Below are 43,612 nucleotides of genomic sequence, written 5' to 3' on the forward strand. Positions count from 1 at the left end.
CCCGCCTATAAAGTTTCTTTCCTTTGACAGTCAGAAACCTAGACAGGAAGCGGCGTGCGGCCGTTAAGGCGCTCCGAAACACCCACGGATACAGCAGGGGAGCCCCAATACCCGTCTAATTCTGAAGTAAACATCAACCCTTCGCGCCACAACATCGTCCGCTACCTCGCGGACCGTGCGCGCGTGGGAGTGCGGGGGCGGCGGGAGTACAGGTCAACCGCTCCGATGTCCAACGTTCCGACGTTCCGACGTTCCGACGTTCCGACGACCATCGGGAACGCGAACACGCCTTCGACGTCGCTCGCGCACACGGTTTCGGCGCCGAACGGTGCGCCGAGGGTGGAGATCGCCACGCCGGTGACGGGCAGCACCCGCAGGAACGGCGAACACAGGTGCGTGCTGTTCAGGTTCGCGTTGCGCAACTCCTCGACGGCGAGGCCGAACGATTGACGGTCAGACCGGGACATGACGACGTTCACCCCCCGGGCATCCGTTACTCGGATCGAAATTACTCGCATCGAAGTCGCTCGCGCGTGAGTGTTAACGGTGCCTTCACGACCACTCGGCTCCGCGGGAAAGCAACGATTATTCCGCGGCGGGCAGCGACTTTCTCAGTCACGCCGTTTCCAGCGTATCGCGCGGAACCCGGCTCCGTAGAGCTATTGAAGAACCTGCGTCCGACCTTTGCACGCACCGAGGATCGGTCACGGCCGGACGGGGCGTAGGCCGAGTCAGTCGGCGAACCTGCGCAGCATCTCCAGCACGACCGCGGCCGAGCGGTCGGCCGCGTCGTCGATGTGGGTGAGGTGATCGTCAACCGGTCCGCACAGGTCGGAGATGCCGCGGACCGCCACGAACGGTACGCCATGAGCGAAGCAGGTTTGAGCAGCGCCCACGGATTCCATGTCGGTGGCGAGAACCCCGGGGAACAGCACGCGGAGGCTCTCTGCGCGCTCCACGCTCACGAAGGCGTCGTTGGAGACCAGCAGCCCGCGGCGCACGACCAGCGCCGATCCGTCGGGCATCCGGGCAGCCGACTCGGCGCCGCGCAGCGCCTCAGTCGCGCCCTCGTAGCGAGCCGGCATGCCGGGCACCTGGCCGAGCGCGTACCCGAAGACGCGTGCGTCAGCGTCGCTGTTGAGGTATTCGCTCCCGATGACCACCTCGCCCACCCGCACCTGGGCGCCCACCCCGCCGGCCGAACCCGCGCTGATCACCAGCGGCGACGCCTCGGGGTCCTCGGCGCGCACAAAGAGGAGTGCGGATGTCGTCCCACCGGCCGCGTTGACCAGCCCGATGCCGCTCTGCACGAGCAGCACTTCACGCCCGGCCAAGGTGAGGCGGTGCCGGCGGGCCCTGCCGATGGCGACCGGCGGCGCGGAAGCGGTGGCCGCCGCCAGGAACGGAGCGGCCTCCTCCTCCATCGCGACCAGAATGATCGCGTCGACGGTCGTCATGCGGTGACGGTGGCCCAGGCGCCGCGGGCGGCCAGGAAGACCTTCACGGCGTCCTGGGCGGCTGCCAACGAGTGGTTGGCTCCCCAACCGCACTGAACCTCGTTGGCGGCGGGCACCTCGGTGGCGCCGAGGATGTCGGTCATGGTGGCCTCGATCAACTCGAGGACCTCGGCGTACTCCGGCTGCCCCTGCAGAATGAGGTAGAAACCGGTTTGACAGCCCATCGGCGAGAAGTCGATGACTCGGGTGGAGTGGTTGCGGGAGTGCTCGGCGAAGAGGTGCTCGATCGAGTGCACTGCCGGCATCTCCAGGTGAAGGACGTTGGGCTGGGTGAAGCGCACGTCGTACTTCACGATGGTGTCCCCCTGCGGCAGCATCTTGGTATCGGCCAGGCGCACGTAGGGTGCGACAACCGTGCGGTGATCGAGGTTGAACGATTCGACGTTCATGCGTGGCTGATTCACGTGTTCTCCCTGGAAGCTGTCGTGGCACTCGGCTGGGGCTCGTTCGCAACGGACGTGATCAGGGGTTTATGTGTGGGCCCTACCGGGCTCGAACCGATGACATCCACGGTGTAAACGTGGCGCTCTACCAACTGAGCTAAAGGCCCCTGACGCAACGGCCGGTGAAGGCCGTGTTTCATCATACAGATTCTGCGCGCCGGGTGGACCGCGGCCGGGTTCAAGCCGGCTGGAGTTCGCCGATCGCAGCCCGGTAGGCCTCCAACGACCGGGGCTCGCCCGGCGCGGTGATGAAGCTGGCCCGGATGATCCCCTCAGGGTCGATCAAGAACGTGGCCCGGTTCGCAAAGCCCTTTTGCTCGAGGAACACCCCGTATTCCTTAGCGACCGCACCGTGCGGCCAGAAGTCGGCCAGGAGGTCGAAGGTGTACCGTTCCTGTTCCCCCCAGGCACGCAGGGCGTGACGGGAATCGACCGAGATGCCGAGCAGTTCCACCTCGTTGGCGACGAACAACGACAGATTGTCCCGCAGCTCGCACAACTCGCCACTGCAGATTCCCGAGAACGCGAGGGGGAAGAAGACCAGGGCGACCGACTTCTTCCCGCGGAACTCGCTGAGCTGCACCCGCTCGCCGAACTGGTTGAAGAGCTCGAAATCAGGAGCCTGGGTGTCATTTTCCAACGCCATGGAGCGCTTCCTTTCGTGCGCCCACGGGAACGATGCAAGGCGACGCCACAGCCTAGCCCCGCCTTCTGCCGGAACCAAGATGAGCGTCCCAAGGGACCCTCGATTCCCGGCCCGAACGGCGCTCACCGACCGCGCACAAACCGAAGGCAAAATCTGTAGGCTTGCGTGGTGCCGTCGGTCGTGATCCGACCGTCATCCGGCACCGCTAACTTGGCAGGTTCGCTTCGATGGTCTGCCCAACAGAGAGAGGTCGAGTGTGACTGTCAACGACCAGGACCCGTATTCGGTTAACAGCACGGATGCGGACCCGGAGGAAACCGCCGAATGGTCGGAATCGCTGGACGCGCTCGTATCGGCCCACGGTCACCAGCGTGGTCGGGAGATCATGCTGACGCTCCTGAAACGCTCCAAGGAACTGCACCTCGGCGTGCCCATGGTGCCGACCACGGACTACATCAATACCATCGCGGCCGGCAATGAGCCCGACTTCCCCGGCGACGAAGACATCGAGCGCCGCTACCGCGCCTGGATACGCTGGAACGCCGCCGTTCTCGTGCACCGTGCTCAGCGCCCCGGCATCTCCGTCGGCGGCCACATCTCGACCTATGCATCCTCCGCTGCCCTCTACGAGGTCGGCTTCAACCACTTCTTCCGCGGCCAGGACCACCCGGGCGGCGGAGACCAGATCTTCATCCAGGGCCATGCCTCCCCCGGAACCTACGCGCGGGCCTTCCTCGAGGGCCGCCTGAGCACCGACCAACTCGACGGATTCCGCCAGGAGAAGTCCCACGGCCCCAACGGGCTGTCCTCCTACCCGCACCCGCGACTGATGCCGGAATTTTGGCAGTTCCCGACGGTCTCCATGGGACTCGGCCCGATCAACGCCATCTACCAGGCGCAAACCAACCGGTACCTCACCAACCGCGGGATCAAGGACGCCAGCGACCAGCAGGTCTGGGCGTTTCTCGGCGACGGCGAGATGGACGAGGTCGAGAGCCGCGGGCAGCTGCAGGTTGCCGCCAACGAGGGTCTCGACAACCTCAATTTCATCGTCAACTGCAACCTCCAGCGCCTCGACGGCCCGGTACGCGGCAACGGCAAGATCATCCAGGAACTGGAAAGCTTCTTCCGCGGCGCCGGCTGGAACGTCATCAAGGTCGTCTGGGGTCGCGAGTGGGACGAGCTGCTCTCCCGCGACACCGATGGCGCCCTGCGCGACCTGATGAACGCCACCCCCGACGGCGACTACCAGACGTACAAGGCCGAGAGCGGTGCGTACGTGCGTGAGCACTTCTTCGGCCGCGACCCCCGCGCGCTCAAGCTCGTCGAGGGTTACACCGACGACGACATCTGGAACCTCAAGCGCGGTGGCCACGACTACCGCAAGGTCTACGCGGCATTCAAGGCCGCATCCGAGCACAAGGGCCAGCCGACCGTTATCCTGGCCAAGACGGTCAAGGGTTACGCCCTCGGCCCGAGCTTCGAGGGCCGCAACGCGACCCACCAGATGAAGAAGTTCACCCTCGACAACCTCAAGACGTTCCGCGACAGCACCCACATGCCGATCACGGATGCCCAGCTCGAGGAGAACCCCTACCTCCCGCCGTACTTCAAGCCGGACGAGGACGATGAGGCGATCCAGTATTTGCATGAGCGCCGCCGCGCGCTCGGCGGGTACGTGCCGGAGCGTCGCAGCAAGTACACGCAGATCACCCTGCCGGGCGACGCGACCTACGCCCCCACCAAGAAGGGTTCCGGCACGCAGGAGATCGCGACCACGATGGCCTTCGTACGGCTGCTCAAGGAACTGCTGCGCGCCAAGGACTTCGGACACCGCATCGTGCCGATCATCCCGGACGAGGCTCGCACCTTCGGCATCGACGCGTTCTTCCCGAACGCCAAGATCTACAACCCCAGCGGCCAGCAGTACACCTCGGTCGACCACGCGCAGCTTTTGGCGTATAAGGAGAGCCCGCAGGGCCAGATCCTGCACGTGGGGATCAACGAAGCCGGCGCGATGGCTGCTTTCACCAACGTGGGCACGTCGTACGCAACGCAGGGTGAGCCGCTCATCCCGATCTACGTCTTCTACTCGATGTTCGGCTTCCAGCGCACGGGCGACGCCATGTGGGCCGCGGGCGATCAGATGACCCGCGGGTTCATGATCGGCGCAACCGCCGGACGCACCACCCTCACCGGTGAAGGCCTGCAGCACGCCGACGGCCACTCGCCGTTGCTGGCCTCGACGAACCCCGCCGTGGTCTCGTACGACCCGGCCTACGGCTACGAGATCGGGCACATCGTGCGGTCGGGACTCGAGCGGATGTACGGAGGAACGCACGCCGACCCCAACGTCATGTACTACATCACGGTCTACAACGAGCCGCAGGTGCAGCCGCGCGAGCCCGACGACGTGGACGTGGACGGCATCGTGCGCGGCATCCACCGCGTCAGCGTGTCCGATGTGTCCGGTCCGAAGGCGCAGCTGTTGGCCTCCGGCGTCTCCGTGCCCTGGGCGCTCGAGGCCCAGGCCCTTTTGGCCGAGGACTGGGGAGTGTCCGCCGACGTCTGGTCGGTCACCTCCTGGGCCGAACTGCGTCGCGATGGCATCGCGGTCGAGGAACACAACTTCCTCTACCCGGACGACGCGCCGCAGATCCCCTATGTGACGGAGAAGCTGGCCGGCACCGCCGGACCGTTCATCGCCGTCACCGACTTCATGCATGCGGTGCCCGATCAGATCCGGCAGTTCGTGCCCGGCGACTTCGCGACCCTCGGCGCCGACGGGTTCGGTTTCTCCGACACCCGCCCGGCGGCCCGCCGCTACTTCAAGATCGACGGACCGTCGATGGTGGTGCGCGCACTCGAACTTCTCGCTCGCCGAGGCGAGGTCGACCGCAGCGTCGTCGGCCAGGCGATCGCGAAGTACCGGTTGCACGACGTAACGGCGGGAACTACCGGTTCCGCCGGGGGCGAGAGCTAACAGCCCCCGTGGCACCCACACCGAAGACGAAGGAACAGACGCTCAGCTGGCTGCGAACGATATCCGGGGAGCTTTCCACGGCGACGCTGAAGCGTCTCGAGGACACGCTGCCCTGGTACGGCGATATGCCGCCCGGGCGGCGTTCCGCCGTGGGCCTGGTCGCCCAGGCCGGGATCACGTCGTTCATCTCGTGGTTTGACGACCCGCGGTCCACCCCCTGGATCGCGGCCGACGTTTTCGGTGCCGCTCCGCGAGAACTGCTGCGCTCAATCAGCCTGCAGCAGACCCTGCAGCTCATCCGCGTCACCGTCGAGGTGGTGGAGGAGCGGGTCAAAGACGGCGGGGAAATCCTGCGGGAGGCCATCCTGCTGTACTCCCGCGAGATCGCCTTCGGCGCGGCGGATGTCTATGCCCGGGCAGCCGAGGCACGCGGCCTCTGGGATGTCCGCCTCGAGGCCCTGGTCGTCGACTCGATCCTGAGCGGCGAGTACGACGACGAACTGCCCAGCCGGATCGCGGCCCTCGGCTGGCACGGGCACGGCGAGGTCTGCGTGCTCGTGGGCACGACACCCAAGATGCTCGACGTCGACCAGCTGCGTCGCTCGGCTCGCCACATGGCCGCCGACGTTCTGATCGGGGTGCAGGGCAACCGGCTCGTCCTGGTCATCGGCCGGGCCCACCCGTCGCCGACCGAGACGGATGACGCGATCGGCACGGCCTCCGCCCTCAGTTTCATGGAGATCGCGGTGCAGCTCGAGCCGAGCTTCGGCGCCGGCCACCTGGTGCTCGGCCACGAGGTGCCGAATCTGGTCGACGCGTCCAAGAGCGCTAAGGCCGCCTTGGCCGGCTTCGCCGTGGCGCGCTCCTGGCGCAACGCCCCGCGCCCTGTACAGGCGGACGATCTGCTCCCCGAGCGGGCGCTGGCCGGCGATCCGCTTGCCCGCGCCACGCTGATCCACCGGATCTACCGCCCGCTGCAGGCGCATTCGACCGAGCTGCTCACCACACTCTGGTGCTACCTGGACAACGGTCGCTCCCTGGAAGCCACCGCCCGGGAACTGTTCGTACACCCGAACACCGTGCGCTACCGCCTGAAGCGGGTGTCAGAGGTCATCGGCTACGACGCCACGGGCGCCCGTGAGGCCCTCATCCTGCAGGCTGCCCTGATCATCGGGTCGATCAGCGACCACGACGGCTCAACACGCCGGCGTTAATCGCGGCGTCAGAGGTGCCGAACTAACGAGATTCGACAAACACTCCGCGAATAGTTGGTGGATCTCCGACATGCCCGCAACAAACGAGGTTGGGAGACTGGATTAATGATTGTTGTCGTCTGCCCCGGTCAGGGCTCACAAACCCCCGGCTTCCTCGAGCCCTGGCTTCGGAACCCCACTTTCGCCGCCGGCCTGGACGAGATCTCCGCGGCCTGCGGAATTGATCTGATGCGCCACGGCACCGTGAGCGACGCCGACACCATTCGGGACACCCGAATCGCCCAGCCACTGATCGTGGCCGCCGGACTCCTCACGTTGAACGCACTCCTCGCCGACGGCCGGCGGGAGCGCATCACCGGTATCGCCGGTCACTCGGTGGGCGAGATCACCGCCGCAGCCGGCGCCGGCATCCTCAGCGCGGTGGACGCCGTGCGTTTCGTGCGCGAGCGCGGCACCGCCATGGCCGAGGCCGCGGCGCTGGAGCCCTCCGGCATGAGCGCCGTGCTGGGCGGCGATGAGACCGAACTCCTGGCCCGCCTCGACGAACTCGACCTCGCCCCGGCCAACTTCAACGGTGGCGGACAGATCGTCGTCGCCGGCTCACTCGCGGCTCTGGCCGCTCTCGGCAAGAACCCCAATCCGCGCACCCGGGTGATTCCGCTGCAGGTGGCTGGTGCATTCCACACGCGGTATATGCACCCGGCGGTGAAGCACCTCACCCGTGTCTCCGCGCTGCTCGCGCCCGCCGATCCCACGCTTTCGATCTGGACGAACCGGGACGGCAGCGCGGTGTCCAACGGTGTCCGGTTCGTGGAGTTGCTGGTTGATCAGGTGTCCTCGCCGGTACGGTGGGATATGTGCATGCGTTCGTTCGCGGATGCCGGCGTGACCGGAATCATTGAGGTCGCACCGGCCGGGGCTCTTGTCGGCCTCGCCAAACGTGCCCTCAAGGGCGTGCCCAGCGTAGCGATCAGGACGCCGGACGACCTGCCCGCTGCGTTCGACCTGATCGACCAGCAGAATCTAGTCTGACCGAAAGAGAATATGTCCAAGCCAACACTCCAGCAATCGCACGGTCCCCGGTACACCCGGATTCTCTCGATCGGCGCCGCCCGCGGGGATCTGGTCGTGCCCAACGACGACCTGGTCGGTCCGATCGATTCGTCTGATGAATGGATCCAACAGCGCACCGGCATCATCACCCGCACAAGAGCGAGCCAGGACATCCAGGCCGTCGACCTCGCGACGGATGCCGCCCGCGAAGCCATAGAGAGGTCCGGCATCCAGCCACACCTGATCGACGCCGTCATCGTGGCCACGATCAGCAACGGCCGGCAGACACCGTCCATTGCCGCCGTGGTCGCCGATCGGGTCGGCGCCAACCCCGCCGCCGCCTACGACGTCAACGCCGCCTGCGCCGGATACACCTACGCCGTGGCGCAAGCCGATTCCCTGATCCGCACGGGCACCGCCCACTACGCGCTCGTCATCGGCGCCGAGAAGCTATCCGACCTCGTCGACCCCACGGACCGCAGCATCTCGTTCCTCCTCGGCGACGGCGCCGGCGCCGTCGTCATCGGCCCGAGCGACTTCCCGGGGATCGCACCCACCGTGTGGGGATCCGACGGGTCCAAGGCCGATGCCATCACCATGAATCACACCCTGCAGGAATACCGACGCGGAGAATCCGAATGGCCCACCCTGCGCCAGGAAGGCCAAACGGTTTTCCGCTGGGCCGTCTGGAACATGGCGAAGGTGGCTAAGGAGGCTCTCCAGGTCGCGGGAATCGAGAGCGACCAGCTCGCCGCTTTCATCCCGCACCAGGCCAATATGCGCATCATCGACGAGTTCGCCAAGCAACTGAAGCTTCCCGACTCGGTCGTCATCGCCCGCGATGTCGCCACCACCGGGAACACCTCGTCGGCGTCGATCCCGCTGGCCACCCACCGTCTCCTGGAAGAGCACCCCGAGCTCAGCGGTGGCCTCGCCCTCCAGATCGGCTTTGGAGCAGGACTGGTGTTCGGCGCGCAGGTCGTCGTGCTTCCCTAGATTTCACTCAACTCCCCTCTAAACTGAATCTCGGTCATACGAGACACCCCCAAGGAGAAATAACATGGCATTGTCCACCGAAGAAGTTCTTGCCGGCCTGGCCGAACTCATCAACGACGAGACTGGCATCGCGACCGACACAGTTGAGATGGGGAAGTCATTCACCGATGATCTGGACATCGATTCCATCTCGATGATGACCATCGTCGTCAACGCGGAAGAAAAGTTCGACGTCAAGATCCCCGACGAAGAGGTCAAGAACCTCAAGACCGTCGGCAACGCTGTCGACTTCATCGTCAAGGCTCAGGTCTAGTCCACAAATGAACAGGCCGGTCGGCATCTGCCGACCGGCCTGATCTGTGGGTGATGCCCACGTTTGCACGCCTCACGGAGAGTTAACGTTATGACCAAAAAAATCGTTATCACCGGCATCGGTGCGACTTCCCCTCTCGGCGGCACGGCCGCCGACAGCTGGTCGGCCCTGCTCGCCGGTGAATCGGGGACGAGCACGCTAGACCACGAATGGGTGGCCCGGACTCAGCTCCCCGTGACCTTCGCCGCCCAGGCCAGGGTTCCATCCGTCGACGTTCTGGCCCGCCACGAGACGAAGCGTCTCGACCCCTCCAGCCAGTTCGCGTTGATTGCCGGGCGTGAAGCCTGGGCGGATGCCGGCTCCCCCGAAGCAGACCCCGAACGGCTGGCCGTCGACTGGGCGACCGGAATCGGTGGAGTCTGGACCCTTCTCGACGCGTGGGACACCCTCCGCGAACGCGGTCCGCGCCGCGTGCTGCCGATGACCGTGCCCATGCTCATGCCGAACGGCCCGGGAGCGGCCATCGGAATGGACCTTCACGCCCGGGCCGGAATCACCACAGTTGTGTCCGCGTGCGCCTCGAGCACCGAGTCTCTCGTGAACGCCTACAACCGCCTACAGGCCGGGCTCGCCGACATCGTCATCGCCGGTGGCTCCGAGGCCGCAATTCACCCGCTTCCGATCGCATCCTTCGCTGCTATGCAGGCCTTGTCCAAGCGCAACGACGACCCGGCCACGGCGTCGCGCCCCTACGACATCACCCGGGACGGCTTCGTTCTCGGTGAGGGTGCCGCGGCGCTCGTCGTCGAGACGGAAGAACACGCCAAGGCCCGCGGCGCGCGCATCTACGCCGAGCTCCTTGGTGGTGCCGTGACCAGTGACGCGTACCACATCACCGCTCCAGACCCCGATGGCACGGCTGCGGCCCGCGCGATGATCACCGCGATCAGGAATGCCGACGCGAGCCTGGCGGATGTCTCGCACATCAACGCGCACGCGACCAGCACTCCGGTCGGGGACATCGCCGAGTACAACGCACTGCGCCGCGTGTTCGGCGACCTGCTCGACGGAATCCCGGTGTCGGCGACCAAGGCTTCCACCGGTCACCTCCTCGGTGGTGCCGGGGCGATTGAGGCCCTGTTCACGGTTCTCGCTCTGGCCAAGCGCATGGCCCCGCCGACCATCAACCTGCTGAACCAGGATCCAAGCATCCCGCTCGACGTGGTGACCATGCCGCGCACGTTGCCTTCCGGCGATCTGCTGGCCATCAGCAACTCGTTCGGTTTCGGCGGTCACAACGCCGTCGTGGCGTTCCGGTCGGTCTAGCTCCACCCGGCGGAAAACCTGCCTGCACCGGGATGGCCCCGACCGGCACCGGTCGGGGCCATCCCGTGTTCGGGAGCGACCTTGCGCTGCACGTCAGCCCACCTGGTGCAACCACACGACCGAGTTGAAATCGCCGGCGTGCCGGAACGGTTCGAGCTCGTCGTCCCAGGCCTGCCCGAGCGTAATGCGGAGCTGCCGGTGGAGCTCCAGCGCGTTTGCCCCGGCCAGGTCCATGGCGTGGCGCAGCCGGTCCTCCGGGATAACGACGTTACCGGCCGTGTCGGTCTGGGCGAAGAAGATGCCCAGGTCGGGGGTGTGCAGCCAGCGCGCCCCATCGGCGCCGAAACCGGCGTCCTCGGTGACCTCAAAGCGAAGGTGGTCCCACCCGCGGAGCGCCGAGGCGAGCCGCGCCCCCGTACCGCAGGCGCCCTCCCACTGGTACTCGGCCCGCTGCGCTCCGCGGAGCACGGGCTGCTCAGACCAGTCGAAACTGACGGGCACGCCCAGGGCGCGACCCACCGCCCACTCCACATGGGGACTCAGAGCGCGAGGCGAAGAATGCACGTAAATGTAGCCGCGCGCAGTCGCTTCCTGCCGAGCGTGTGTAGCCACCATCGTTTCTCCCGTTCTGTGAGATGCGTCTTCCCCAACGACCTCTGAACGAAACAATGCGGCGTGCTGTGAACTTATCGAGAACTTGAACCTATGACCAACGGTCGACGCACCGCGCAGGCGCTGCATCCATGAATTATGCCTCAGCGACCCCTGCGATCACAAGACTCGAGCCGGGACCGGATCTCCGTTCGCTATACTCAGTATGGTCGTACCGTGGCCACCGGAGGTCCCATGTCTGTTCGCAGCTGCCTGCTGGCGATCCTCACGATCGGTCCGGCCTATGGCTTCCAGCTTCATGGCGAGCTGGAGTCTCGAACGGCCGGTCGGCGGGCGGTCAACGTCGGGCAGATCTACGGCACTCTTGAGCGGCTGGTGAAACAGGCGGCCGTTGAATCGGCCGGCAGCACCGCAGACGGCCTACCGCTGTACCGAATCACCGCGCTCGGCCAGGCCGAGGCGCTCCACTGGCTGGCCGATACCGAGAGCGCTCCCGGCAACGAGTGGAGCGACCTGCTCGACCGGGTCCTGATCGCCATCTCCCTCCCTGATCCTCAGGTGCTGGGCATCGATGCGCGCGGCATCGTTGCCCGGTACCGCCGGCGGTGGCAGTCAACTACCGAGACTGCGACTATGGACGCCGCGGCCACGGGCGCGGAGCGCTTGGCGGGCGCCGCCCGGGCCGCGCTGTCCGCCGCTGCACTGGACTGGCTTCGGGACGTCGACGCGCTGCTCGAGGACGTCCACGCCGCGGGTTTTCGGCACGGTCTGAACGACGTGCGGCCGAAGCGCGGACGACGACCGGCATCCGTCGCCTGACCTGGGCGACACGCACCGTCGGAGCTGCCGTCGCCTCTGCGGTGGTTGCACCTACTTCGCCTGCGCGTAGCTGTCGACCGTCGCAACAGTGAGCAGGAAATCGACCGGGAAATCGCCGAACAAGTGCCGGCCGGCGGTATCCGCCGCGCGCCGGATGATCTCCTCGACGGTATCTGCCAGCGCGGCGGGCGTGTGCACCATGACCTCGTCGTGCAGGAAGAAAACCAGGTGCGGGGCCCGGTCGAATTCCGACCCGGAGGCACCCTGGGCCCACTGGGAACCCTGGGCACCCTGGGGCAGCATTCGCAGTTCCCGGCGCACCTCCGCCATCCAGCACAGCGCCCATTCCGCGGCGCTGCCCTGAACGATGAAATTGCGGGTGAAGCGGCCCCAGTCTCGCGCCTGACTACGGGCCCGGCGCTCGTCGGCATCCGTCGCCCCGGGGTCGTAGGCCTTGGCCTGGGTGGCCAGCCAGCGTTCCCCGGGCCGCGGGGAGGAACGCCCAAGCCGTGTCGTCACGCTCTCGCCGCGTTCCCCGGCGCGTGCGGCCGTTTCGGTGAGGGCCAGTGCCCTCGGAAAGGCCTTCGCGAGCCGGGGCAGGAGGCGCCCGCTCTCCCCGCTGGTGGCGCCGTACATGGCCCCGAGCATGGCCACCTTGGCGTGGTCGCGGGTCTCCACGACGCCCCCGGCGACGATCCCGGCGTACAGGTCCGTTCCTCGGCCGGCCTGGGCCATGGCCGTGTCGGCCGATAGGGCGGCGAGGATACGCGGCTCGAGCTGCGCGGCGTCCGCGACCACGAGCTTCCAGCCCGCATCGGCGACGACTGCGCCGCGCACCTGTTTGGGCAGCTGCAGGGCTCCCCCGCCCCGAGTGGCCCAGCGGCCCGTCACCACCCCGCCGGGGATGTACTCGGGATGGAACCGGCCGTCGACGATCCAGGTGTCCATCCAATACCAGCCGTTCGCGCTGAGCAGCCGGGCCAGCTTCTTGTATTCGAGCAGCGGATCGATCACAGGGTGGGTGAGCTCCTTGAGCTCCCAGGCGCGGGTGGACGTCACCTTCAGGCCGACCTTCTGCAGTGCCCGCATCAGATCGGGCTGGGAGTCGGGGTTGAGACCGGGTTCGCCAACAGCGTCACGGATGCGCCGAGCGAGGTTTTCGAGGCGTTCGGGCCGGATGCCCGGGGCGACGCGGGGGCCGAGTTCGCGGGTCAGCAGAGCGTCGTGCACGTCGGTGCGCCACGGCAGGCCGGCGAACTGCATCTCGGCGGCGATCAGCGCCCCGGCCGATTCCGCGGCGAGCAGCAGGCGGAGGCGGCCGGGCTCCGCAGAGGCGCGGACCGCGTCGAGCTGGCGCCGGTATTCCGCCTGCGTACCGAACCCGGCGGCCGCGCTGCCGGCGTCGCGGCCGGTCACGCCGTCGGCGGCGGTCTCGGTGTCGCTGCCGGCGGCGCTGTCACCGTCGCTGTCGAACAGGTCGAAGAGTGTCACCCCGGATGCGGACGCGGCCGGTTCGAAGGCCACCGCCCGATCCCAGCGGCTCGGCTCCGCCCGGGCCAGCGCGCTTGCCTGGGTCAGCGACGACTGGCGCAGGATCGCGTGGCACAGGCGCAAGTCGTGGGCGCGGTGCACCCTGATTCCGGCCGCCAGGAGCAGCGGGTAGATGCGGGCCGTGTCCTCCCACACCCAACGGGGCCGGTCTCGCTCCTGACCGAGCACATAGCCGGGGAATTCGTGTGAAGGCAAACGGAGTGCTGGCCCCGCGACGTTGCCCTCGGCGTCGAGCGACAGCACGAGGATCTCCCCGTTTCCCGTTCGACTCGCCAGAAGGTGCACCTGCCCATTCTGCCGGTTCGGGACCGTGCCGGCGGGAAAAGCATCCGTCATATGACCGTCAGTTCGTCCGGCCGTCTGTCGGTGGAGTGGCGTCGGCCTCAGCCCACGCCTCCTGCAGCAGGGCGACGGTCTCGTTGTCTGAGAGTTGGTGGAAGTCGGTGTAGAAGGGCCCGATTGCCCACAACTCCTGCGGGGCGTGCAGCACGACGATGACATCCGCATACTGCCGCATCTCCCCGAGCAGCTCGGCGGGTGCGACCGGGACCGCGAGCACCGTGAGTGCGGCGCCCTGCCCTTTCAGGGCCGCGAGGGCTGCCTTGGCCGTGGCTCCCGTCGCGAGGCCGTCGTCCACGACGACGGCGACACGGCCCCGCGGACTGATCTGCGGGCGGTCATTGAGGTAGAGGGTGCGACGTCGTGCGATTTCGGCCAGCTCGCGACGGCGGGCCCGGGCCAAACCCATCGAGTCGCCCCCGGTGGCGGCGAACACGTCCTCATTGACGATCGCCTGCGGACTAGCACCGTCGACGACCGCCCCCATCGCGACCTCCGGATAGCCCGGGGCCCCGATCTTGCGCACCAGGATGAGGTCCAGCGGGGCATGCAGGCGCCGAGCGACCTCGATCGCCACAGGCACACCGCCCCGCGGGAGGGCGTAGACCACCGGGTCGTGCGCCTCAAGCTCAGTCAGTCGTTCGATCAGTGGTTCGGCCAGCAGTCGGCCGGCCTCGCTCCGATTCGTGAACATGAGGCTCCCACCCGGCGAATACCTCCTGCGGGTCCGCCTCGTCCGATTCTGCCGCCGACCCTCGGCTTTGTCGAGGGCCGCCCGGGGCTCAGGCGCGGCGACCCGATTCGAGCTGACGGGCACACATGCCACTTCGGTGGTCCCGGGCACTGGACGCGTCCGGGGACCGAGGGCAGACTCGGTTCAACCAGAACAATCACGGCACCATCGAACGGAACCTGGATCAGCTGTGTATCGACGACTCACCACCCTGATTGCCGCGACCGGGCTCACGGCCGGGATCGCTCTCCTGCTGACGCTCGGCACCGTGATGCCGAGTGCGACGCGCGTCTCCGCCGACGAGTGCCCGGGCGAAACCGTGCCGATCGTCGATGTCGACGGGGAGTCACAGTGTGTGGCCCTGACCCAGGGTGAAACCACCCCCGGACCGACACCGACACCGCCGCCCCCTCCCACTCTCACTCCGACCAAGTTCCCCTCGCCAGCACCTGAGGAACCCGCCACCACTCCCCCGGCAGAGCCGGCCCCCTCGGCCGGGCCACAGTCCACGCCGGCTGTCGTTCCACCGTCGGCGACGGCGGCGGCACCGTCGGAAGCCCCACCTGCCAAGAACGTGGATCCAGCCCCGACCTCTGCTCCCGTTCCAGGCGAGCGCGCAGGAACGACCAACGAGCCGGAGAACACCAGCACGCCGACTCCGGCGATGATGCCCACGGAGCCGCCCGCGAACGCCGACATCACCGGCGTGATCGTGCCCGGCAACGGGCCCCGGCTGCTCTGGGGCGTCGCCGTCGGGGCATCCGCATCGGGGTTGCTGGCCGCGCTCGTCGCCTTCTACCTGGTGTCGGTGCGACCGTTCTTCATCGCACGCAGACGGCCGGGAGCAGTCGGCTGACTCGCACAGGTTTCTTTGGCGCCGACCGGGTCAGCCTGATGTCGATGACGAACGCCTACCGCGGCCGGGGCACCGTGCGGTACGCCGGCCTGGCCCTGAGCCTGTTGGGCGAGATGATCGACGCGATCGCCAAACAGCCATGGCGCATCGTCGCGCGCGCCTTCCGCCGCGCCGTCGACGGGAGGCCGAGCTGGCCGCCGACGTGCGGCGGTCGGATCAGTGTGACCTGCTGGTCGACCTGACCGCCAAACTCGACCGGCTCCCCCGGTATTTCTCCGTGCACCCCCGCAGGGTCATCCTCGCCGATGCGTCACTGCTGGATGGCACCCCGGTGCAGGGGTCCGGCATGGGGAGGTGATGCCCGACTGTCTCCGTCACCCGGGAGAATCTGTGGGACCTGCGTGAGGTCGCTCGCCAGAGTCAGCGGAGTGCGGGGGCCCCGGCTCGCGCACCGCGCACGACGATCGATGCAGGGGCCCGCCTCAACGCACACTGAGCCTTCCACTCGTTCGACTGTGGAGCAGCCAGGAGCATGACCCTCCACCTCGACCTGCGGCTCACCCCCAAATCCGTTGCCCCGGTCGGGTCAGGTCAGGTCAGGTCAGGTGCGGTCAATACCAGTTGTTGGTCACGGAATGCGCCCAGGCTCCGCACGGGGTGCCGTACCCGGCCTTGATGTAGCCGAGACCCCAGGAGATCTGCGTCGTCGCGTTCGTGGCCCAGTCGGATCCCGCCGTGGCCATCTTGCTCCCGGGCAGGGCCTGAGGGATTCCGGTGGCGCCGCTGGGGTTGTTGGCCGTGTACGACCAGCCGGATTCCTTGTTCCAGAGCTGTACGAGGCAGGAGAACTCGGACTCGCCCCAGCCGTACTTGGAGGCTGCCATCGCCCGGGCCGTCGCCTTCGCCTCGGCGGGCGTGTTGCCGCCGGCGTCGGGCTGGGACTCAGCAGCTGGAGCGGAATCGCGCGACGCATCCGCGGCCGCGGCCCGGGCGTCCGCCTGAGCCTGAGCCTGAACGGCAGCCTCGGCCTGGGCGCGAGCGGCCTCGGCGGCGGCCGCTGCTGCGGCCTCGGCGGCGGCTCGGTCTACCTCGGCCACAGCCGAACGGGCCGTGTCGGCCGCCTCCTGAGTCTGTTCGGTGAGCTCGATGACGGTGTCCGTCTCCAACGACTTGTAGTCCCCGAGCGCGGCGACGGATGACGCCAGTGGGGTCGGATCCACCTTGTTCGCCATGGCCGTGATCACCGTTCCGGCGTCACTGAGGGTGCTCTCCGCCCGGTCATGGGCGGTTTTTGTGGCTATGGCGGAGTAGACGCTGAGCTGCTCGTGATGCAAACCGGTGCTTTCGGAGAGCTCCGTCGTCGCGGCGATGCCGGCAGAACTTACCGCGGACGCCTGTGACACCGCACCGATTCCCATGATCAGGCCGAGGAGACCGAGAGCTGCTCCAGTGCCGACAGCGACGGATCTGGTGCGCGAACGTTTACGTTTGGCGTTCATTTCTCGCCGGGCGGTCAGAGGTGAACGGGGTGAAGCAGAGCGCATGACTTCCAAATGCGATGCGGCCGGGCTACACGATCCTCGGCGCACCGTGATCGGTGGACTCACGGCCAGATGAAGCCGCATGGACGAACCCGCCAGCTTGCACTCACTTTCTGGACAGATGCTCAGTTGTAGCTGGCAAAGTCATCCGTACTCGGCCGCTACCGATGCCGGTGCACGTCGATAGGCTCGAGTCAGGACAACTCGTTGTCCGCGTAACGGGGTGGTATGGGTGAACTTCGGCAGATTTGTTTTGAGGGAACTGTAGGTGTGGAGTTCGCAGCCCTAAGCTCTCAGCCTGCCGTCAGGCGCCCCTCGGCTTCGCGACTTCACAGCCTCGCTCAGGCTTTGGGTGCCTCTCGCCGTGGTCGTCGGTACTTCGCTGACCCGTCGTGATGCGCTGCCAGACCTGTCGCGGCATGTCCAGGCCAGAGATTGTGACGGATGCCACGCTCGAGGCGAAATACGGGGTGCACCCGATGCAATAAGTTGCCCGGCTTCGACGCCCATATGCGGGCGGGCACTCGCGGACAGCCGGTGCGTTGATCACGACTTACTGTTGGCCGTCGTTGGTGATCAGGTCTCTGACAGCGAGCATGTCCGGTCGGGACCGGTCGGGACCGGTCGGGCCGCCGCGGTCGGGCCGGGCACGGCATCCGCTTCGAGGCACTCCAAAAGGGCGACAGGGGGCAAGCTCGGTGGAGATCAGCAGCGATCGAGAACACTTGTCGGAGGAGTTCAACAGGGAGGGACATCCAGATCGATCCTCACGAGGACCTTGTCGCTCTCCACGATCGAGCGTTGTGGGCCGCTCATTGCCCGAGTTCGTATCCGATGAGCCAGTGCAGTCCATGACGGTCGATGACTTGGCCATCCGAAGCACCCCAAGGCTTTGGGGCAAGGTAGTCAACGATCTGGCCGTCCATCGCGAGTTTGTCAAACCACTCGTGGAGAATTTCCGGTTCGGCGGCGCCCAGCAATGAGAGCTTGACGCCATCAAGCCGAACACTTTTTTCACCTGCGGCTGCATCGGATCCCATCAATACAACTACGCCCTCGAGCACTCCGTGAGCTATGTTGTGGGGCGGGCCGTCGCTGCGACCGAAATCCTCGTAGGTATGCAGGGTGAGCTCTCCGCTGAAAACATCCGCGTAGAAGCGGAGCGCTTCGCGCGCTGTACCGGGGAAAGTGACATAGATCTGCGGCGCCATCATATGCAAAGCATACAGATCGACCTACCACCGATCGCTAGAACGCTGTGAGGGTTCGTTGTCTGATCGAGCTGGTGATCGTCGATTCGCTGAAGTAGGACATCCCTTGGCCGCGGTCGCGCCCTGGCGTTGGTGCACGTCATCAAGATCGGCGACGGTGTACCGTCCTCTACGGTTACGGTATCGGCTATTCACTGGCAACGGTCGCGCCATGATGCGATGGTACTGTCAGCTCGCCCGAGCGACACAGCCGCAACGATGGTGTCAGTCGGAAAACGAGAGAGGCACACCACTCAGGCCAAAATTCGTGCACGACACCCACTTCAAGATCAGCGGCGACCCGACATGATCCGTGGAGACTCGTTACGGCGCATGTACGCCGGCGGGCGCCCGAACCGGTGGGCGCGTTTCCTGAACCGAATAAGCGCGATGGTGTTCTCGCTCGGTATCGTTGGCCACGGCGCGGTAAGCCTCGAGACCGTCAATCCGAAGTCGCACACCCTGCTCACCCTGCCGCTCGTGGTGGCCCGCTACGAAGGTTGTGAGTACGTGGTTTCGATGCTGGGCCAGGGCTCGCGGTGGGTGCGCAATGTGCGGGCCGCGAATGGGAGCGCCGTCATCCACGCGGGGCGCAGGCGACCGGTGCTACTTGAAGAGGTTCGCGCGGATGCCCGCGCACCGATTACCAAGTCATACCTGGCGCAAGCACCCGGCGCCCGACCGCACATTCCGGTCGATCAGTCGGAGCCAGTCCAAGCATTCGAAACCATAGCAGCCGACTTCCCGGTATTCATGATCCGGGATGTCCAGTAAGGCGCAACGGGCACCACTGGTGGTCGCGCACTATCCCGCTGAACCGTGGCTCACTGTTTGCGTAAGCGTTCCTTGACCCCGTGTTCGACGAGAACGGGAACAAAGTCACGTATCGGGCGGCCGGAGAAGTTCTGATGCTCCTCGCGGACAGCTCTTTCAACGCTCGACCGTGGCACATTTGGGAATCGTTTCGTGAGTCGATCCACCACTTTTTCGACGGCCTGCAATTCATCGTTGAGGTTCACAGTCTCCAGTGTGGCACCGTCGGGAGCTGCCTATCAAGGCGTTGCTGTCACCGAAAGTTGCGCACTCTGCCCATCGCTTTCGTCAGCGACCAGCACGAAATGGGAATTACGCATCTCCCGGTCGAGGGTGCACGATGAAGTCATGGGATCTTCACAAGATGCGCCTTGAGTTCGGGCCTTGCGTCCATCGCGATCAAGCCGGGACGAGCGAATACCGGGCCGAGACTTGATGGGGTCCGACGGTTGCCGCTGCCGCGCCGGCCTTCATTGGCAGCGTGGTTGGGCGCGCAATTGACGGGATAGACGACAGCCTGATCTCGCCAACCCGATCGCCACGGCCTTCCTAGTTTTTCTTCTCCTGACGTGCCCGCCGATTCTGATCACACTCTTCATGCAAGATCATCGCCGTGCTCGCACTCCTCGGCATCATCCCAGCAATGGTCAACATCTCTGGTACTCGGCGTCGTTCGAGTTATTCCCGGGCAGGAGCTATGACGAGACGGACCTGAAGACGTCGATGCGCCACAAGCCGGTCGCGCGGGTCACCCTGGCGAAGCACGCATCCGTGGCCACCGAGGACTACTCATCCCTGTTCCGGTCCGACACGAACCGCGCTCCCTACACCCAGGCACCCCTCAGCACGTCGCAAACAAACGCTCTGATAACCCTCGACCGACAGCTCCGCGTGGGTCCTGGCCGCATCCTTGCTCAAGCGGTTGTCGATCTCCTCGTGCCGATGCCACTCTCGTGGGTGCTCCTTGCGACCCTCGATGCGCACCGCCTCATCAAGCGGGCGGTCTTCGAGCCATTCCCAGACCCTCAGCAGTCAATGATCCTCGACGGTTCCCGATCCCTGTCACCGCTGCGAAACAAGGTGAGAGGTTGCGATCGGCTCCCTGGCTGTCCCCGTGGCCTCGACCCCGGATGACAGCACGGGTCCGCCGCACACCGCGGTATGCGGCGGACCCCCGACTTGCCGGTGCTGTCCCGCAGGTGGTTCTAATGTACGTCCGTCGGTTCTGGTTGCCCCGGTACTTCATCCGAAGTCGAGTGCCGTCCGGGTTGAGACGGATCGCTCGTGGTCGCGCCGCGCGCACCCGGTCTTCGTCCCATTCGGCGTCGGACGGGTCCGCGGTCAGATTCTCGTGCGCGACGCCTCCGGAGCCGGGTTCGTCATTCCGGTCAGGTTCAGGCGGCGGCAGCATAGGCGCTCTCGATCACCGATCCCCAGTACGGCACGAACATGGTGTTCGCGACGTTGTTGTAGCCGAGACTGTTGACCGAGTTCTGATAGCCGGCCGAACCGCTGCCGATGAACCGCGGGCGGCCGGATGTTCCACCGGTCATGTCGCAGGGGGATGCCCTGCGATTCGGACTGGGCGTATGGGGAGTCCGTGGCGGTGCCGGAGCAGGACTGCAGGGTGTTGCCGGTGAACGGTGCCGCTGCCGGGTAGCCGAAGGCCGAGTAGGTGAACCCTCTGCCGTCATTGAAGGCCACGCCCGATGCGCCGCGACAGAATCGACACCAGGCAGGTGGGCACCGGCACCGTCCACAACGACGCATCCGATACGCTCTGGCTCGACGGGGAGACGAACGGCCCTGCGTGAGTCACGATTTCCCGACCGTGCAGATTTCTCTGAACCGTCGCCGTACGGGGCGCCGTCAGCCGCCGCCGACGTGGATTCCGGGTCGGCGTGCCGGATCAGCTTCGCTCTGGCGAAGGATTTCGCGCACGACGGGTGCGGTATCTCCTTGGCCGAGGAGGAGGTAGCGCAGGAGGTGCCCTAGGGGGTTGCCCTCTGACCATTCAAAGTAAGCGTGAGGTCGCACTCCGGATGCGTCGCGCAATGCCAAGAGGATGGCGGCGATGGCGTTCGGAGCCGCGGGGCTCTGGGCTCGAAGCACCCGAAGCCCGTTGACTTCTTCACCGCGAACATGGAGCGTCTCGCTGAAACTAGACGGATCCACCACCTCGATCTCCAGGAACAGCACGTCAGCGCGACCCGGCACGGGATTCATCCCCCGCTGCGCCGTCTCCTTTCCGGCATAGTCGGTCTGTTTGCCCGGCTTCGGCTTGTTCGCAATCAGGTTCAACGCGCCATCGAAGACGAGCGAGTCGGTGATGAAGCGCCGCGCGTGTTCGTCCAGTTCGACCGTTTCCACCCGCAGTTCGGTGGTGCGTGAAACTCGGGATACGAGTGAAACGACGATGATGCCCAGAATGAAGAACGCAGAAATGGCTATGCCGTCTGGCTTCTCCAAGATGTTCTCGCCCAGGGCGTACAAGAGGATCAAGGTCAGAATGGTGAATGCGACACTGGCTCGGCGCTGGTGGCGTCGGATCGCCGAGATCGTGACGGCGACGGCTCCGGACACCATCATCGCCAGAATGCCGGTGGCGTAGGCGCCCGCCTGCGCGTTTACGTTGGCGTTGAAGCCAATCGTGATCAGGATACTGATGCCGGTGTAGACGAGAACCACGGGGCGCACGGCGCGGCTCCACTCGGGGGCCATGCCGTATGACGGCAGGTAGCGCGGGACAATGTTGATCAGGCCGGCCATCGCGGACGCCCCCGCAAACCACAGGATGAGGATGCTGCTCACGTCGTAGACGGTGCCGAAGGTGTTTCCGACGAGTTCGTGGGCCAGGTAGGCCAGTGCGCGGCCGCTCGCTTCGCCACCGTCTTCGAAAGCTTCCTCGGGGATGAGGAGGGTGGTGACGAAGGTGCTCGAGAGGAGGTAGGCGCTCATGATGAGGGCCGCCGCGGTCAGGAGCTTGCGGGTGTTGCGGATGCGTGAAGCCAGGCGCTCCTCGGTGGTTTTCCCTGCCGAGGCAACCAGGGGCATCATGCTCACCCCGGTCTCGAATCCGGACAGACCCAACACGAGCAGCGGGAAAGCGATGATGGCGGGACCGAGAAGATCACCGAACCCCCCGCCGCGGGAGGTGAGGGCGTCGGCCCATCCGGCGAGAGCGGCTGGTTCCGTGAACACGTCGTAGAGGCCGACGCCGATGACGACGGCGTTTAGGGTGAGATACACCGCCACCAGCGGGATGGCGACCGCCACGGCTTCGCTGAAACCGAGAAGGAAGACGCCGCCGAGGGTGAGGAGCAGGACGATCGTGATCGTCACGGCATGCCCCTCGAGGAAGCTGGGCGCATATGGGTTCTCAAGAAGGTGGACCGTGGCATCCGCCGATGACAGGGTGATCGTGATGATCCAGGACGTTGCGACGAAGCCCAGAAGTACCAGCACGAAGAACTTGCCCTTCCAGAACGGGAGGAGCCGCTCGAGCATCGCCACCGAACCCTGGCCGTGCGGGCTCTCCTTCGCCACCCGCCGGTACATCGGCAACATCCCCAGCAGAGTCAGTGCAACGATCAGCAGGGTCGCTAACGGCGCCAGTGCTCCGGCAGCCAGCACGGCGATGCTCGGCAGGTACGACAACGTCGAGAAGTAGTCGACGCCCGTCAGACACATGACCATCCACCAGGGATGCTTCGTCACCGTGTCTTCGTGGCTCTCCGGTCCGACGGGCTGCACACGGTTCCGAAGCAGCCACCGCACAAGGCTGCCCGCTGGCGCTCTCGAACGGACGGGGCTGGCAACGCTCGCCGGGATGACCGGAACGTCCAATGAATCCACTGTGATCTTCCATCCCGCCCGCGCCGGTCAATAGAGGGTGCGAGCAGATCTATCGAATGCGAACAACACCTCTATTGTGAGCCACACACGAGCGAGCGCCGCACGCTCAGGGCAAAGATCTGAGCTCGAAGTGCTGTCGGCCTCGAGCGCGGGTCACAGCCACTTTTTTTCTCGAAGACCACGTACCGGGCAACGCCAAGGAAGACCATCTTTCCGAGTGCGATCGGGTATCCGAAAGTCCAGTGCAGTTCGGGCATGAAGTCGAAGTTCATGCCGTAGACCGTGCCGACGAGGGCTGGGGCGAAGAGGATGGCCGCCCAGGAGGAAATCTTCTTGACCTGTTCGTTCTGAACGAGGCTCGTCTCAGACATGTGGCGCATTTCGTCATTCTGCCGTTGATTCACCAGGGTGGGGTGCACGGTCAGTGCGTTTTGAAGGATGGCGCGGAATGAGTCCGCTCGATCGACGACGCGGATAGCGTGGTCCAAGACGTCGCGGAAGGAACGTTGGAGCTCCAGTTCGACCTGGTATTTTTCCGAGCCGCGGAGGAGCGCTTGGAGCATCCCGATAAGGAGGGGTGCACCGCGCGCTGGAACTCGATAACTTCCCGGGAGAGGTCATAGATGCGTCGGGAGACGCTGGGGTCGCCGTCAAAGAGTTGGTTTCCGATTTCGTCGATATCGTTCTCGAGTCCGGCGATGACGGGTGCATACTCATCGACTACCTCGTCAAGGATGGAGTACAGCACGGCTTGTGGACCCTTCGCGATAAGCGGGAGATTCGCCTCGAGGCTGTGCCTGACCCGGCTGAGGGTCATCGATTCGGCGTGGCGAACGGTGACAACAAAGTCCTCGCCGATGAAGAGGTGAAGCTCACCGAATTCCACCTCTTCCTTCTCGTCGATGTATCGTGCGGGGCGCAAGACGAGGAACAACGTGGATCCGTACCGCTCGAGCATGGCTCGTTGATGGCCGGTCAGGGCGTCTTCGACGGCCAGCGGGTGGAGATCGAATTCGCTGGCAACCGACCGTATCTCGGTGGCGTCCGGTCTGTAGAGTCCGATCCACGCCATGCCAGCGTTCTCGCGGAGGGCCTGGTACGTTTTCTCACGGCTGCGGGGGCTCTCCGCGCGGTGTCCGGCTAAGTAGATGCCGTTGTCAATCAATGCCATGGTCGTGACCCACCGTTCAGTCGTGCGAGAAAGTGTGCGAGCAGAGCCCAAAGACGGCGTGCAATCAGGGCGTCGATCAGGATGGGACGGGAGAGCACCGCACGTGAGTGCGGGTCAGGATCCTAGATTTAGTCGTTGCGTTTGAGAAAACAACAGCGTGGAGAAGCCCACGATAAACGCTACCGAACTGAAGAAGCCTCCGATCTCGCTAAACCCGGGGTAGGGCACGTTTTGGCCGTAGAAGCCGGTGACGGCCGTCGATATGGCGATGATGGCAGTCCCGTCACCTTCTTGGTGATCACGTTGAGCCGGTTTCCCTGGAGGGCCAGATTCGCTTCGAGGATACTCGTGGCGAGGTCGCGCAGGCTCTCCGTCCATTTCATAGCGCGCAGTACATGGTCGTAGACATCCTGACAGTAAGGACCCATCTCGTCGGCCACAAGGTGAAGGTCGCGACGGAGGAGCGTGTTCACCACTTCGCGCATCGGTAGGATCACCCGCCGAAGCGTTACCAGGCTCTTCCGGAGCGCGAAAGAATTCCGTTGCAGGGCTTCCTGGTCGGCCGAGGGCACGAATAGCTGGTTCTGGAGCTCTTCGATCTCCTCGTCGAGGGCGTCTACCGCCTCGAAGTACCCGTCGACAAGTTAGTCCAACAGTCCGTGCAACAGGAAGGCGACACCATGCTTCGCCAAGTCCGGGAAAGAGTCCCATCTGGCAACCACATTGTCCAAATCGATGCTCTCCTCCTAGTGCACGGTAACCAGTGCACGGGCCGTGATGAAGGCGGCAATCTCGTCGGTGGTAACCGCTTTTAAGGCCGGATCGAAGCCGACAGCGCAAGCAGACAAAAACGAGTGATCGGGATAGTGATCGAGCTTCGGCCGCTGACGCAGTTTCGTGGCGTCTTCGACGGCCAACTCGTGCAAACCCAGCTCCTCGGTGAGTAATGCGAGGTCGGCACCATCCGGGGTACAGAAGTCCACCAAACCATGGAGTTGGGCAACTCAAGATGTTCGGACACATCGGCCAGCGCAAAGTTCTCGTCGATGAGGACATCATCACGGTAACAGCGGGTACGAGGAGTGGGAACAGCATAGTCAACCATGTACACCCGTGATCTTCTGGGATCCCGTTTCGCGATTCACGAAGGTGCATTGGGCGACTATCCCTCTCCAAACGGCATGGTCTTCGCACTGTTACGCCTCTGGCATGCGCAAGAACCCAGTCCCTGATGGCCAGACAGATCCCCACCAACCCCCGGCTGGATTTTAGGACGCGAGTCCCGCTATAGGCGGCCCGGGCTTGGCTAATTCGACGCGCGGCCGGACTAGTGTTCGGTCCAGCAGCCCAGGATGGCAGTAGCTACTTGATAGGAAAACGCGGTGCGGGTGACGCCATGCGGCCCGATCCTATCCGTCAACTTTCTGGCGTCAACTTGTAACGTCATGTTGTCTTTGAGGAAGACGACCACGCCGCCTGTGGTTTCGTAAGCAGGCAATCCGAGATTCACGAGTCCTTCAATGGGTTGGACTGGGGCAAGGTTTCCTTGCATTGTGTCGAAGTAGCTGCGGGCAGACGCTGCGTCCGAGGATTCCTGCACCGAGATCACGAATTCTCCATCAGTCAGATGGTATGTGCAGGTGTATTGGCGATTGATCCAGCTGTCGACGGAGTGTGGCGGGGCGGCGAGAGTTAGCGCACGTGTGATGTTGTCGCGTGTTTCGGTGCCACAAATCATCTGTGATGCTGCGGACGGTCCTGCCTCCGCGCTGCCTGCCGAGCTCGACTGCGGAGTCGGGGAGGCCGACGTGCCTGGCATGGACATTCCGGGGGCCATTGTGTTCACGGCGCCGGAGGAGGTGGTGGCGCATCCAACCAGCAAAGCCGTGGAAGCCACCGCGATCGCAAGCAGCCAGTCGGGCCTGTTGACACGCGTCTTTGTCCTGCTACGCCGCATGGCTGGACACCAAGCTGGCGTAGACAACAACATTATCTGGGTACGTACGAGTGGTTTCGTTGAACTCTCCACCGCAGGTGATCAGCCGTAATCCCGCATGATCGGTGTTGCCGTAGACGGCGAACTGCGGAAAATCATCTTTCGGGTATTCCTCCACTCCGTCGACCACGAATACCGCCACTGTCGCATCGGCTCGGGTAACCAAAATCTCGTCGCCGGGACGCATCTCGCCAAGTCGGTAAAACACCGCGCGCCCCTGCACCCTGGAGTCGACGTGACCCAGGATGACGGAAGGTCCGATCGCGCCGGGGGTGGGCGAACCGGTGTACCAGCCGGCCGGAGAGGCCTCGTCCAACGACGGCGTCTGCACCGTGCCATCAGGATTCTGTCCCAATTGCATCAGGACAGAGTCCACTTCAATCGCGGGGACATTGATCTGAGTGGGCTCGGAGTCGGTCAAGGTCGGGCCGACAACCTGGTCAACCCGCGGAGTCGGCGGATCTGAGATGGGCTCCGGTGAGGGTGTAACGGAGACGGACTCCTGCGATGGGGCTGATACGGCAGCCGAGGCAGGCGGCCGTGGAGGAGGAGGGTTGCCCCACAGGGCGAAGCCGATCGCCGCACAGCCGACGGTGAAGAGCAGAACCGCCGCCGCGGTAGCCAGACGGCTACCGCGACGACGCTTTTCAGCCGGGATAATCACCGGGGATCAAACCGATCTCAGCCTCGTGCGGCAAGACGCCGACGAATCATCACCGCGCCACCTGCAGCGGTCAGGGCCCCGGCACCGAGGGCGAGAAGGCCCATGTCAGCACCGCTCGAAGTGCTGCCACCACCGGTTTCCACGCCACCGTCAGGCATGTTCGCCTGCGACGCGCTCAGGGCGCCACACAGAGCCGGCGACGTTGCTGCCAAGGGCAGACTCGGAACCAAGTCACTCTTTGCGTCCTGTGCTGCTTTCGTCAACGTGGCCGGGTCTAGCCCGTGGACCACCACAACCGCCGTGCCTGCCTCCAGCGAGGCCGCGGTGGCGGCATCCAGAGTGAAGGTTCGGTTGTAGTCGTAGTTTGCACCCATCCCGGCAAGCGTTAGATCAGTTCCGGCCGCCGGACTCGTGTCGCCGCTCGTGGACAACGTTGTGCCAATCTCTCCGTAGGACGGCTGACCTTCGGTCGTGCTGATCACACCATCTCCATCGGTGTCAGCTGCCGTGGTGGGACATTCCCCCTTCGCACCGATGTGGATGTGCTGTACGTGCGGGTACGGCTTACCGTCGAAGGTCTCGGCCAGACCCTTGACGGTCTGGGTGACTGTGGCCTGATCACCGGAAACCTCAACGGAGATGGTGCCGCTGCCGTTGCTGCCGTTGATCGCATCCAGCGTCCCCTGGTAGGACGCGTCACCAGTGGCTGCAAAGGCTGGACCACTCGTCAATACGGCGACACCTAAAGCAAACGCGGGCACAAAAAACACTGCTGTTTTCTTATTCATCAAAGTCCCTTACTAGGAGGTAGTTTCGAAAACATATCGGAGCGAAAACATAAAAGAGTATTCTTCAGTTGAGTTTGTGCGTACAGGCCTTATATGTCAAGAGTGGCCCTGGCCCTGGTGGCCGACAACTCACAGGACACACTGGTTACTCTGGAAAGAACACGTCGAGAGTTCACTTTTGAGCAAGCAGACGAGGCCGTGAAGCTGATCATCACCACCGGCAAAACGGTCGCGACCGTCACCCGAGAGCGGAGTCAACGAGGCAACCCTGGGCCGCATGGTGACCGCGTTCAAGGCACTCAACGAAACCCGATGGGCCGAAGTAATGGAGTCTGAAGGGGCCGAGCTGCAGCGGCTACGGCAAAAAGACGCGGATCTGAAGATGGACAGGGCGTGCTTGAAAAAAGCGTCGACCTTCTTCCACCAGGAAGCATCGAATACGAGGTCCAGGCGTCTGAATCGATTGGCGTAATAGAGATCAATTTCACCATCACCCGCATGGTCCGCCTCGTCGACATCGGCCGTCCGCCATCGCCGGCGTCGATTGGGGGTGGAAATCATTTCCCGAAGAACTGTCGCCACGACCAGGAAACGCCTAACGATGGCGAGATCTGTCCGAAGAAATAGAAGACCTCCACCACCGCCACCACCCTTGGCCGAGACTTCTGTCGCGGCACCGCCGCCGGCGCCACTCCTCGATCGGGCCTGTCACTCCAGTGGACTTCGAGTTGCCAGAGCTAATCGGACCTTCAAAGGTCGACCCGGGTGCTCGCTGGCAGAGCGTCATGAAGCCAGTCTCTAAGCGCCAATTACGTCGCTGCATCACAACATCGCTCGCGGAGCGGATGCCCTACTTAGCTCATATCCTTCGTCATCGGTGAGGCACACCTGCTCGCCAACACCCACCTCAAAATGCTCCGCATGCTCACAAACGTCGACATGGACACCGGATCGCACATCGCGATACGCCTTATCGGGCAGCACACACTTCGGCGTCGGTGAGCTCAAACTCGCGGTGCTCCCAGCGCCAGACCGAAACATCTCCACCCGGGACAATGATCGGGATGAACGCAGCCGATACGACCGATTACATCCGCAGCACCTTGAAGCTGCCGGCCAGTCCAACCCACACTTCGCCAACGACACCATCCACGCCGTCACGCCATCCACCTCGCACCGGAAACTTCCGACAAGGCTTTAACAAACCCGGTCGACGTCACCGACGGTGACCCCGCCACCGTCAAACAACGCGACGGGCGACACGAACGAGCGGGCGTAGGTCTTTGGAAATGTCACTGAGTCGTGGTGGCAGACGGTCGGTTTTTCACAAAAAGGATCGTGAAAATCAGAGCGGCCAGAGCGGTACCAGCGAGGAGAATTAGTCCGATCGCATAGCTGTTTTCCGCAGCGTTGTAGGTGGCCCCCATCACCAGTGGCGGGAAGTATCCGCCTAACCCACCGGCAGCGCTGACGATGCCACTCACCGCCCCCACTCTGGCGGGCGGTGCGCTCCTCCCGATCCAGGCGAACACTCCCCCAGCACCGAGACCGAGTGCAGACGCCATCGCGACAAAGGTGAGGCCGGCGGGGATCTCGCCATCGGGACGGAGGTTCACCACCCAAGCGAGAACGGCCACCGCCGCCAGCGACCCGATTACCACTGGCTTCGGACCGATGCGGTCGGCAAGAATTCCGCCGATGGGGCGGAGAATAACGGCGGCAACCGCAAACCCAGCCGTTCGTGTCCCCGCGGCAGTGAGGTCGAAATCGTATATCTGGCGGAGATACGTGGGCAGGTAGGTGGAAAAAGCGACGAATCCGCCGAAGACCAGCGCATAGAGAAAACTCATCTGCCACGTCAAGCTGAGCCGCGCCGCCGCGGTGAGCTTGGGAAGGAATGGATCAGTGCTGGCCGTGAATCCGGGGGCCTCTGCCATAAGTGTCCATACGCATATTGCGGTGACGAGGAGGAGCGTCGCGATGATGAGGTGAGTTGGAACGTATCCGAGCCATTCCACCAAACGTGGAGTGAAGAAGGCCGACACTGCGGTGCCGCCCATCCCTGCCCCGAAGACGCCGGTTGCAAAGCCTCGGCGGGATGGTTGGTACCACTGGCTCACGAATGGAATTCCCACGGCGAACACGGTTCCGGCTACGCCGAGCAACAGCGCTGCCACGACCAGGAAGGCAAATGCGTTGAGGGTTCCGGCAAGCGCGACGAGCAAGAGGGCGGGGACGGATGCAAGCAGTACCAGTGTGAATAGGAGGCGTCCGCCGAATCGGTCGGTGAGCACGCCCACTGGAATGCGGCCGATCGATCCGACGAGTATGGGCATCGCCACGAGTACAGACGTCTGGGCCGACGAGAGATTCATCGACTCGGTATAGCGGATGCCGAGCGGCGAGACACTCGTCCACGCCCAGAAGCACACGACGGAGGTGAGAGTCGCGAGGGTGAGGTTCACACCCTTGCTGTGGTGTGCCTTCTGCCGTGCAGTCATTTTCGAGCCCATCGGTGTGCCCATTACCCGCACCTCCGATCAGCGTTTGTCCCGGGTGCGATCCTGGGTTCCGATGGGCGCCCACCCGCGGCGCACCGGCCGAATCTGCCCGGGCTCTTGATCTCTGGACCGGTAGACGATGTAGGGCCGGAACAGGTAGTGCAGAGGTGCGGTGAAGGCGTGCACCAGCCGGGTGAAGGGCCACACGACGAACAAAATCATGCCCACGAGGGTGTGAATGTGGAAGGAGAACGGAGCTGCGGCCATGGCCGCGATATCTGGTTGCAGAATGAAAAGCGAACGAAACCAGGGCGACACGGTTTCACGGTAGTTGTGGCCATGCTCGCCGCTGAAAACGCTAGCGAGGGTGGTCCAGAGCCCCAGGACGATCGCGGCGGTCAACACGATGTACATCATCTTGTCGTTGGTGGTCGTGGCCATGAAGACCGGCCCGGTTTTGCGGCGCCGATAGATCAGGATCACAATGCCACCGAGAGTGCAGACCCCCGCAACGCCGCCGACCAGCAGAGCGTTGAGGTGATAGAAGTCCTGGCTCATCCCGAAAAAGAGTGTCCAGGACATCGGGATCACCAGGCCGAAGAAATGCCCGGCGATGACGGCGAGGAACCCGAAATGAAATATTGGCGATCCAATGCGCAGGAGCCGGGATTCGTAGAGCTGGGACGAGCGGGTGGTCCAACCGAATTGGTCGTAACGGTAGCGCCAGATAGTTCCACTGATCAGGATCGCCACCATCACATAGGGGAGAATTCCCCAGAGCAGCACGTCCCACATCACGAGCTCGCGTTCAAAGGAAGCAGGCGCGGGTCGTACGGTTCAAGTCCGACACTTTCGGCGGGGGGGCCGACGCCGGCCATGGCTTGCACGGCCTGCCGGTCGGCGGGCGAGGGGCCTGGAAGTGTGGCGCAAATGCCGTCCATCACGGTGGCGTACGGCGACCCGTGCTCCGTGAGTGAAAGCCGGAGCATTTCGACGCTGGGCCGGTACTGGATGAGCAGGTCCCGGCCTGCTACTGGGCTGGCCACAGCCGCGAACTCGAGCACCAGCGGCAAGAAGTCGGGCAACTCACCGTGCGTATTGGTCAGATAGTCGCTCCCCCGGTACACCTGCTTGAACGCAGCCAGCACGTCGCCCCTGCGCCGGGTGTCGCCATCCGTCCAATAGGACAGGTAGAGCGGATGATGCTTACTGAGGTCGAACGTCTCAACGTAGGAGCGCTGGAGGGTGCCGATCGCGGTGTTCTCAAGGTACGCGATGACCGCGGTGAGATCAGGTGCTGCCGGGCCCTGTTCGGCCAGTGCGGACCGCATCAACTCGCACCTTCCCACGAGTTGAGCGTCCGGATACGACAGGCACCACGAGGCAGCCTGGTAGAAGACCCGCAGCGCCAGGCTATGAGCTGCAGCCCGGTCACGCCTCACAGCGCACCGCCATCCGTCGGTGGGCGCAAATCAGCCGGTGACGGCGGTGCAGCGCGCGGCTGGTCGCGTTTCTCGGAGAAAGAACCCACGGGGCTTCCGTTGCCGTCCCAGTTGAGGAGGTTTACGCGGCCCCGGAGCGACTGCTCGCCGGCGGGAGTGTCGGAAGTCTGCCGATCTTTGAGCGCGTAGAAGTTCTCCACGGCGACGGGCGTCGGTCGACCACTCGCCTCCCCGAACGGCGAGTCTTCGTACATGCCCGGCCCGCCCTCGAAATCGACCGAGCAGCCCATCTCCTCCAGGTCATGCGCCTGCTCGACGTGCGCCTTGGGGATAACGTAGCGCTCGTCGTACTTTGCGATCGCCATCAGCCTGTACATTTCATACATGTTGCCTGGCGTCATCCCCACAGCCGCGGGGATCGACGGGTCAGGTTTTTGTCCCATCGTGATGCCGCGCATGTAGGCGCGCATCGCCGCGAGTTTGCGCAAAACCTCGGTGATCTTGTCGGTGTCGCCAGCGGTAAAAAGTTCGGCGAGGTACTCGACGGGAATGCGCAGCGCGTCGATGGCGCCAAAGAGGTTGCCGTTGTCTTCGGCATCGTGGCCCTGTTCGCTCAGGAGATCGACAATGGGAGACAGCGGGGGCACATACCAGACCATGGGCATCGTGCGATACTCCGGGTGCAGCGGTAACGCCACCTTGTACACCTTCGCGAGAGCGTACACGGGCGATTTCCGTGCGGCGTCCAGCCAATCGCTGGGAATGCCTTGGTCGAGGGCGGCAGCGGCCACTTCGGGGTCGTTCGGGTCGAGGAGCACGTCCATCTGCGATTCGTACAGGTCGGTGACATCCGTCACCGCTGCGGCGTCGGTGACGCGGTCGGCGTCATAGAGGAACAAGCCGAGATAGCGGAGGCGCCCGACACACGTTTCGGAGCAGACTGTGGGGAGGCCAATTTCCACCCGCGGATAACAGAAGGTGCACTTCTCGGCTTTGCCGGTTTTGTGGTTGAAGTAGATCTTCTTGTACGGGCAGCCGGTGATGCACTGGCGCCAGCCGCGGCACTTGTCCTGATCGACGAGCACAATGCCGTCTTCCACGCGCTTGTAGATGGCACCGGATGGACACGATGCCATGCAGGAAGGGTTGAGGCAGTGCTCACAGATCCGCGGAAGGTAGAACATAAAAGTTTGTTCAAAGGCGAACTTAATCTTGTCCTCCGACTCCCTCCGCACCTTCTCCACGATGGGGTCAAGGTGACCCATCTCAGGGGCGCCGCCGAGGTCGTCGTCCCAGTTCGCTGACCAACTGATTTTGGTGTCCTCGCCCGTGATCAAGGATTTCGGGCGGGCCACTGGGAAGTCGTCTCCCAGCGGTGCGTCGATCAGTGTTTTATAGTCATAGGTCCAGGGCTCGTAATAATCCTTCAACTCGGGCTGCACGGGGCTTGCGAAGATTCCGAAAAGCTTCTTCAGGCGTCCGCCCCCCTTCAGCACAAGTCGGCCCTTCTTGTTTAGCTGCCAACCGCCCTTCCACTGTTCCTGGTCCTCGTAGCGTCGCGGGTACCCCTGCCCCGGCCGGGTTTCCACGTTGTTGAACCAGACATATTCGGTTCCGGCGCGATTCGTCCACGCCTGTTTGCAGGTCACCGAGCAGGTGTGGCACCCGATGCATTTGTCGAGGTTCATCACCATGCCCATTTGAGCCATCACGCGCATCAGTACCGCACCTCCTGGGAACGCTTTCGGATTGTGGTGACCATGTCACGCTGGTTCCCGGTTGGGCCCAGATAGTTGAAGGCGTACGACAGCTGCGCATACCCGCCAATTAGGTGGGTGGGTTTGACGAGCAGGCGGGTGGGCGAGTTGTGAATTCCGCCCCGGCGGCCCGTCGCCTCCGACTTGGGTACATCGATCGTGCGCTCTTGCGCGTGGTAAACGTAAACGACTCCCGCGGGCATCCGATGGCTGACCACGGCGCGGCACACGTACACGCCGTTGAAGTTGACACACTCGATCCAGTCATTGTCAGAGACCGAGATGGCCGCCGCATCCATGGGGCTAATCCAAGCCGTCGGTCCTCCCCTCGATAGAGACAGCATAAAAAGGTTGTCCTGATATTCTGAGTGGATCGACCACTTCGAGTGTGGAGTCAGATAGCGCACTGTGATCTCGGTTGTTCCGTTCGGGCCAAACCGAGGTTCGCCAAACAGGCGCTGCATATCCAGCGGTGGTCGGTAAATCGGGAGGGCCTCCCCGAGGTCGCGCATCCAGTCGTGGTCGAGGAAGAAGTGCATCCGGCCGGTGAGGGTGTGCCAGGGTTTCAGCCGCTCGACGTTGATCGTGAACGGGGAATACCGACGCCCACCAGTCTCCGACCCGGACCACTCAGGCGAAGTGATGACAGGGACGGGCCCCGCTTGCGTCTGCGCAAAGGTCACCCGCTTCTCTTCGGATCCCTCGGCAAGGTCGACGAGCTTCATGCCGGTCTGCTCTTCCAGTTCGCGAAACCCCTGCACGGCCAGTTCGCCATTGGTGGTGCCGGAAAAGCTCAGGATGGCCTGGGCGAACTTCGCATCGGTATCGATGGCCGGGCGGCCGTTCCCCGCACCACCGAGCATCACCCCGTTGCTTCGGGCGAGCCGCTCGATCTCGTGCCCCATCCGATAGGTGATGTTCTTCACGGTGAAACCGCGTTCCTCCGCGAGGGGTCCAACCGTGGCTAGCTTCTCCGCGATAGCGGTGTAGTCCCGTTCGACGATCGAGAAGACAGGCATATTTTGACCGGGGACCGCCGGTATATCGGTGTTCCGCCAGTCGCGCACCACTCCACCCGGCTGCGCTATCTCCCCCGGCGTATCGTGTTGCAGCGGCACACTGACCAGGTCCCGTCGGGTGCCGAGGTGCGTCACCGCCTGCCGGGAAAACTCCTCGGCGAGCAGTCGAAACGTGTCAAAGTCGGTTTTCGCCTCCCACGGTGGGTCGATTGCGGGGCTGAAGGCGTGCACGAAGGGGTGCATGTCGGTAGAGGAAAGGTCGTGTTTTTCGTACCAAGTTGCAGCCGGAAAGACGATGTCCGACAACAGTGTGGTTGACGTCATCCGGAAATCAGCTGAGACGAGCAGGTCCAGTTTTCCTTCCGGAGCCTCGTCGTGCCATTTCACATCACGCGGTCGGGCAGCGTTCATGTGGTCGGCACCCATCACGTTGTTGTGAGTGCCGAGAAGGTTGCGCAAAAAGTACTCGTTGCCCTTGGCAGATGAGCCGAAAAGGTTGGAGCGCCAGAGCACCAGGGTGCGCGGCCAATTTTCGGGAGCGTCGATATCGTCGATGGCGGGGGTCAGCCGCCTGCTTTTGAGGGCATCGGCGATCCAGGTGGGGGCGTCGGGCGCCTCCCCCGCATCCACCGCCGCTTGCGCCTCATCGGCGAGGTCAAGCGGGTTGCGGTCGAACTGAGGGTAGAACGGCATCCAACCGAGCCTGTTCGACTGCGCGATCGTGTCCGCGGTGTGCATACCGTCGAAGTGCCCATCAGCGAGAGGGGACTTGAGCGAGTCGGCCGAGTACCCATCTGAGCGCCATTGGTCGGTGTGCATGTACCAATACCCGGTACCGATCATGGTGCGCGGCGGTCGACTCCAGTCCAGAGCGTTAGCGAGAGAAATCCATCCCGTGATCGGACGGGTTTTCTCTTGGCCGACGTAATGCGCCCATCCGCCGCCGTTTCGCCCCATGCATCCGGTGAGCATCACGAGCGAGAGAACCGCACGGTAGGTGGCGTCACCGTGGAACCACTGGCAGATACCGGCCCCCATAATGATCATGGACCGCCCCTTCGATTCCTCAGCGTTGCGGGCAAATTCTCGCGCCACCCGGATGCACGCGGCGGCCGGCACGCTCGTGATCTCCTCCTGCCAGGCCGGCGTGTACGGCGTCGACGCGTCGTCGTAGTCGGTCGCCCAGTCGCCCGGCAGTCCTGGACGCCCAACCCCGTATTGAGCGAGCATCAGGTCGAACACCGTGGTTACCAGGTGCCCGGCCACTCGCCGGACGGGAACGCCGCGAGTCACGATCGACCCCTCCCCGGAGGGTGCCTCGAAGCAGGGCATCCGGATCTCAGCGGTCTCCGGGGGCTGGCCTGAGACGGACTCATCGAGAAGGCTCAACGCCGGGTCGACACCCTCGAGGTCGAGGTTCCACTTGCCCTTACCCGCTTCACCGTACCGGTAGCCGATGGAACCATTGGGCACCACGGGAGCGCCAGTGGCTGAGTCAAGCAAGACCGTTTTAAACGCAGCATCCGGAATATGCGCCTTGTCGGGCAAGTCAGCCGCCATCAAAAATTTCGTGGGCACCAGCCCACCGCCAGCGTGCTCCTCGAGCCGGACAAGGAAGGGCAGATCTGTGTAGCGGCGCACATAGCCGCTGAAATAGGGCACCTGCCGGTCGACGAAGAATTCCTTGAGCATCACGTGCCCCATCGCCATCGCAAGCGCCGCGTCAGTGCCGGCCTGGGCGGGCAGCCACTCGTCGGCGAACTTCGTATTGTCGGCATAGTCGGGGCTGATCGCGACCACCTTTGTGCCGCGATACCGCACCTCCGCCATAAAGTGCGCGTCAGGCGTGCGCGTCACGGGAACGTTTGATCCCCACATCATCAGATAGGTGGAATCCCACCAGTCACCTGATTCAGGCACGTCTGTCTGGTCGCCGAACACCTGCGGAGAGGCCACGGGAAGGTCGGCATACCAGTCGTAAAAAGACGTCATCACCCCGCCGATGAGCTGGATGAACCGGTTACCCGCCGCGTGCGACACCATAGACATGGCCGGGATCGGGGAGAACCCGGAACACCGATCCGGACCGTACTTCTTGATCGTGTGGACGTGGGCGGCGGCGGCGATTTCGATCGCCTCCTGCCACGGAATCCGGACGAGCCCGCCCTTCCCTCGCGCTTGCTGGTAGCAACGACGTCGTTCAGGGTCGTCCACAACGTCGGCCCAAGCGAGCACGGGGTCCTGGAGACGAACCTTCGCCTCACGGTACATTTCGACGAGAACTCCACGGGCGTACGGATACCGCACCCGCGTGGGTGAGTAGGTGTACCAACTGAACGCCGCACCACGGGGGCACCCCCGCGGCTCGTACTCCGGACTGTCGGGGCCCACCGACGGGTAATCCGTCTGCTGCGACTCCCAAGTGATAATGCCGTCCCGAACGTAAACCTTCCACGAACACGACCCCGTGCAGTTCACCCCGTGGGTGGAACGCACCACCTTGTCATGGCTCCACCGGTCGCGGTAGAACACATCGCCCTTGCGCCCGCCTTCACGGAACACTGCGCGCCCATCATCTGTTTGGTCCCACCGAGTGAAAAAACGGCCTAGCGCCAACATGGTGTCCGACGCTTTTCCGTCCAAACCGGCAGGCACTGGAGCAGCTGCCATGGGGAGATTCTATATATCGCCCTTGCAGTCCGCTAGTAGTGCCCGTGAACGCGGATGGTCAACACCTAACACGAGACTGTCATCCTGGGAAACAGGGTTGAACCGGGTTTCTCAAAAACACCTCACTTCTTAATCCAGGACGCCATGGATAGTAGAGCTAAGTGTTCGCACTGACGTCGGTTGAGAAGACGTACTTCAGCAGCGTCCGCAAGGAAGTGCGCCGTGCGTGGAGGGCTGCGGCTCGCCAGGCAATTCGTTTCGGCGTCCGACGGTTTTAAGCTGCCCCTTCCGCGGAGCGGTGATGGTGACACGGTTTGCCTCTGTGCTCATCAGCTCAGCATTCTCCCAGCGAACCCCTATTGTCTCTGTAGCACATTTCGTATTGCCTCCAACGAACCGCCCCGATTAAGAGGAGAGACCATGCCCTTCATCACCGCCCCGGATCACAACGGTCCCGACGTCGAACTGCACTACGAAGACGTCGGAGCCGGTAAGCCCGTCGTACTGATCCACGGTTGGCCCCTGAGTAGTAGGTCCTGGGAGGGGCAGGTACCCGCACTGGTCGAGGCCGGCTACCGGGTCATCACTTTTGACCGTCGCGGGTTCGGCCAGTCGTCACAGCCTTGGGATGGGTACGACTACAACACGTTCGCCGCCGACCTGAAGGCCGTGATCGATACCCTCGATCTGCGGGAGGTCACCCTCGTCGGATTCTCGATGGGCGGTGGAGAGCTCGCTCGATACGTCAGTACCTATGGCACCGCCCGCATCGCCAAGCTCGTCTTCGCCAGCGCCGTGCCGCCTTACCTCTGGAAATCGGATGACAACCCTGACGGGGGCGTCGACGCCGATTTGGCTCAATGGTTCCACGACGGCTTGACCGGAGACCGGCCGGCGTTCCTGCACGAATTTTTGCAGATGTTCTTCACCGCCGGCAAGCCGTCCCCGGTCAACACTCCAAAGGTTAGCTCCGAGCAGATTGCCTATAATCTCGACATCGCTCAACTGGCATCGCCGAAGGGGACGCTCGACTGCGTAACCGCATTCTCCACTACCGACTTCCGCGACGACCTTACGAAAATCACGGTGCCGACTCTGGTCATCCACGGTGACTCCGACACCATCGTGCCATTCGAGGTGAGTGGCAAACGTACTCACGAGGCCATTGCCGGCAGCAAACTCGTCGTGATCACAGACGCCCCGCACGGGGTCACCGTTTCGCACAAGGACGAATGGAACCAGCACGTACTCGCATTCCTCGCGAAATAGCCAACCGCGTAAGGACCTCGCCGACGGGGTTACGTACCCTTTAAGCAGGATTATTTCGCCTTGTGATAGGTCGTAGCCATGCATGAATAGCCCGACACTAAAGTCTTGTCCCGGGCTTTCTTATCCGCGTCCTTCCGAGCCAGAGCGGCCGCGTCGGCCTCCAATGCAGCGCGCGCCTCGGCAAGTTTCACCAGGCGGGACTCCCGCCGCGCGAGCTCCGGCGGCAACTCATCGCCGCGTTTGTCTTTCCCGAACCGCGCATTCTCGGCAACGCCGATCGCGTCCGCGTCAGCCAGCAGCGCGGAGACTTCAGCGGCGAGGACCTTCTGCTTCTCTGTCAACCGACCGTGACTCATCGCCTTGCGCAGGGACGCGTTCGCGCACACCTTCGTGCCGTCCAACGCGACCTGCCCGAGCGATACCATCCCGGCAGTGCGGCCGAGTTCCAACGCCTGCAAGAACACGTTCCCCAAGCTGGAGAGGTGGCGTTTCCGGAACTGGGCAATGGAACGAAAATCTGGGGCCTGCTGCGCGGCCAACCAGCGAAACGCGACCATATCCACGCGGACCCGTGCCAGCTCCCGCGATGACCGGATCCCGACGCAATACCCGTAGAGCAGGACACGCACCATCAGCCGGGGGTCATACGGCGGCTGTCCCTTCGACTTTGCATACGACGCGTAAACCTTCGTCAGGTCGAGCTGGGTTTCGACGATATCCGCGATGAAGGGAGAGAGGTGATTCTGCGGCAACCACTCAACCAGCGATGTGGCACCAACATCACCGCGGCCGGCTCGAACACTCAAAACCGTTTATTCACATTCGCGCCAGCCTCAACACCGTCATCCACGACCAGGTCAACATGCTCAAGCTTCGTCGCGGGAAACAGACCATCCGAATCGCTCACAAGTAGTTTTCCAGACCCCATACCAAAGCCCGGGAACGCGACCGGCGTTTTAAACACTGCTACGACTGGCCCACGCTCCTAAGGCTTGTCGCTGACCCGTTGCCGAGTCCGGGGACTCCCCCGCGCTACCCCGACTGCTCGCCGAACTGAAGGTTTCCGTGTTGCCTTCCAAGGATGCCCAGACCGGGTCCGCGCGGACAAGGCGTACCCGTGCCGGGTCATCTGCACCCAACTATGCAACCGCAGCATCCCTCGCGGTCACCAAGCCCGACGACCAGATTGGACACGCGTTGTGCCGAGGATCCCGCGGCAGGCGCCCGCCACGATTGGACAACGATTATTGCGCCACCCCTGTGGCGCTGCGCGCGCTTCCCGTATAGGTCACCGCGGTGGCGTTGGTCGTCTCTACGCTTCGGTCAGACGGTGTCGGCGCAGAACCGCCCATGTTCCGCGTCGCTGGCCGCGCTGAGCCCGCAGTCAGAGCCATTGCCGTCACCCGCGCAGAGGTTGTGCGGCCAGCACCCAGCTGGCCGCACAACTCCTCGGTTCAGTGGATGGTGATGTTGCCGCCCCTGAGGGCCACCGGCGTCGAACCCGTGGTGAAGACCACGGTACCGGAGGGGTTCTTGATCACGACCTTGATCGTGTCGCCCTTTTTCCCCCCTGAGGCCCCGTTGTCCACGACCGACACCTGGAAGGTGTAGCCCGCGGTGCCGTTCCACTTCCCGCCGCCGGTCCACGTCGCCGTGTTCCCTGAGACGACCAGGCTGATCGCGGTGTTGCCGTGGAACTTGGCCTTGTCGGCCTTGGCGCGCAACTGGAACTGTCCCATGAAGCCGGTGGCTTCGGGGATCACGTTGAACCCGAATGACGTACGGCCCGTCGAGATGGATGTCCAACCGCCACCGGTCACCTTGGCCCCGGTGGCCTGGACGGTAACCAGCGTGTCGGCAGCAGTCGCAGATCCCAGGTAGTAGTCGTTGCCAGCGAACTCGGCCTTGACCGCGTACACGCTCGAGGCGAGCGGCACGGTGATGCTGGCCACTCCGCTGGCGTTGGTCGTCGCGGAGAACGTCTGCGTCACCATGTTCGAGTCGGTCACGGTAAAGACGACCGTCTTGTTCGACAGGTCACCGAGATGCGAATCGTCATGACACCGAGGCTGCTCCGCCTACGACGCCTAGTGAGCGGAGAGGTCAGCCGCTTCCCCGAACTGGCCCAAGCCCTATTCGAAAACGGTCCCCAACGATCGATCCAATCATTGGCCATCGTCATCTCCAAGCTCGTACAGCGCGGACTCCTGAGCACACCGAGCCCAGCAGTAGCAGCCACGACCCTGAATTGGCTGGTACTCGCCGCGCTGGTCAACGAAGCCATGCTCCTGGGCGACGAGGCCCTCCCGACGACCACCGCAATGAGGGCCCATGCAGCGGAGGCCACGCGCGTATTTCTCACCGCCTACGCCAGCGATTCCGGTCTCGACGATCTGCGCTGAGACTGACGAGGAAGACTGGGAACACGCACGACCGGCCACAATGCGCCAACGCGATACCGCCGCTTAGCTTTGCGACTCACACACTTGTTCGGGGGTCTGTCGGACTGGTCTCCCGGCTGCTAGACAAAACCCGTATGGATGGGCGCCTGGGCGAATTGACGTGGGGCAACATGGGGCATGGTCCTAGAGACTGGAACCCGCCGGGATATTGGGACGCACCGAGGGCCGCCACATCGTCGATGAGCAGCTCGTCGAGGATGTCAGCGCGGGTGTGGGTGGCGCCCTTCCGTGGGTTCGCGCCGACGCTCCCGATCATGGCTTGGATGACGTCGCCGCCCTCTTCATTGACCTTCGCGATCCGCCCAGCGTCCGGCGGTATAGGCCGCGCCGACACCTGCAAATACCTCTCCCGCGGGCGGAAGGGCGAACGAACCGATGCTCGTGATCGTTCCCGCGACACCATCGGCGAGAGCCCACCTGTCGTCTGAGCTGACGTCGCCGTCCAACATCCCGTTGACGCCGGTAGCCATGTTGAGAACGCCCACACCGACCCCGAGAACCGAGAACACCGAAGCCCTTGCCGATCCGCGCTATCCCGGCGAGATGCTGAACAGATACTGCAGCTCGTGCACCCAGAAACCGATGTCATCCACATTCGGGGACGCCGGCGTCGCGGGTAACGAAGACGTGGGGGTCATCGTTTCGGTATCGGTCATGTTCATCCTCTCCCGTGGAAAGTCGTACGGTCACGCATTCATTGCGATGTGGACATATGGCGGACGCCGCGAAGTATCGACGAGATGACGTCCCTCGTCGCTGGCGGGTACCAGTCCCCGGCGATGATCGACAGCAGACCCGTCTCTCCACGGTACGTGCCGTTGTTACGCAGCAGGTCGATGACCGCCCCGATTCGGGGATCCGACACCGTTGCTGGCAGGGTCCGCGCCCGCGCCAGAACGGACTTGCGCTCGAGGAACACAGACTCGTCAGCGATCTCGAGTCGATCACGTCCGGTCGGATAGCCGCCGGTTTCGCGTACGACCCCGCGCTCGACGAGTGCCACATAGAGGTGGGGCACCACGGCGACAGTCACCGGCTGAAGCACCTTGTAGGCGAATGGGGGTCGTCGCCGAGCAGATACCGCTGCAAGGGCGTCATCCAACATGGCGGACCCGGTCGGCGAGTCGTCGACGACCACGAGGCGGGCGTTGTCAGCGGGCTCGGTTAGAAATCCGGCCTTCGGGTCTGTCAGGATGCGTCCTTCGAGCGCGAGTTCGATCAAAGCGCCGGCGCCCGGCATGATCTGGTCGGGTTCGAGCTGTCCCGGCCTCTGCTGGAGCATCAGCTGGACGTCTTCGGCGATGCTCGGCATCGACGTGGTGGCGTCTGTCATGGTCCTATTCTTTCAGGCCGACGGGGCAAGGTCACCATGGCCACGCATCCTCGACGAAGTCGCCTACTGCTTCGGCGCCATCAGAGACGGCATTTCCGACGTCCGATGCGACATCGGATACGACCCCCGCCGTCGCCTGTCCGAAGTCGCCGATCTTGTCGATCTCCCGATTTGCCGAATCGGGGAGGAGTCCCCAGCGGGAATGTCGCTGCTCAAGGTCGATGAGCTGCTGACTCTTTCTCCGACGGACGGCCGAGGCTCATGGTTTGGCCCGGCGCCGGTAGATCGTGGGGCCCGTGTCTCCGAACTCCTGGAGGGAGTTCGATAGATCGAGGAGGTTCTCCAGCGACAGGCTGAGCCGGTCGAGTTTTTGTCACGACGAGCGGATCGCCGGTCCGGTTCGCTGAGCGAGCGCCTTGTGGCCTTGCCCACGGTTAGTGGATACGGGGTTACGCAGCTTTAGCGAAGACCGCGTTCTGGTTTGAGTATTGCAGTTCGAAGTCGACGGGGCTGATCTGGCCGAGGGATGTGTGCCGGCGGCGCCGGTTGTAGCGGTCTTCGATCCAGGCGCCGACTTCCCGGGATACCTTGTTGTTGCTGGGCTAGACGCGTCGGTGGTAGAACTCGGTCTGGAGCGTGGCGAAGAAACTTTCCGCCATCGCGTTATCCCAGCAGACCCCGGTATAGCCCATCGACCGGGTGATGCGGTGCGCTTTAGCGAACGCGGTGATCTGCGCTGACGCGTATTTGGTGCCGCAATCGGAAAGAAAGATCACCTGCTCGGGCCGCTCACCGCAGAGCGCCATGGCCATGACCAGGGCGTCCTGGATGAGGTCGGTTCGCATGTGGTCGGCGATGGCCCAGCCGATCACGCGGCGCGAGTGCGCGTCGATCACGGTGGCTAAATACAGCCACCCTTCCCAGGTCCTCAGGTGGGTGATATCGCCCACCAGACCTGGTTCAGAGCCCCGGTATCCCACTGCCGTTTGACGGCGTCGACCGGATAGGCGTCCTCGGTTTGGCTGACCGTGGTGGTGCGCCAGCGTTTGGGGCTGATGCTCACCAACCCAGGCGGCGCATGGTGCTGGCCACGGTCGCGCGCTGAGTTGCCCCTAACGTGGCGACAGCTTGCGAAGGGCACCGGCCTTATGCGCGGCTTCGGCATCCGTTTTCTCAGATTTCACGATAAATGCAGGGTCATCTTTCGAGGCGTGGAACGTTTTGCCCGCGAAGTCAAAATCGCTCGTCTTCTTCTCGATTACCTCCCCCTGAGTTCGCCCCTGAGACGTCGCCCAACTGACCCGGTCGCCTGTGCTGAAGTCTGTCATCCTTGAAGCATACGGACGGAGACGGACCTGGGCTAGAGGGGTGGGCTGAGTGTCATGTTCCTGTCTGTTCTAAGGAATGATCGTGCCCGCGTAATTCGTTTTCCACGCTTGATTTGCCACGCGCTCGTGACGGCCCTCGGTTACGTCCCCGTGAGTGGTGTGGTTTCCCGCTCTTGAGTGTTGCTTCGTCAACGTGAAGAGCCACCGTGGGATGGTCAGTGAGTGCCGATCAAAGAACTCACAAAGGACACCACACGATGGCTCTAGACCAGTCTGCCCTGCTTGACCTGCTGGGAGAACTCAAACTCACCGATGTCACCGACCGAATCCGCGTCGCGACCGAAACTCTCTA

General features: G+C 63.9%; 39 protein-coding genes, 1 tRNA gene and 3 pseudogenes. 13 read left to right on the top strand and 30 right to left on the bottom strand.

All coding sequences use genetic code 11. The features are described from left to right. Positions 1-161: 161 nt before the first annotated feature. The 5 genes from E3O47_RS01200 to E3O47_RS01220 all read right to left on the bottom strand — a co-directional run bounded on the left by E3O47_RS01200 (position 162) and on the right by E3O47_RS01220 (position 2,606). Positions 162-518, bottom strand: a complete 357-nt coding sequence (locus tag E3O47_RS01200; protein ID WP_134419350.1) for a hypothetical protein — start codon at positions 516-518, stop codon at positions 162-164. 213 nt (positions 519-731) lie between these two features. Then, positions 732-1,457 carry a 5'-methylthioadenosine/S-adenosylhomocysteine nucleosidase gene (gene mtnN, locus E3O47_RS01205; protein WP_104101904.1) on the bottom strand — a complete coding sequence of 242 codons (726 nt, stop codon included), beginning with the start codon at positions 1,455-1,457 and terminating at the stop codon, positions 732-734. After that, the gene (locus E3O47_RS01210) at positions 1,454-1,906 is read right to left on the bottom strand and encodes an S-ribosylhomocysteine lyase (RefSeq protein ID WP_104171090.1); all 453 of its coding nucleotides are present in this window, start codon (positions 1,904-1,906) and stop codon (positions 1,454-1,456) included. Before E3O47_RS01210 ends, mtnN begins: the two co-directional genes overlap by 4 nt. Positions 1,907-1,994: 88 nt before the next feature. After that, positions 1,995-2,067 (bottom strand) — tRNA-Val (locus E3O47_RS01215). A 71-nt stretch (positions 2,068-2,138) separates the two neighbouring features. After that, positions 2,139-2,606 (bottom strand): peroxiredoxin, encoded by a 468-nt coding sequence (locus E3O47_RS01220; protein ID WP_104101900.1) that lies wholly within the window; start codon positions 2,604-2,606, stop codon positions 2,139-2,141. 256 nt (positions 2,607-2,862) lie between these two features. On the opposite strand from E3O47_RS01220, the gene aceE reads away from it, so the two are divergent. The 6 genes from aceE to E3O47_RS01250 all read left to right on the top strand — a co-directional run bounded on the left by aceE (position 2,863) and on the right by E3O47_RS01250 (position 10,491). Further along, on the top strand, positions 2,863-5,589 hold the full coding sequence (aceE, locus tag E3O47_RS01225; protein WP_104101897.1) for a pyruvate dehydrogenase (acetyl-transferring), homodimeric type: 2,727 nt from the start codon (positions 2,863-2,865) through the stop codon (positions 5,587-5,589). A gap of 8 nt (positions 5,590-5,597) precedes the next feature. Next, the gene (locus E3O47_RS01230) at positions 5,598-6,803 is read left to right on the top strand and encodes a helix-turn-helix domain-containing protein (protein ID WP_104101895.1); all 1,206 of its coding nucleotides are present in this window, start codon (positions 5,598-5,600) and stop codon (positions 6,801-6,803) included. Between the two features lie 105 nt (positions 6,804-6,908). Beyond that, the gene (locus tag E3O47_RS01235) at positions 6,909-7,835 is read left to right on the top strand and encodes an ACP S-malonyltransferase (protein ID WP_104101893.1); all 927 of its coding nucleotides are present in this window, start codon (positions 6,909-6,911) and stop codon (positions 7,833-7,835) included. Positions 7,836-7,847: 12 nt separating this feature from the next. Continuing rightward, entirely contained in the window at positions 7,848-8,852 is a 1,005-nt protein-coding gene (locus E3O47_RS01240) for a beta-ketoacyl-ACP synthase III (protein ID WP_104101891.1), read from the top strand. A gap of 64 nt (positions 8,853-8,916) precedes the next feature. After that, a complete protein-coding gene (locus E3O47_RS01245; RefSeq protein ID WP_104101888.1) occupies positions 8,917-9,165 on the top strand; it encodes an acyl carrier protein in 249 nt (82 codons plus the stop codon). A 90-nt stretch (positions 9,166-9,255) separates the two neighbouring features. Further along, positions 9,256-10,491, top strand: a complete 1,236-nt coding sequence (locus tag E3O47_RS01250) for a beta-ketoacyl-[acyl-carrier-protein] synthase family protein (RefSeq protein ID WP_104101886.1) — start codon at positions 9,256-9,258, stop codon at positions 10,489-10,491. Between the two features lie 93 nt (positions 10,492-10,584). Here the strand turns inward: E3O47_RS01250 and E3O47_RS01255 are convergent, their stop codons facing one another. After that, positions 10,585-11,106: a DUF3145 domain-containing protein gene (locus E3O47_RS01255; RefSeq protein ID WP_104101883.1), complete on the bottom strand. Its 522-nt coding sequence runs from the start codon at positions 11,104-11,106 to the stop codon at positions 10,585-10,587. A 231-nt stretch (positions 11,107-11,337) separates the two neighbouring features. On the opposite strand from E3O47_RS01255, the gene E3O47_RS01260 reads away from it, so the two are divergent. Then, complete coding sequence (locus E3O47_RS01260) at positions 11,338-11,922, top strand: PadR family transcriptional regulator (protein ID WP_134419351.1); 585 nt, start codon at positions 11,338-11,340, stop codon at positions 11,920-11,922. Between the two features lie 51 nt (positions 11,923-11,973). On the opposite strand, the gene E3O47_RS01265 is transcribed toward E3O47_RS01260, so the two are convergent. Together E3O47_RS01265 and E3O47_RS01270 are read right to left on the bottom strand one after the other, a co-directional pair. Continuing rightward, a complete protein-coding gene (locus E3O47_RS01265; protein ID WP_233191458.1) occupies positions 11,974-13,758 on the bottom strand; it encodes a bifunctional 3'-5' exonuclease/DNA polymerase in 1,785 nt (594 codons plus the stop codon). A gap of 58 nt (positions 13,759-13,816) precedes the next feature. Continuing rightward, positions 13,817-14,506 carry a phosphoribosyltransferase family protein gene (locus E3O47_RS01270; protein WP_104101874.1) on the bottom strand — a complete coding sequence of 230 codons (690 nt, stop codon included), beginning with the start codon at positions 14,504-14,506 and terminating at the stop codon, positions 13,817-13,819. A gap of 229 nt (positions 14,507-14,735) precedes the next feature. On the opposite strand from E3O47_RS01270, the gene E3O47_RS01275 reads away from it, so the two are divergent. Both E3O47_RS01275 and E3O47_RS01280 read left to right on the top strand, forming a co-directional pair. Further along, positions 14,736-15,401 carry a hypothetical protein gene (locus tag E3O47_RS01275; protein ID WP_134419352.1) on the top strand — a complete coding sequence of 222 codons (666 nt, stop codon included), beginning with the start codon at positions 14,736-14,738 and terminating at the stop codon, positions 15,399-15,401. Positions 15,402-15,445: 44 nt separating this feature from the next. Then, positions 15,446-15,643 carry a hypothetical protein gene (locus tag E3O47_RS01280; protein ID WP_134401682.1) on the top strand — a complete coding sequence of 66 codons (198 nt, stop codon included), beginning with the start codon at positions 15,446-15,448 and terminating at the stop codon, positions 15,641-15,643. 369 nt (positions 15,644-16,012) lie between these two features. On the opposite strand, the gene E3O47_RS01285 is transcribed toward E3O47_RS01280, so the two are convergent. Continuing rightward, positions 16,013-16,900: a hypothetical protein gene (locus E3O47_RS01285; protein WP_134401683.1), complete on the bottom strand. Its 888-nt coding sequence runs from the start codon at positions 16,898-16,900 to the stop codon at positions 16,013-16,015. A gap of 854 nt (positions 16,901-17,754) precedes the next feature. After that, entirely contained in the window at positions 17,755-18,156 is a 402-nt protein-coding gene (locus E3O47_RS01290; protein WP_134419354.1) for a VOC family protein, read from the bottom strand. A 426-nt stretch (positions 18,157-18,582) separates the two neighbouring features. Between E3O47_RS01290 and E3O47_RS01295 the strand changes: the two genes are divergently transcribed. After that, on the top strand, positions 18,583-18,966 hold the full coding sequence (locus tag E3O47_RS01295) for a nitroreductase family deazaflavin-dependent oxidoreductase (RefSeq protein ID WP_198418009.1): 384 nt from the start codon (positions 18,583-18,585) through the stop codon (positions 18,964-18,966). Between the two features lie 50 nt (positions 18,967-19,016). Here the strand turns inward: E3O47_RS01295 and E3O47_RS01300 are convergent, their stop codons facing one another. From E3O47_RS01300 to E3O47_RS01330, 8 genes and pseudogenes are all read right to left on the bottom strand, one after another. Further along, positions 19,017-19,211, bottom strand: coding sequence for a hypothetical protein (locus tag E3O47_RS01300; RefSeq protein ID WP_134343049.1), 195 nt, complete (start codon positions 19,209-19,211; stop codon positions 19,017-19,019). Between the two features lie 1,188 nt (positions 19,212-20,399). Continuing rightward, positions 20,400-20,721, bottom strand: a pseudogene (locus E3O47_RS16355) (hypothetical protein); the annotation flags it as partial. A 153-nt stretch (positions 20,722-20,874) separates the two neighbouring features. Next, entirely contained in the window at positions 20,875-22,722 is a 1,848-nt protein-coding gene (locus E3O47_RS01305; RefSeq protein ID WP_241986045.1) for an amino acid transporter, read from the bottom strand. A 305-nt stretch (positions 22,723-23,027) separates the two neighbouring features. Beyond that, positions 23,028-24,031 (bottom strand): annotated as a pseudogene (locus E3O47_RS01310) (magnesium and cobalt transport protein CorA); the annotation flags it as partial. 179 nt (positions 24,032-24,210) lie between these two features. Further along, positions 24,211-25,014: pseudogene (locus E3O47_RS16360) on the bottom strand (magnesium transporter CorA family protein). Between the two features lie 344 nt (positions 25,015-25,358). Beyond that, complete coding sequence (locus E3O47_RS01320; RefSeq protein ID WP_134419357.1) at positions 25,359-25,769, bottom strand: hypothetical protein; 411 nt, start codon at positions 25,767-25,769, stop codon at positions 25,359-25,361. 208 nt (positions 25,770-25,977) lie between these two features. Beyond that, a complete protein-coding gene (locus E3O47_RS01325) occupies positions 25,978-26,448 on the bottom strand; it encodes a class F sortase (RefSeq protein ID WP_166785893.1) in 471 nt (156 codons plus the stop codon). 260 nt (positions 26,449-26,708) lie between these two features. After that, the gene (locus tag E3O47_RS01330; protein ID WP_104101847.1) at positions 26,709-27,479 is read right to left on the bottom strand and encodes a hypothetical protein; all 771 of its coding nucleotides are present in this window, start codon (positions 27,477-27,479) and stop codon (positions 26,709-26,711) included. A 393-nt stretch (positions 27,480-27,872) separates the two neighbouring features. On the opposite strand from E3O47_RS01330, the gene E3O47_RS01335 reads away from it, so the two are divergent. Further along, a complete protein-coding gene (locus E3O47_RS01335; RefSeq protein WP_134419358.1) occupies positions 27,873-28,106 on the top strand; it encodes a hypothetical protein in 234 nt (77 codons plus the stop codon). 665 nt (positions 28,107-28,771) lie between these two features. Here the strand turns inward: E3O47_RS01335 and E3O47_RS01340 are convergent. The 5 genes from E3O47_RS01340 to E3O47_RS01360 are packed head-to-tail and all read right to left on the bottom strand — an operon-like array spanning position 28,772 to position 36,868. Then, entirely contained in the window at positions 28,772-29,992 is a 1,221-nt protein-coding gene (locus E3O47_RS01340; RefSeq protein WP_134419364.1) for an MFS transporter, read from the bottom strand. Between the two features lie 27 nt (positions 29,993-30,019). After that, positions 30,020-30,775 carry a respiratory nitrate reductase subunit gamma gene (gene narI / locus E3O47_RS01345; RefSeq protein WP_104101842.1) on the bottom strand — a complete coding sequence of 252 codons (756 nt, stop codon included), beginning with the start codon at positions 30,773-30,775 and terminating at the stop codon, positions 30,020-30,022. Further along, entirely contained in the window at positions 30,775-31,422 is a 648-nt protein-coding gene (gene narJ, locus E3O47_RS01350) for a nitrate reductase molybdenum cofactor assembly chaperone (protein WP_347232574.1), read from the bottom strand. Before narJ ends, narI begins: the two co-directional genes overlap by 1 nt. Beyond that, positions 31,419-33,140 carry a nitrate reductase subunit beta gene (narH, locus tag E3O47_RS01355; RefSeq protein ID WP_104101839.1) on the bottom strand — a complete coding sequence of 574 codons (1,722 nt, stop codon included), beginning with the start codon at positions 33,138-33,140 and terminating at the stop codon, positions 31,419-31,421. Before narH ends, narJ begins: the two co-directional genes overlap by 4 nt. After that, positions 33,140-36,868 carry a nitrate reductase subunit alpha gene (locus E3O47_RS01360; RefSeq protein WP_104101837.1) on the bottom strand — a complete coding sequence of 1,243 codons (3,729 nt, stop codon included), beginning with the start codon at positions 36,866-36,868 and terminating at the stop codon, positions 33,140-33,142. The genes narH and E3O47_RS01360 overlap by 1 nt, the downstream gene beginning before the upstream one ends. Before the next feature lie 420 nt (positions 36,869-37,288). Here E3O47_RS01360 and E3O47_RS01365 point away from each other — a divergent pair, with 420 nt between their 5' ends. Next, on the top strand, positions 37,289-38,137 hold the full coding sequence (locus E3O47_RS01365; protein ID WP_104101834.1) for an alpha/beta hydrolase: 849 nt from the start codon (positions 37,289-37,291) through the stop codon (positions 38,135-38,137). Between the two features lie 50 nt (positions 38,138-38,187). On the opposite strand, the gene E3O47_RS01370 is transcribed toward E3O47_RS01365, so the two are convergent. Both E3O47_RS01370 and E3O47_RS01375 read right to left on the bottom strand, forming a co-directional pair. Further along, the gene (locus E3O47_RS01370; protein WP_134419359.1) at positions 38,188-38,889 is read right to left on the bottom strand and encodes a transposase; all 702 of its coding nucleotides are present in this window, start codon (positions 38,887-38,889) and stop codon (positions 38,188-38,190) included. Between the two features lie 702 nt (positions 38,890-39,591). Continuing rightward, positions 39,592-40,146 (bottom strand): post-COAP-1 domain-containing protein, encoded by a 555-nt coding sequence (locus E3O47_RS01375; protein WP_134419360.1) that lies wholly within the window; start codon positions 40,144-40,146, stop codon positions 39,592-39,594. Positions 40,147-40,182: 36 nt separating this feature from the next. On the opposite strand from E3O47_RS01375, the gene E3O47_RS01380 reads away from it, so the two are divergent. After that, positions 40,183-40,539 (top strand): TetR/AcrR family transcriptional regulator C-terminal domain-containing protein, encoded by a 357-nt coding sequence (locus E3O47_RS01380; RefSeq protein ID WP_134419362.1) that lies wholly within the window; start codon positions 40,183-40,185, stop codon positions 40,537-40,539. Positions 40,540-41,129: 590 nt separating this feature from the next. Here the strand turns inward: E3O47_RS01380 and E3O47_RS16745 are convergent. From E3O47_RS16745 to E3O47_RS01395, 5 genes are all read right to left on the bottom strand, one after another. Then, a complete protein-coding gene (locus tag E3O47_RS16745) occupies positions 41,130-41,255 on the bottom strand; it encodes a hypothetical protein (protein WP_255570936.1) in 126 nt (41 codons plus the stop codon). Positions 41,256-41,293: 38 nt separating this feature from the next. Further along, a complete protein-coding gene (locus tag E3O47_RS01385) occupies positions 41,294-41,932 on the bottom strand; it encodes a GPP34 family phosphoprotein (protein WP_134419363.1) in 639 nt (212 codons plus the stop codon). A gap of 602 nt (positions 41,933-42,534) precedes the next feature. Beyond that, positions 42,535-42,882 (bottom strand): DDE-type integrase/transposase/recombinase, encoded by a 348-nt coding sequence (locus E3O47_RS01390; protein WP_166785303.1) that lies wholly within the window; start codon positions 42,880-42,882, stop codon positions 42,535-42,537. After that, positions 42,861-42,995, bottom strand: coding sequence for a hypothetical protein (locus E3O47_RS16750; RefSeq protein WP_255570364.1), 135 nt, complete (start codon positions 42,993-42,995; stop codon positions 42,861-42,863). Before E3O47_RS16750 ends, E3O47_RS01390 begins: the two co-directional genes overlap by 22 nt. Positions 42,996-43,044: 49 nt before the next feature. Continuing rightward, on the bottom strand, positions 43,045-43,260 hold the full coding sequence (locus E3O47_RS01395) for a DUF2945 domain-containing protein (RefSeq protein ID WP_104101798.1): 216 nt from the start codon (positions 43,258-43,260) through the stop codon (positions 43,045-43,047). Positions 43,261-43,612: the final 352 nt, after the last annotated feature.

This window comes from Cryobacterium sp. TMT2-17-1 (assembly GCF_004402765.1).
In the GTDB taxonomy this organism is placed as follows: Bacteria; Actinomycetota; Actinomycetes; order Actinomycetales; family Microbacteriaceae; genus Cryobacterium; species Cryobacterium sandaracinum.

Excerpts from the sequence above, each read along its gene's own strand:
- E3O47_RS01200 (WP_134419350.1), bottom strand. The coding sequence starts at position 518 with ATGCGAGTAATTTCGATCCGAGTAACGGATGCCCGGGGGGTGAACGTC.
- mtnN (WP_104101904.1), bottom strand. The coding sequence starts at position 1,457 with ATGACGACCGTCGACGCGATCATTCTGGTCGCGATGGAGGAGGAGGCC.
- E3O47_RS01210 (WP_104171090.1), bottom strand. The coding sequence starts at position 1,906 with ATGAACGTCGAATCGTTCAACCTCGATCACCGCACGGTTGTCGCACCC.
- E3O47_RS01220 (WP_104101900.1), bottom strand. The coding sequence starts at position 2,606 with ATGGCGTTGGAAAATGACACCCAGGCTCCTGATTTCGAGCTCTTCAAC.
- E3O47_RS01235 (WP_104101893.1), top strand. The coding sequence starts at position 6,909 with ATGATTGTTGTCGTCTGCCCCGGTCAGGGCTCACAAACCCCCGGCTTC.
- E3O47_RS01240 (WP_104101891.1), top strand. The coding sequence starts at position 7,848 with ATGTCCAAGCCAACACTCCAGCAATCGCACGGTCCCCGGTACACCCGG.
- E3O47_RS01245 (WP_104101888.1), top strand. The coding sequence starts at position 8,917 with ATGGCATTGTCCACCGAAGAAGTTCTTGCCGGCCTGGCCGAACTCATC.
- E3O47_RS01250 (WP_104101886.1), top strand. The coding sequence starts at position 9,256 with ATGACCAAAAAAATCGTTATCACCGGCATCGGTGCGACTTCCCCTCTC.
- E3O47_RS01255 (WP_104101883.1), bottom strand. The coding sequence starts at position 11,106 with ATGGTGGCTACACACGCTCGGCAGGAAGCGACTGCGCGCGGCTACATT.
- E3O47_RS01260 (WP_134419351.1), top strand. The coding sequence starts at position 11,338 with ATGTCTGTTCGCAGCTGCCTGCTGGCGATCCTCACGATCGGTCCGGCC.
- E3O47_RS01270 (WP_104101874.1), bottom strand. The coding sequence starts at position 14,506 with ATGTTCACGAATCGGAGCGAGGCCGGCCGACTGCTGGCCGAACCACTG.
- E3O47_RS01280 (WP_134401682.1), top strand. The coding sequence starts at position 15,446 with ATGACGAACGCCTACCGCGGCCGGGGCACCGTGCGGTACGCCGGCCTG.
- E3O47_RS01285 (WP_134401683.1), bottom strand. The coding sequence starts at position 16,900 with ATGAACGCCAAACGTAAACGTTCGCGCACCAGATCCGTCGCTGTCGGC.
- E3O47_RS01290 (WP_134419354.1), bottom strand. The coding sequence starts at position 18,156 with ATGATGGCGCCGCAGATCTATGTCACTTTCCCCGGTACAGCGCGCGAA.
- E3O47_RS01295 (WP_198418009.1), top strand. The coding sequence starts at position 18,583 with ATGGTGTTCTCGCTCGGTATCGTTGGCCACGGCGCGGTAAGCCTCGAG.
- E3O47_RS01320 (WP_134419357.1), bottom strand. The coding sequence starts at position 25,769 with ATGATTTGTGGCACCGAAACACGCGACAACATCACACGTGCGCTAACT.
- E3O47_RS01330 (WP_104101847.1), bottom strand. The coding sequence starts at position 27,479 with ATGAATAAGAAAACAGCAGTGTTTTTTGTGCCCGCGTTTGCTTTAGGT.
- E3O47_RS01340 (WP_134419364.1), bottom strand. The coding sequence starts at position 29,992 with ATGGGCTCGAAAATGACTGCACGGCAGAAGGCACACCACAGCAAGGGT.
- narI (WP_104101842.1), bottom strand. The coding sequence starts at position 30,775 with ATGTGGGACGTGCTGCTCTGGGGAATTCTCCCCTATGTGATGGTGGCG.
- narH (WP_104101839.1), bottom strand. The coding sequence starts at position 33,140 with ATGCGCGTGATGGCTCAAATGGGCATGGTGATGAACCTCGACAAATGC.
- E3O47_RS01360 (WP_104101837.1), bottom strand. The coding sequence starts at position 36,868 with ATGGCAGCTGCTCCAGTGCCTGCCGGTTTGGACGGAAAAGCGTCGGAC.
- E3O47_RS01365 (WP_104101834.1), top strand. The coding sequence starts at position 37,289 with ATGCCCTTCATCACCGCCCCGGATCACAACGGTCCCGACGTCGAACTG.
- E3O47_RS01380 (WP_134419362.1), top strand. The coding sequence starts at position 40,183 with ATGCGAATCGTCATGACACCGAGGCTGCTCCGCCTACGACGCCTAGTG.
- E3O47_RS16745 (WP_255570936.1), bottom strand. The coding sequence starts at position 41,255 with ATGACCGATACCGAAACGATGACCCCCACGTCTTCGTTACCCGCGACG.
- E3O47_RS01385 (WP_134419363.1), bottom strand. The coding sequence starts at position 41,932 with ATGACAGACGCCACCACGTCGATGCCGAGCATCGCCGAAGACGTCCAG.
- E3O47_RS01395 (WP_104101798.1), bottom strand. The coding sequence starts at position 43,260 with ATGACAGACTTCAGCACAGGCGACCGGGTCAGTTGGGCGACGTCTCAG.